The following is a 57,671-nucleotide window of genomic DNA, read 5'->3' on the forward strand; positions in this document are numbered from 1 at the left end:
TTTAACATCCGCACATCCTCTAACCCATATAACATTTCTTCAGCCATACCCAGCGCCTCACCAGAAGGCTGTGAGACCGTTCTTAACGAATATACAGAGCCCCCTTTTACTTCGTCTCCTTTCTCTTTTAACGTAATCACTACCTGTGCTGGCTCTTTATATTCCTTTACCTCATAAGCAACCGAGTCCGTAAGCGTGACATTGAACCGAATAGCCGAATCATCTAGCGTAATTAGTGGATAAGCATCCTGGACATATCGGCTTTGTTTTAATGTCTCCAGATCTTTGACTGCTGAGAATTTTCTCGCCCCACTTACTGTAATCGTCATTGTTGCCGGATTTTCCGTAAACTTTACGTTATATGAGCTTGCTAACTGTTGTGTTTCATCTGGATTTGCAAAATTCAAAATCAATTGATCGCTATTCTTCAATTGTTTCACCGAAATAAAGTTCACATCTACTCCATCCTGAATGGTTCCACCACCTGCACTTCCTTCCGTAAATTGCAGAACACTGACCAGCTTACCTAGAACCGGTATTTGATCCATACTACTCGCAAAAGCAGGAACCGTATTTACACCCACCGTAAAAGAAATCAATACAGCCGCAGCTACTGATCCTGTCCATTTCAAGGCACGTTTTGAAGAACTATTTTTCTGTTTATAGATTTTCCCTCTTTCAATTCCTTTACGAGAAGCGAATGATAGTTCTTTAGGAATTTCAATCTCATTATAGGCTTGCTGTAGACGTTCTAGTTGCTTATCCAAAGTACTCACTCTCCTCCATACTTATTTTTAATTTTTCCAAACCTCTATAAATAACGGTTTTGACACTGCTCAGGGGCATATCGAGAACTTCTGCAATTTCCTTTATGGGCAAGTCCTCCAAATATCTCATCACAATCACCATTCTTGATTTTTCATCAAGGCCGCTGAGCGCTTCATGCAAGTCCATAACTTCTTCCCTAGATTTCGGAGCATAGCTGCCTCCCAGCTCTTGATCTATATACACGATTTTTTTAGATTTACGGATATAGTCCAGCGCACAGTTGACAGCGATCTTGGTGAGCCAAGTTTTAAAATATTGCGGTTGCTTCAATTTATGAATGGAGATATAGGCTTTGAAGACGGTCTCCTGCACAATCTCCAGTGCATCCTCTTGATTCCGCACATAGGAGTAGGCCATTCGGTATAAACGCTCCTGCATGCCGTCAATAAGCGCAGTAAAGCTGTCTTCATCACCTGCTATCGCCTTTTCCTCAAGCGTGGTTTTATTCACGTTCCTCACTTCCTTTCATGATGTTTATAAGCTTTAGACGCACATGATCTCCGAAAAGACTCAGATTCCGTTTAGAATTTTTGCCATAGTATAAGTTACTGTGTGCCGCCACCCTGATTGGAATTCAAAAAAAGTGGCCTTCTCTTTCGAGAGGACCACTAAGATGTTCAAGTATTTTTCCAAAAAAATATTAAGCGTCTAAATGCTGTACGTTAAATAATCGCGCATAACTACCCTCTATCGCCATCAGCTGTTCATGCGTACCCCGTTCAGTAATTTCACCATTCTCAAGTACGACAATCTGATCCGCATGTGTAATCGTTGACAGTCTATGCGCTACAATTAGTGTAGTACGTTCCGAAGAAAGAGACTGCAGCGCTTGTTGAATTAAATGCTCCGATTCCAGATCCAGCGCCGAAGTAGCTTCGTCTAATATAAGAACCTTCGGATCCTTGAGAAATACCCTTGCGATAGCAACCCGCTGCTTCTGTCCTCCGGATAGCTTAACACCACGTTCTCCCACTTCTGTCTCATAACCCAGTGGCAGCTGCTCAATAAAATCATGCGCATTGGCAGCTTTTGCTGCTGAAATGACCTCTTCTTCCGTGGCATTAGGATTACCGAACAAAATATTCTCACGCACAGATCCGCTGAATAAGAAATTATCTTGCAGGACCATGCCGACAGACCTACGCAAGCTTTCCTGTGTTAATTCCTGTATATCATAACCATCCATTTGGAGGCTGCCTTTACTGATGTCATAGAATCTCGGGATCAAGCTTATAAGGGAGGACTTTCCTCCACCGCTCATTCCGACGAACGCAATGGTCTGTCCGGGCTGAATACTCAGATTAATATCTTTTAAGACCCAATCATTCTCTTCGTTATATTTAAACCACACATTCTCAAAAGCAATCTCACCACGTGAATCCTTTAGCACTTTTGCTCCCGGCTTGTCTACAATATCATAAGGCTCATTCAGCAGCTCAAGCACCCGTTCAAGAGAAGCAGAGGCTTGCGTAAGCACCGTCGAGGAATTAATCAATCTCCGCAGCGGAGAATACATCCGGTCCAGATAGCCAAAGAAAGCTACAAAGGTACCTACTGTCAAATTGCCATGAATGACCTGATAACCACCATATCCGATGACCAAAAGAGGTGCTATATCCGTTAATGTATTAATAATTGCGAAGGTCATAGCATTCCAGCGGGTTTGCGCCATCGCTTTTTTAAGAAAGTTACCGTTGATGTCCTCAAACTGCTTCTGATCCACTTTTTCCATCGTAAAGCTGCGGATGATTGATATCCCTTGAATCCGTTCATGGAGATAACCTTGAATGCCAGCCAGAGCTTGGGAACGATCTTTCGTTAACAGCTTAAGCCGCTTATACAATTTGTTAACTGCAATTGCGTAAAAAGGTAATACCGAGATAGACACGAGCGCCAGCACCGGATTTAAATAAAACATAAATCCCAAAGCAAAAACTAGTGTAAACGTGTCGAGCCATACATTCATCATGCCGACTTCGACCAAATTTTTGGTCTGCTCAACATCGTTAATAAATCTGGAGATGGCTTCTCCCACCTTGGTATTCTGATAATACCGCAGTGACAGCCGCTGTAAATGACTGTAAAGCTTATTTCGCATATCGAACAACACTTTACTTGTGATAAGCTGAGCAAAGTATTGGCGATAATACTCTACGGGCCCTCTTACGATAACAAATAAAATTAAGGCACCACCCAAAATAAGCATCAAATGTGATACCCGTTCCTCAATCCCCATGCTCGGGTTCATTAGGAGGTCATCGACCACGTATTTCAGAATCATTGGCAGTGTTAGCGGAATACTGAATTTGATCATGCCGATAAACAGCGTAAACACAATCAATTTCATATAAGGTCGTACAAAAGTAAAATATGATTTCCATTGCTTCACAGGAATATTCTGTCCCTTCTCTTTAGTGAGTTGCTAAGTACAGTTGACTTTTGCTCTCTACAGTGTTTTTATAATTTTAGATCATAAGTACAATTGCAGTACCGAACTTCAGGAGGATAACGATGTCTAGACAATTTGTGACGGAAGCCGTCATGATGGCGATTTACGGCCAGCTTCTCGTATCGAGCAGCCCTGTAGAATATATAGTGCCTTATACTACCGTGATGGAACTATACGAACTGCGAGACAGCGATGATCCGTTGATGAACCGTCCGGACGACGACAAGCATGTTAAGTTGAAGATAAGTGAGCTCATTGCTTATTTTGAAGAACCGCTCAACGCGAAGAAGATCAACCGCTGTTTAGCTGTGCCTTGGGCGAAAAGCTCAGGTATTCTCCTTGGCGGGCAATCCAAAATCACCATCATTAACAGTATGGATACCGCTGCCTACGGTGAGATCTTCGATCCCATCGAAACAGAGCTTCTGCTGTCCTCACAACGTGAGAAAGTACCTATCCTAACGGATCAATTTGAATTGATTCAACGGATCATCGAGGGTGGAGTTCCAGTTCAGGTGTACGATATTGACGACTTCGACTTCGCTCTGGAGGAAGAAACCTCTCGCAATTTGCACTGATAACACCTATGTATCTCCAACTGGAATACCCTCATTTTAAAGACAGCATTTGAAAAGCCCCTGCCTTTTGGCAAGGGCTTTTCCTGATTAAAATAAACAATCATTAAGACAACTATACCTGCACTTCGCCGGATACCGGCTTTGGTTCGTACTTATATTCAATGTCATCCTCTGACTCAGAGTATACGATAGATAGGTCATAACCTTCCATATACCACAAGTCCTGCTCCTCCATGTAGAACACAATATCATCCTGTTTGACCTGAATAGCTGGACGCCCAGGTGCTTCTGTAGCAATGCCCAGCGAAAAACCGGGGTGAAGTCCACCTCCCGAGCTATAACGGGGAAATAAACGAATATAGTCTCCATTCTTAAGGTCCAATTCTCTCTTAAACCAAGCTGCCGCTGCTTGACTAATTTCCATGTTCATTTCTCTCAGCTCCTTTGTATATTCTAATCATAACGAAAATAAGTCGATATTCAAACAACTTTATGCAATTAATGATTTCCCATTCCATTTAAAATTAAGTTTGACAAATTCGCGAACCGGATGATAAACTCTGAACATAACTAAACGTCTTCTAGTTATTACCAAATTAATGAAAGGGGTGAGCGCGGTGTTTACGAAGTTACAGCCATATTATTTTACTATTGTTGGAATTTTTACTCAACCGAATACCGAAGCAGCCCAAGTGATTAAGCCATCCTGAAGTTTTTGCGAGTCTTATGGACCGTATAACTTTAGTTCTTGAAGGTCTCTCACATGCTTGGTGCTGTAACGCACCGTGCGCATGATAGCTGTAAATTACAGGCATATCGTCCGTTTTCGGATGATATGCCTTTTTTGTTTGCTGAAGAGATAATCACTTGCGCTTTTATCAGCATCACAAGCAATCATTACAACCTGAAAGGAAGGGATTTACTTGTTCTCTGTTCTTCGCGATCTCGGCTGGTTTTTTCGCCGAGAAAAAAGGCGTTACCTGATTGGACTCATATTACTCATAGGTGTGGGCGTTCTTGAATTACTCCCTCCACGTCTGCTAGGCAATGCCATTGACGACATAGTACGCGGTTCGATTACTACAGCTTCGCTTGCCAAATATATCGGCATGATCTTCATTTTGCTGCTAGTTATTTATTGGATTACCTACATATGGATGCACAAACTTTTCGGAGGTTCCAACCTTGTTGAGCGCCTGCTGCGCTCCCGATTTATGAATCATCTTATGACTATGACACCTTCGTTCTTCGAAAAAAATAGAACTGGTGACCTCATGGCCCGGGCAACCAATGATATCAGAGCCGTCTCAGCTACCGTAGGATTCGGGATGCTTACACTGGTGGATTCTACAATCTACCTTACGGTTGTGCTGTTTGCGATGGGCTTTCTCGTAAGTTGGAAATTGACCCTTGCAGCAGTATTACCATTACCCCTAATTGCAATAGCTATGATTTTTTATGGTAAAGCTATTCATGATCGGTACAGCTTAGCGCAGGATGCATTCGGAGATATGAATGACCAAGTGCTCGAATCTGTCTCTGGTGTGCGCGTAATCCGTGCTTATGTCCAAGAGCGTCTTGATGAAAAACGTTTCTCGGATATTACTGAAGATGTTTACAACAAAAATATGGCCGTAGCTCGTGTCGATGCTTTCTTCGAACCAACCATCCGCTTCTGTGTCGGACTCAGCTACATTATTGGTCTTACTTATGGGATTTACCTTGTATTCCGCAATCAGATCACACTGGGTGATCTAGTCTCCTTTAATATGTACCTCGGTATGATTGTATGGCCGATGTTCGCTATTGGAGAATTGATCAACATTATGCAGCGTGGTGGAGCTTCCCTCGAACGTATCGACGAGACGTTAAACTCCAAACCCGATGTTCAAAATGCTGCCCATCCCGTTCAAGTTCCCCACCCTACTCGAATCGAGCTTAACGATGTGACTTTCCGTTATCCTTCTTCGACGATAGACAATCTAACCCATGTAAACTTAACCCTGAACCAAGGGCAGACATTAGGTGTAGTCGGGCGTACAGGAAGCGGGAAATCAACACTGCTCAAACAATTGCTCCGCGAATATCCGACAGGTAATGGAGAAATCCTTATCTCTGGTGTGCCTATTCAACAGATTTCCCTGGATCAGCTGCATAGCTGGATGGGTTATGTTCCACAAGAGCAAATCCTTTTCTCCAAATCCGTTCGGCAAAACATTCAGTTTGGTCTAGACAACGCCGATGACGATACGATTATGCAAGCCATTACAGCTGCCGCTTTCCAGAACGACCTGGGCACATTGTCCGATGGTCTGGATACTCTGGTGGGTGAACGTGGTGTTTCCCTCTCCGGTGGACAAAAGCAACGTGTCTCTCTGTCCAGAGCTTTTATCGCTAATCCAGATATTCTTATTCTGGACGATGCCTTATCAGCCGTTGACGCTCGTACGGAAGCTCAGATTATCGACAACATCCGGAATGAACGTGCCGGAAAAACCACATTAATCTCTACTCACCGTCTCTCCGCCGTCCAACATGCCGATATGATTGTTGTACTGGATAACGGACAAATCGTTGAGCGAGGTACACATCAGGAACTATTGGATTTGAATGGCTGGTACCGTGAACAATATGATCGGCAGCAAGTCGAAAATAACTTATCGAATGATTAAACTACAACCATAAATAAACGAGCTACGACTACGCAAAACATTTTAGGAGGTGTCACGGTTGACACAAAGTACAGGCAAACGCCTGCTGGAATATGCATTGACCGCAAAGAAAACCTTTATCGCAGCCCTTCTGCTGCTTTCAATCGGGGTAGCGGCAGAGCTGGCAGGTCCATTTATAGCCAAAAGCATGATCGACAATCACATGCTGGCCATCGAGAAGCCCTATTTCAGCACTACGTCTCCCGATAAGGCGGCTGAATATAACAATAATTTATACAAACGCGGCGATCGCTTTGAGCCTGGTGAAACTAAAGGCCAAGAAATTCGTGTTCTTCAAGCAGGGAGAAGTTTCTATTTTATTAACGAAGCTGTAACACAGCCTGACGGTGAACGAAAGTTCATCGATGGAGAGATGCATATCACCCGTGGTGATAACGAAGTTATCTATCCCGCGGTTAAGCTGTCGGCCGATGAGCTGTTCGCTTTTTACAAACCCGAGCTTCCTGGAATCTATCAGTTGGTCGGAATGTATGCTATTTTTCTTGTAATCTCCATCTTTGCTGAATTCGGAAAAACCTACTGGCTGCAATCTTCGGCGAATCAGGTAATCCGGAAGCTGCGGACAGATGTATACGCACATATCCAGCGACTACCCGTTCATTTTTTTGACAATTTACCTGCTGGTAAGGTAGTGTCGCGGGTTACAAATGATACCGAGGCGATTAAGGATCTATTCATTGCGGTCCTCTCCAATTTCAGCACCGGTATTATCAATATAACTGGCGTGTATATCGCTCTGTTCTTACTTGATGTCCGTCTGGGTCTGATCAGCTTGTTCATTGTACCTATTCTTGTGCTGTGGATCGTGCTCTATCGCAAAATTGCGACCAAATACAATACGATCATTCGCTCACGTCTAAGTGAAATTAACGCCATTATTAATGAATCGATTCAGGGGATGTCAATCGTCCGGATATTCCGCCGTCAGAAGCAGCTTAGTGCAGAATTTGAGAACCTGAACGATGATTACTTGAAATATCAGAATAAAATGTTAAATCTGAATGCTTTCACGTCCCACAATCTGGTGAACTCACTTCGCAGTCTCTCTTTTGTGATGGTGCTTTGGTATTTCGGACATGGCAGTATTACTGGTTCAACCTTTGTATCCTTAGGCGTTCTGTATGCCTTTGTCGATGTGCTCGGACGTTTGTTCCAGCCTATCACAGGTATGGTGAACCAGTTGGCGAACCTGGATACTTCTATGGTATCTGCGGGACGTGTGTTTACGCTTATGGATGAACCTGGAGAGAATGTTACGGACGGCTCCATGCCACGCTACAAAGGGAAAGTGGAATTTAAGAATGTATCTTTTGCTTATAAAAAAGACTACGTCCTGCGCGATATCTCCTTTGAAGCACGCCCGGGTGAAACTGTCGCTCTTGTAGGTCATACGGGTTCCGGCAAAAGCTCAATCATCAATCTGCTGTTCCGGTTCTATGATCCACAAAAAGGCGATATTACGATTGACGGTCAAAAGGTTACGGATATTCCGAAGCAGTGGCTGCGGAATCACATGGGCATCGTGCTGCAGGATCCGTACCTCTTCACGGGCACCATTGCTTCGAACGTCAGCCTAGGGGATGAACGAATTTCCCGTGAACGGGTAGAACGTGCTTTGCGTGAGGTTGGTGCGGATAAGTTACTCGCTCATCTTCCACAAGGATTTGATGAACCTGTCATCGAAAAAGGAAGTACTTTATCTGCGGGTCAGCGGCAATTGATTTCTTTTGCGAGAGCTCTCTCCTTTGACCCAGCTATTCTCATTCTAGATGAAGCTACCTCCAACATCGATACAGAAACGGAAAGCGTCATTCAGGATGCGCTGGAAGTTCTCAAAAAAGGACGCACCACTTTCATCATCGCTCACCGCTTATCCACGATTCGCAGTGCAGATCAGATTCTAGTCCTGCATCACGGAGAGATCGTAGAACGCGGCAGCCACGATGAACTGATGGCGCTTGGCGGAAGATACTTCCGTATGTACCAGCTGCAAGTAGGTGCTGCTGCTAACAGCTCTGGCGATAACGCTGGCGCAAGCAACCGTCCAGCACTCGGAAACTTGCAACCCTCTCTTGAGAAAATATAATTTACAACCCTGAGTCACTTCATTGTGATTCAGGTTTTTTTCCTGCTTGATCTTAGAACAGATGTTCTGTATTATGGAAATTAATACATAACCTTGGAGGAGCAAACGATGCTTACTTATAATTTGACTAAGAAACAAGCCAGGCTTTTTCTGCTATCTCATCAAAAGTTAACTGCTGGAGCTATCCCTTCTGGAAAACTTAGTATTTATGACTATGTTCGTCACGTAGGCTGCATCCAATATGACCCCCTTAATATCGCTGGCCATAATCATGAGCTGGTCCTCCAGGCAAGGATACCGGGATTCACACCAGAACTAGTCCAAGAGCTTCTGTATAAAGACAGGCTGCTCGTTGATGGCTGGGACAAGAACATGTCAATTTATTGTACAGAGGATTGGCCTTATTTTAAGCGGAGAAGAACTGCTGCTGCCTCCCATCATCAGGCTAATGAGCCTGTAATGGTCGCTGTAGCACAGGTTCGTGAAGAGCTTCAGAAGCGTGGCCCCCTCTCCTCTCTGGATTTAGACGGAAAGGAAAAAGTAGATTGGGCTTGGGCTCCGACAAGATTATCACGAGCTGCAATGGAAAGCATGTACTTTTGGGGAGAGATTGTTGTCCACCATCGTGTACATACCCGGCGATATTATGATTTCGCTGAACGTTTGTTACCCTCAGAGCTGCTGAGTTCAGCCGATCCAAATGTCACGGAAGAACAATTTCATGATTGGTATGTGTTACGTAGAATAGGAAGTATCGGCTTGTTATGGAATAAATCTGGAGACGGATGGCTGGGCATATCCGAACTGAAGAGCAAAGAGCGTGCGGCGGCGATTCAGAGATTGCTGGAGAAGGATAGTCTCAGAAAAGTTTGGGTCGAGGGGATTAAGGTTCCGCTTTATATCCGCAGTATAGATGCTCCAACCTTGGAGTCTGTGATACTGCAAGAATCTGAAGAGATTGGGCTTCAACCACGTGATTCATTTGCGGCCGTTTTGGCTCCGCTGGATAATTTGTTGTGGGAACGTGAGCTGGTTCGGCAATTATTCGGATTTCATTACCGCTGGGAGGTCTATAAGCCGGCAATAGAACGAGAATATGGGTACTATGTACTGCCTATATTATATAATGATCGTTTTGTTGGCAGATTTGAACCGGTGATGGATAAGAAGAGCCAAACATTGAATATTAACAATTGGTGGTGGGAACCTGGAGAAAGCCTAACACCGGAGATGATTCCGGCATTAGGCGAAGCTTTAACTGCACTCTCTCGCTGTGTTAGAGCTTCTTCGGTTCATTTTAGACCAGAGGTTGTAACAGCTTGCGGATTAGAAGGATTATTACAATAAGTTTTCCTCCTCTAATCCAAGTTTCGTGAACATTTCTGTGCAGTAGCCTTGCAGTTTAACTTCAAGTCTACTTGCTTTATTTTTAAAACGTTTCAGCTCCCGAATCATTTTAGCCCTTCCGGCAGGCGTAAAGGTTTCCTGTATACGCTCTTTAAAGTAATCATGAACGATGTAATTACGTTGTTTCCACACTTCCTCCAACTGAGCGGTTTCTTGCTCCGAGAAAGGAAAATGATGTTGGATTTCTTTGATGAGTTGGCCGAGTGAATTGCTGAGTTTTCGCTGATAAAGGTCTGTCAGATCTGCTTCTGTTGGCGTTTTTCCTTGTGATAGCTTAGTAAGCAATAGCAAGTTGGTAAGCTGCTGCTCGAGGGCCTGTCCATAATAAACTGCCAGTCCAAAATAGGCGAATAACTCTTTTGATTGTTCACTCTCAGGTACATATGTATCCTTCATCTTTTCCCCCACTTCTGTATCCTTGTTCCTTTTATCTATACAAGTTATGTTTTGTTGTAATCCCTCTGTCTTGATCTGTACAAATAAAAACCGATAAGCAGTGTTATATATACTAATGCTTGTGCAAAGGAACCTAACAACTCCGCTAATGACAATGTATCAGCTTTCATCATGGCCTCCATTACAGGAGTTACTGGCGGCAACAACCAGATCAAAAAATGAAATATACCAGGCAAACTTTCGCTGATTTGTGCTCCGCCCAGTGATAGTATAACGATAGCTAACAACATACCTGTCGCATGACTGCCTTTTTGAACCCAAGAAGATTGAAAGAATAGGGCAATAGCCACACCAAGCATACCCAATAATCCATGTCCTATGAGCGCGAGAATTAACCGATATCCCCCGGGTGATTCTGCAAAATGACCCGTTACCCAAGGATAAAGGACAATCAATAGATCTAGCAGCAGCGTTAGAAATGCAAGCGTTAAGATACCACCTGCACTATGTTTAGCCGCACTTCGCATGTGAACAACTGCAATCTGCCGATGAACAGCGTGCTCATGATTCAAAAAACTAAGACTCATCCAAGCGCAGCTTATAAAGAGCATTACTGCTGTAGCGGCATAGCTATTCATAACTGGATTGGGCTTATAAGAATACAATATCAAGACTGCAATCACAATCCCTGCTAACGGGCCGAAATAACGCTGAGATCGAGTATAACTTCGCAGCATGTAAACGATAAACGGATACACGTAAGACCCCCTGTTCAACTCCTAGGATTCATCCATTTTTCTAAGTCATGCGATCCTCCGCGAGGTTCTACCGATTGTATTGAACCACCCGACTCCAAGATAACCCGCAAAAAAGTATCTGATTCTGAACTTGTTACTGTCAACGCCGTACGTTCTATGTTACAACTATCCTTAAACGTATTTATTGCAATGAAACCTGCCATTTCCTTCAATTGCTGCAGTTTCTGAATCGACAGATTAGACAATAGTATGTATGTAGAGGGTTTTATGTTTAGCTTCTCTGACCCCTGAATTGACTTTACAATTTTCCCTTCATGTATCACATGAACCTGATCCGCAAGCAATTCAATCCATTGGGGTTCATGTACAGAGAAGACTATAGCAGTCCCCTTATTTCTCAAAACGATGAGAAGATCAGCTAACTTATTCATTGATGGGAGATCAAGGCCCGACATAGGTTCATCAAGAAGCAGCAACGAGGGACTTCCCAACAAGCTTTGAATCAAATTAATTTTTTGCAGCATTCCTTTGGAGAAATTTAGCATCGACTGCTTGCGAAAGTGCTCCAGTTTAAAAAGTTGAAATAACGTTGTTAGCTCCTGTTCGATCAGGACTGGCGCAAGGCCGCTAATCTGACCCATACTTCGCAAGTACTGTTCTGGGGTCAGCTTCAACCCTGGAAACATCTCAGGTGCATAACCAATTCTCAGATTTGGATCCTTACAACTCAGCTTTCCTGAGGAAATTTGGACAAGTCCAGCTAAGATTGACAACAGGGTACTTTTGCCGGATCCGTTTCGTCCGATCAGAGCTGTTACAGTTCCCTTTTCTATAGTGAACGATACATCCTCCAATACGGGTCGGCGTCCATACTGTTTACTGATCTGCTCTAATTCAATTAGGGAAGTAGCAACACCTATACTACCGCCGGCAAAGTTACGATCTACTAAGTTCGCCACTTAACATTCTCCCTTCATATCTACTGTTAATTCTCCGGTTCCCTACGAATTTCCTCTTCTAGGAATCAAAAAAAAGAAAGAACTGCCATAGCAGCCCTTTCTAAAATTTACTTTCAATCCAGTATTTCTCCCCTTTTTTTGTTTATTTTATATTCTGAGATAAAATCTCATCGGCTTGAAGGCGGAACTGTTCGGCAGCTTTTTCAGGAGTGATTTTGCTGAACATAAGCAGATCATATAATTGACGTAATACGCTAGTTACTTCTGAAGCACCCACCGGATCCGGTGGATCTATCGGACTGCTATTCTGCTCCACCCAGTCAATATATTCAAAAACCTGTGCAAGCTCTGGCTCTAGAAATGGCTTCATCTGCTCTTTAATAGCTGAGGACACCGGGACGCCACGTTCTCCCTTAAGCACTTTATTAGCTTCCAGATTATTGACAAAGAAATTAATGAATTTTGCTGCTTCCTCCTTTTGCTTAGAGCTTTTTGAAATCGAAAAAAACATCCCTGGTTTCAAGAATAAGCCGCGATCATTGTGCGGGCCTGGCATGGTGGCTAAAGCCAGCGGTTTTCCGTAACGCTGAACAGTGCTAATAAACTGATTAGAATATCCCCAACCCAGCAATGCTTCCCCTTTGTAAAAAGGGTCTTGATCCGGTTTGTTAACATCTAACGTCCAGATATCAGGTTCGAAAATCAGTTTTTCCTGCATCAGACGCTGCATACGTCCGAAATACTCTACAAACAAGCGATCATCGCTATAGCCAAGGGTTATTCCATCTTCCGAGAACAATGACGCTCCATTCTGCCGTAAATAATAAGCAAAAAACTGTTCTGGCGTCAGATAAGTTCCCAGATAAATTCCTTTCCCCTGTTCCTTTAAAGTAACGCCGATCTGCTCAAAATCCTCCCAGCTCCAATCCGTCCCTGGAGGCTCAATTCCCTGCTCCTTAAAAACTTCTGGATCATACACACTGTACAAAGCATTAATCCCTAGATTAAAACCATATAGCTGCTCGCCTAGTTTACCTCCGGCAAGATTGTTGTCGCTGATGCTGCTCGTATCTATAAGTCCGCTCTTAATATAAGGTGACAAGTCTTGCAATAAATTCAAAGTTCCATATTGCGAAAGGTAAGAGATATCCATTTGGATAATGTCTGGAAGAACATTGCCTGCTGCACTAGGTGCAAGCTTTTTCCAATACTCATTAAAGGCGCTGTAATCATATTCAATTTTCACCAGAGGATTCTGTTGTTCATACATTTGGATAACCTGAATTGTAGCGTTATTCCGGAAGTCACTTCCCCACCAGGCAATCCGGAGGTTAATTTTTTCTACTGCATTCTCTGGTGGAAGGTCCGTTTGTTGCCCGCAGCTACCGAGAGTTGTAATCATGCATAGCAGTGCCAAGCTAAGTATGAATCTGCGCATCACCTACACCTCCTGCGGGAACGGCAAAAGAACACTGACTTTTGTTCCAAACCCAACCGTACTCTCAACATAAATGCCATATTCCTCACCGAAGGCAAGTCTGACCCGGTCACGGATGTTAAGCAAGCCAATACCTGTGCCTCTAGTCTCTACTTCCCCATTTAGTAATCGTTTGAGGAAATCTGCTTCCATTCCGGGGCCACGATCCTCAACTACAATCGCTAGCTTGCCATCAAATGGTTCAGCATATAATAGAATTTGACAAGGTTCAATCATCGTCTCAACACCATATTGAATAGCATTCTCCAACAGCGGTTGCAGGGTTAGCTTTGGAATAGAGACAGTATTAAAGACCTCTGGAATCTCCATATGAAAATCCAAACGTTTCTGAAACCGATAATTCTGAATAGTGATATAATGCTTCACAATTTCTAGCTCTTGCGCGACTGTGATTACATTTTGTTTCAAACTGATCGATGACCGAAGAAGAAAAGCAAGCGAGACAACCATGCTCGAAATCTGTGCATGTTCACTTTTTTTAGCTAACCAGTGGATCGAATCCAGTGAGTTATAGAGGAAATGAGGATTAATCTGCGCTTGCAAAGCCTTAAATTCTGTCTCTTTTATAATCAGCTGGTTGGCATAGTTCTCTTTGATCAATGTGTTAATCTGTGTTATCATCTGACGAAATGTCCGTTGTAATAACCCCACCTCATCCATTTGCTGAAGTGGAGGAGCCATCAGCTTAGTATCCATACTGTCCAGATCTCCATATTGAACCTCTTTCATTTGACTGATCAGCGAGCGAATCGGTTGTGTCAGATTACGGGCAAAGCTCATCCCTAGCGCAATTATAATCACAATCGCAATTCCAAATACAATGATCATTGTATTCTTCAGCCAAATGGTTTTTTCAAAAATATCATTATAAGAAACATAGTTGTAGTAAGTCCATCCAGAGTAGGAAGATTGCTTCTGTGATACAAAGGCAACTTCTCCATTCATCTCTTTGATTTCGTATCCAGCCCCTGATTTTAAAGGCTGTAAAACCGCCGTTACACCGTCCGCCACTTTCCGATAAGGATAAACCAGTTCCTGACCTGCTTTCAAAATAATATCGCTGTCTTCTGCGGCCACACCAGCGTAATCTTGGGCTAACCTCCCTATATTAATGCGTAAATAGAGCGTGCCCAGCTTATCTAGCGTCATTGGATCATAAGCTCTCACTTCTCGGACCATGACCAGCATCGGATCTGAATCGTCAGGATACAACCAACGTACAGCACCATTCCCCGCTTCTGCCTCTCGGGTCATTCGTGCCGATTTCTCCTCTGTGAACAGAATCGTCTCTCCGTATCTGCTGACCTTCCCTTGGGAATCGATCAAATGTACAGACTGAATGTAACGTTCGTCCATACTGATATGCGTCCATAACCGATCAGCAATCATCTGCCGTGTAACATATCCAGTAAAATCGGAATCATCTTTGCGCAATTCCTTAAGGCCTTCTTGAATTTGCCGATCAGCAATCATCGTCAAAGTCATGGATTCCAGCTTTTTAAGCTCCATATCAATCGTAGTCGAAGACAAATTAAGCAGCCGATACGACTTGTCATAAAGCTGCTTGTCATAAATAGAGTAGGCATAATATAAAGAACCGAACGCCATGGATATAATCAGAATCAGTATCAGAACAATCATCAGGAACACCTTCATTTTAATACTCAAATTCCGATAAACTTTCATCCGGGCTCTCCTTTGTCACTGTAATATAACTTGTATACCACATTATGGATAACCCGGATAGTCTTCTTAATCCGCTTATTTAGCCATGTAACGGTCATATGCAGCCTGATGGATTTTTATAGCTTCTTCAATGCCCATTCCTTTGATCGTATCCACCATTTTTTCAAATTCTGAGATTGGTTTCTGGCCATTAATGATTGCTGTCATCGTTTCATTCAGATACGTGTTGACCTGACTCATAATGGAAGTGCTTTTGCTGGCTTCGTCAACGCTCAAACGAAACGGAGGAAGCGTCAAATCAGAGCTAGCCTTCATCCAAGAAGCATTAGCCTCTCGTTGCCCCTCATCGAACAATAAAGCATCCAAATAACGGCTATCCTGATTGATGGGTCCATCCATAATCGAAAGCGCATATGAGGCTAACGCCTGATCGTAAGTCAAACCTTTAGGATTGTTGGTAATGACATCTGTGAATTTTATTCCTTCTCCTTCCTTCACATAGCTCTCACCTTCAATTCCGAAGTTGAACAATTCATGTCCTTGCGGGCTGTAATTGAAATCCATCCATTGGACAATATCCTTCAGTTTCTCCTTATCCGCTCCGGTAGTGATTGCTTCACCATACGTCAATACTTTATTGTTCATATTAAAAGTAGCATAAGCTGTTCCGTTAGGAGAAACCGGCCAAGGTACACCTGTAAGATTAAAGTTCGGATCGGTGTCGCGCATCAGGTTGAAGAATTTGCCCATGCCGCTAAAGACACCACCGCCATAAGAACCGGCTAAATTATTCGTCACTTTATAATCAAAGGCTTTGCCATCGTTGGTCATAATTTCCGGATCAATAAGCCCTTCCTTATACCATGTGGCCATCGTTTCCAAGAAGCTTGAATAACCTGGCTGAATCGGCCCGTATTCGACCTTATCCCCATTCATCTGAAAACCGCCGATTACCCCAAACCCTGGTGAGAAATCGTGCAGCTTCGTCAGGTCACCAGGACCCCAGTTTCCAGTGAACGCCAGCTCATCGGCCTTCCCGTTGCCATTAGGATCTTTTTCTTTAAACGCTTTCAAAACAGTATGCCATTCCTCAATGGTGGTCGGCGGCTTCAGTCCCAGCTTATCGAGCCAATCCTTGCGCATAATCAATCCTGAAGTGGCATTCAGCTTCAGCGCATCCAGCTTCAGAAGAGGGAACATATAGATCGTTCCATCATCCAGTGTGATTTGTTTTTTTACATCCGGGTCGGATTCAATGATTTTGCGAAGATTCGGTGCATATTGTTCTATCAGCTCATTTAAACGGATAATTCGGCCATCCTCAATTAATTTCTCCGGCCCACCAACCGCATCCGCCCAATTATAATAAATGACATCTGGAAGCTCTTTCGTAGAAATCAACAGGTTGAACTGATCCTTCTGCTGTCCAAGTGGTGGGTGCGTAAACTTCACTTTGATGCCAGTCAACTCTTCTTTCTTTTTATAGCTGGCCATATCACCAAAACTCTCCAAAGAAGCGGTAAGCTTACCATCATTGGCACGCCAGTAATTAATCGTCATTCCGTCTTTTGTAATTGGCAGTGGAATTTCTGTCAGCTTCTCCACCGGCGTATTAGTTGCGGTAGTATTCCCCTTATGATCTCCCGCCTTATTACCCGCACTAGTTCCATCATTATTGCCTGAACAGCCAGCCAGCATTGTAGAAAGAAGGACGGAACTTAACATCATGGCCCCTATTTTTCTTTTCACCCAAAATCGCCTCCATAAATAAGTGTTATTTATTGTTTCACGGCACCGATTAAAGCGCCTTGAACAAAATATTTCTGGATAAACGGATACACCAGCATGATTGGTAACGTTGAGATTATGATAGTGGCGTATTTGATGTTCTCACCGATAGCGAAGCCTGTATCTACCCCAGCTCCCATTGACTCTGTACTGCTGCTAATCAGAATATCCCGCATTACAATTTGAATCGGATAGAGATCCTGACTGCGCAAATACAGCATCGGGGCTACATAATCATTCCAATGGTCAACCGCATAATAAAGAGTCATAACCGCGAGAATAGATTTGGACAGTGGCAGTACAATTCGGAATAAAATCAAGATATCATTAGCTCCGTCAAGCTTCGCCGACTCGATCAAGCTGATCGGTATTCCCTCAAAGCTAGTTTTCATTATCAAAAAATAAAAAGTACTAATCGCTCCAGGTATAATCATCGCCCAGCGGGTATCGACCATTCCGAGGTTCTGAATGAGCAGAAAAGTCGGGATCATCCCTCCGCCAAAAAACATCGTGAAGGTGATTAACTTCATCAGTGTTTTTCTACCGAAAAGATCTGATCTGGACAAGGAATACGCTGCGATTGATGTCATCAATAAATTAACGATTGTCCCAACAGTTACATAAAAAAGTGTATTTAAATATCCACTATAGATTTTCGAATTTTGAAATACCGCTTTGTAAGCTTCGAGCTGAAAGCCTTCAGGCAGCAGCATTAATGACCTGGAACGCAGCAGTTCGTTCGGATCACTCACAGAGGAATTCAGCACATACAGGAGCGGATAAATCGATATAGCCATGATGCCTAACAACAGCAACACATTAATACAGTCAAAGATACGTTCACCTGCCGAACGTCGCATAGGTTCACCTCCTGTTCCTCACCAAAGACTGGTGGAGTTCACTTTTTTACTAATAGAGTTGGCAAGCAAAAGCAGTGAGAAATTTATAACCCCGTTAATTAATCCAATGGCTGTGGAATACGTATAATTGCCTTCCAGCACCCCAGAACGGTATACAAAGGTTGAGATAACATCCGAGGTTTCATAGGTTGGAGCGGTCTGCATCAGTAATATTTTTTGAAAATCGGAATTCATAACCGCGCCCAGACGCAGAATCAGCATAACGACGACAGTAGGCATAATTCCCGGCAGGGTAATGTTCAGAAGCTGTTTCCAGCGACCTGCGCCATCTATTTTGGCAGCCTCATATAATTGGGGATCAATTCCGCTAAGCGCCGCCAAAAAGATGATGGAAGCCCAGCCCGCACCTTGCCAGATGTTGGAGAGAATATAAAGTGGCCGGAACATATCCTTCTCTGCCAGAAACATCACAGGCTGTAGATCAAAAAAGCTACGAACTACGTTAAACAACCCGCCATCAAGTGCTGAGAATGTTTTTAACATGCCGACAACAACCACGACTGAAATGAAATGCGGCATATAGCTAACGGTTTGAATCGTGCTTTTGAACCACTTATTCCGGACCTCATTTAACAGCAAAGCCAATATTATGGGTGCCGGAAATCCGAAAATAATACTGTAAAAGCTAAGAATCAGTGTGTTCTTAATAATCCGCCAAAAGTAGTAGCTTTCAAAAAACATTTTAAAATTATCAAACCCGATCCACTGCCCCGCCATAATCCCTTTTATAGGACTATAGGATTTCTGAAAAGCCATTAGCAGACCGTACATCGGCCCATAGCTGAAAATCAGATAAAAGAGCACCACGGGAATTAACATGATATACACATATTTATTCCGCTGCAGTTCTTTTTTCACATAAGACCATTTGCCGAGTTTCATACCGGACTTCTTGGTCAGCAGCTGATGCTTAAGCTCCATTGGTTGGCCTCCCCGTATGTAATATGACTAGCTTCCTTATGCACATAACTTTACAGGTAAAGCTGTCCTTTCCCCATGTTCATATCCGGTAATTATTTGTTCAAAACCGTGGAACCCTCTTTGTCCTCGCACACAAAAATACCCCACAGTACTTATCGATCAAGTACGTAGGGTATATGGGCTATCTTTAAATGAAACAATTATGGAGCCGTTTTTTTATATTCGGAAGGAGAAAAACCCGTGAATTTCTTGAAGGCTTTGCTAAAGTAGGATACATTATCTCCAAAACCGACTTCTTCAGCTAGAGGTCCAATCGTAAAATGTGCACATCCTTCGATGATTTCGAGCGCTTTTTGCATCCGGTATTTCATAACATAATTCGTAAACTTTTCCCCCGTTTCTTTCTTGAACATCTTACTAACATAATCAGGATTCATATAAATCTCCTGTGCAACAGTCTGCAAAGTTAATGTCTCTTCACAATAACGCCTATCCACGATACGCTTTACCTCTGCCACCATTTGCGATTGCTTACTGCGATTGCGGCTATAACGATCAAGGGTAATCTCTTCTGCAATACTCATTACAAACTGCTGAAAAGACTGGAGCGTGCTAGTCTCCATCATTCGAGGCAGCTTATCAATATATGTTTGCATCTTGTTTTGATCACTCAAACGTATAATCTCCATGAAGATCTGGATCAGATAGGATTTGGTCTTGGCAATGTCATATCTAAGATTCAGAAGTTGATGTAAAAGTGACAGCAGCTCGCATTCAGCATCTGCCCAGTGCCCCGCTTTAATGAGCATAACGAGGTGTTCGAGATCCAGTTGCAGCTCTAGACCTTCCTCATCCTCTGGAATGCTGATATCTTTTTCTGTAATTAAGCTCCCTTCCCCCAGATAAAATCTATGGCTAAGACATTCAATCGTCTGCGTGAATAAAAGCCTTACTTGCGTCAGCTCTCCAGGTTCACTTAATGCGGCCGTCAGATCAATATGATAATATTTCATAAAGGTAGCGCGGATGCTGTCTATTTTCTCAAATAAAGCAGCTTCAGACAGGTCATCTTCCATTAATAACAGAACACGCCGCCCTACGGTGGAGCTTAAAATATGATGTTGAAAAATATCTCCCGCAATATTACTGACCGCGAACAAATGCTCATATTCATGTTCTCCTTCAATCTCTACCAGCAGTAGCCTAACACGTTGACTCTGAAAATTCAGTCCAAACAGCTCACCAAAATATTTCCATTCCTCCACACCATAGGTCTTGTTCGTCACAAGCTCCTTCAGGAATTGTTCTTTGGCATGTGGAAGTACACGTTCCAGTCCATATTTTATCGATAGGATAAAGTTCTCCTCGTACTGCCGTTCCTCTCGCTTCTGAACTACCTCGCTTAGCGCTTCATTCAGGCTCTCTTCGCTGCACGGCTTCAGTAAATAATGTTTAACCCCATACTGCATCGCCATCTTAGCATAATCGAATTCTGAGAAGCCTGTCAGCATAATAAAAGAGGTCTCAGGATGAAGCGCTGTAACCGTCGCCACCAGCTCCAGCCCGTCCATTCCCGGCATACGAATATCGGTAATAATAATATCAGGTATAGCTTGCTTGATTAATTCTAATGCCTCCAAGCCATTTTGCGCGGTTCCAATAAGTTCTGTGCCCAATGCTTCCCAGTTCATTACCGATGAGATGCCATCCAGGATAATAAATTCATCATCAACTAAAAGGACCTTTTGCATGATACTGCTCCTCCAATCTTTTTTGTAAGCGCTATCAATAATATGTAAAAGGTTAAATCTGTATGTATTTAGCATTCTACATGCTTGTTTCCTTTTTTTCTACCAATAGCATGAATCAAACAGACCTGGATATAAAAAACCAGACTATTGCTATATCTCTACAGCAACAGTCTGGCTATTAGTTCATATATGAGAGTTAAGTTATACGATTTACGCATATACCTCAACAGCATCGCTAATCAAACGGCATGCCTCTGCAGCTTTACGGCAGGCATTAATACATTCTTGGCAGTGATTATGTATATGCTTGCTGCTCTCATCCGCGCATGCTTCACATATTTCTGCACATAGTTTTAGAATTCCAGATACAAACGGACTTTGACGGGTCATTGCTTGAATGGCATAAGAACAAATATCCGCACATTCACGATCGAGTCGCATGCTCTCACGAAGAGATGCAAGATCATATTCTTTTAGGCTTGAGACATAGCTGTAGTTACAGGCATTCATACTTTCGAGACAAGCGTCAATGCACTCCTGATATTGAATTCGGGTCATAGCCTTCAACCTCCTGCATTTTTAATGGTATGCCTTACTATTAACCTACAAGATTAGGAATGAACCACAGCTTCTTCTGAAGCAGAACGGATTACAGGCTTCTTTTGATCGTTCCAGGCCGAACTAAAATACGTCCTTCCATCTCCAGCAGCTTCGTGCGTAACTCACTGGATGAGAAATGTTCCCCGATAAATACAGCTACGTCTGGCACTTCGCCTTGAGGTGTGATTTTCATAAAATCAGCTTCACGGTAAGCATATTGAAAAAGAAAACGACTGGAGGTGTCATTAAAGGTCACAATGCCTTTAGCCCTATAAACATCCCGCGGAAGCTCCTTGACGAACTGCTCAAAGGTCTCGCTGTTGACAGGTCGTTTGAAGTAATGTGTGTATGCCATCACGTGATCGTGGGAAGCATGGGTGCCTCCAGAAGGTTGCAGAGCTTCCTCATGCACATGGCTTTCACTGTCGCCCTCTTCAAGCTGTGAATCCGTAAGAACTCCACCTGCGCTACGCAGAAGCTCCTCTGTGTCGATCTCACAACGCTCCGCTGGCATAATCGGTGCATAAGAATTCCATTTTCGCAGAACGGTTGTGATCTCTTCTGCTTCATCTGCTGAGACACGGTCAGTTTTATTCAGAATCAAAACAGAGGCGCAGCGAATTTGCTCCTGCATCAGTCGATAGGTTGCGCCTTGCTGCGCACGGTACAATTCGAGCAAATGCGCGGCGTCAACGACAGTGATCAAGCTTTTCAGCTCTACTTTTTGATACAGTGAAGTTTCGGTTACGCCATCTACAATTTCCAGCGGGTTCGCCGCACCTGTGGCCTCAATAACAACAACATCCGGTGATTCCTTCTTGATAAGAGTAGTTAGCTCTGTACTGAGATCTCCTCGGATAGAACAGCAGATACAGCCGCCGAGCAGCTCAGCCATAGGAACGGTTTGCTCAACCAGCAGCCCATCCAGATTCACTTCACCCAGCTCATTCATCACTACTGCCGGGCGTAAGCCCTGATCTTTCCAATGTTCCAGCAGGCGCTGCAGCAGGGTAGTTTTGCCGCTTCCCAGAAATCCTGACAATATATACACAGGTACAACCTGTTCCATGATTCATCGCTCCTTGCAAATTACGGGTATGGTAGCGAGTTTACTACATGATGCCAAAGCACGCAAGCGGCATCCCTATAACCTCAAAAGATTAGCGCTGGATAACGAAACTTGTCTTTGCTTCCTCCATACCCTATCATGAGAACATCTCTAATTTAGGAGCTGATCTCATTGTCATCCGTTGAAGAACATCGGAAGGAAGCACCACAATCCGTATCCTGCTATATCATTACCGTCTCCGACACCAGAACTACCGAAACCGATACCGGTGGAGCTTTAATCCAATCCATGCTTGAGGCTGCCGGATATGAAGTTATAGGGCGCACCATTATCAAAGACAACTATCAAGACATTCGTGAACTACTCTATAAAAACGCTGATCACACTGGAGTTGAAGCCGTGCTGCTCACGGGTGGAACAGGAATTTCTCCCCGTGATACCACCTACGAAGCAGTTTCATCCTTGCTGGATAAAACGCTGCCGGGCTTCGGTGAGATTTTTCGAATGTTAAGCTACACAGAAGACATCGGTTCTGCAGCAATCCTTAGTCGAGCAATTGCAGGTACGATTGGCAACACAGCTATTTTTTCTATGCCCGGCTCCACTGGAGCCGTTAAATTGGCTATGGAACGGCTTATTATCCCGGAGCTTCGTCATATAATGCGAGAGATATACAAACAATAATCCCACCCATTTTTTTATAAACTAGACAAATAACCAAGCATACCTTTGTTCTGTGCGTATAATACGGTAAGTTCACACACAAAGGAGCTGAAGGAAATGTCAGAAGAATGTCCAAAATGTCCGGCCCAAACTGTCACTGACCCACCTAAGGTGGTTTATCAAGATTATTACCACCCTCAAGTTGTGAATGTTATTCACCCGGTAGAAATCGTTAGACGCCATCACTGTGTCCCAGTTCCTCGCCATTGCTACACCTATTCTGTTAAAGATATCATGTGCGATAACTCCATGATGCCTAGAGGCAGAAGATAAAACTCTACTTCATAACTCTATTAAAAGAATCCTATAAGTGAGAGAAACATCCATGTCCAACGCATGGGGATGTGCTCTCGCTTTTTTCTGCATAAAAGATTTGACAATCCTGATCATTCCCCCTATAATTTTGAACACTTTACGCGAAAGTGGTTTTTGATTAACCAAACAGTTAATCGGAAAGGAAAGAGATGAGCTCACTCCAAACTTTAAATCGAAAGATCAAAACGGTCGTCAGTCCTTTTCATGAGTTATTATGCAGTCTGCATGTCTTCCATCAACCAGAACACCATCCAACAAGATTACAATGGGCTTTGGAGCTCAAGAAAAGAATGCCTCTTGCTCTACAGGAGAACATCCACACACTTGGGCAGTTGTCAGAACGTTGGATCGCTCTGCTAGATTTACCGGACCGTATGGGTGTCCCTATTTCTTGCAATCAAGGAATCACCCTACTCAAAAAACTTCCGGATGCAGAGCTAGTGTATCTATTTATGAATCAAGAAATTGCACTAAGTACCATAGTCGAATGGCTGAATGAATCTGAAAGCAAACGTTCGCTGATGAAGTTGAGTGGAAACGTGAAGTACCTGATAAACAATCTGGCTAGTGTTCGCAAGCTGTTAATCTCAACATTAATTACATACGAACATGATTATTTCGGGCAGGAATGGGACTATATCGAACCATTTATGAACATCTCAGCCGCTCAGTTTCAAGACTTAGCCAGTCGTTCCCCGGAAAAGGCATTAAATACGCTCCACCCACGCCTCCTCTCAGAGAACGGGACTCTGACAGTACAAAAGGCTGTAACGTATTACTTTCCTTATGACCAGCTTGGACAAGTGTACGTTTTTCCTTCTACATTCATATTTCCGCATCTGCTTGTTGGCTGGTTCGAAGACACTTTATTTTTGCCTCTCACGGTGGATGTTCCCGGTCTTGCCTTTAGTGAGGGACCGCCGAGTGACCTGTTGCGCCAACTCAAAGCTTTAAGTGATGATACGCGGATGCGAATTCTGAAACTGCTGTGGAAAGGGCCGCATTGTACCAAGCAGCTTGCGCCAATATTGGGTATTTCTGAAGCTGCGGTCTCTAAACAGCTAAAACAACTAAGTGAAGCAGGATTTACCCAATCACAGCGAAAAGGGAATTATTTATTTTATTCAGTGAACAAAGAAGTCTTTGATAATCTGCTCATCCTGCAAAGGCAGTACCTTGAACAATGAGGTTAATGAAAGGTGTGAGTACATATGTGGCATATCGCTATCGCAACCCTAAAAAGAAACCAAAAATCTAATCTTAGAGCCTTTCCCTGGACCTTTACATTCGGGCACATTATTGATGGAGTTTATCTAGTCATCATCTCTTATTTTTCTTATGTGTATCTAATCAAAGGGGATATAGATTCAAAATTTGCTATCTATAGTGGCAGTGAGGACTATCTGACCTATGTAATTATTGGAGGTATGCTCAGTATATTTTCCGTCAGTATGATGATGAACGTATCCAGGGCACTTATTACCGAATGGAGGGAAGGTACACTTGAGGCACTGTTGCTCTCTCCTTCAAGCCGGAGCGGTTATTTTCTAGGAAACGCAGTCCAGCAGTTGTATCGAAGTGGGGCGGAATTGCTGGTAGTTCTCTTCTTTGGCCTTTTAGCAGGACTTCGACTCCCCTCAGTTGACTTCCTATCTGTCTTCGTGGGAATTTTGCTATTTTTACTATCGTGTTATGCGATGGCGCTGGTGCTAGGAAGCATTATGCTTTATACAAGGGACACCTTCATTGTGCAAAATACTCTATTTACGCTAACTGCTCTACTGTGTGGATTTCAGTTTCCAAGGCAATACTTGCCTGACTACTTGCAGGTTATAGGTGAGATTTTCCCATTGACCTATGCGCTACAACTCCTTCGAGGCTCGCTGCTAACTGGAGAAGCAATACGATTACCTGACATATGGCCAATCATACTGCTTAGTGTTGTATACATAACGGTTGGTCAATGGACAAACCGGCGCATAGAGCGCGGGTTGTTCGAACGATTCTAAAACCTTGGAGGAGTGAAACCATTGATTAATATGCATGAAGTTACTAAGATTTACGAGAGCAAACATAAACTGAGCTGGTTCCGTTCGGAAAAAAGATCAGTGACAGCAGTGAAATCACTATCTTTAGATATCGCTGCGGGGGAAATCGTAGGTCTTCTCGGTCTAAATGGCGCTGGAAAAACCACTACAATACGTATGCTTTCTACTCTCCTAGAGCCAACCTCCGGCAGTATTGAAGTCGATGGAATGTTACTACACAAGAATCGACAGGCCATTCAGCAAAAAGTAAATATGATCGCCGGAGGAGAACGAATGTTGTACTGGCGGCTCACAGGTAGAGAGAATCTTGAATACTTCGGTAAACTCTATGGAATGAACAGCCCTCACATCGCTAGAGAAGCAGAACGTCTTCTGGAGGAAGTAGGTTTGACCCAAGCTGCTGACCAACCCGTTGAACAATATTCTAAAGGGATGAAGCAACGGCTGCAAATCGCCCGCGGACTTATCAACGATCCACAATACTTATTTCTAGATGAGCCCACACTTGGCCTAGATGCCCCCATTGCGAGACAGCTTCGCATTACGATAAGAAAGCTTGCACTGAACAGTGGAAAGGGTATCCTTCTGACCAGCCATTATTTACAGGAGGTCGAAGAACTTTGTGACCGAGTTTATGTACTGAATCGAGGCGAGCTTCTGCTCTGTGACAAACCTGAACGGATTATCCATCAGGTTGCAGGCTCGCAAACTGCTCATTTAGAGGTTACAGGCTGGCATGAATCACTTCGTCCCAAGCTACTAGAGCATCTACGAACAGTTACTCAGCCTGCGGAATTAATGGGTGTCTGCGCAACAGAAAAACTAGAACTTCAAAATGATGGACTGCAGCGCATTTCTGTAAAGACACCTTCGGCTGATAGAATCATTACAGAGCTCCTGCCATGGACTACTGAGCAGGGGCTTAGCATTAAAAGCTTCGCATCCGAAAAACCTACTTTGGAGGATGCGATTATCCTCCTTTCGGAAGGAAGGGTATCATGAACTTACATAGCTTATGGTTTACCCTTAGCGCGGAGATCACTAAGCAGCATCGAAATAGAGTTAAGGGACGCGCAGTGTTTTTTTCACTTCTACTCTGGCCGGCGCTCACCTTTTTAACCACCTACTTTACTATGCAGCCCTTTAGAACCGGAGCAGGATCAGCACTCTCAACAGTAATACCAGATGGACGGATTCCCCTTTTTCTGCTGAGCGGATATCTCGTCTTTCAGTTATACTGGACGGTTGTGCAAGCCGCATGGTTATTCGAACAAGAACGCAAAGGGGGCACACTTGAGGTAGTGTTCCTAACGCCAGCGTCAAAAATGGCCTTCCTGTATGGACGTTCCGTATATTCACTATTTCACGGAATATGGATGTTCGCTTGCTTCTCCATTCTGACTTTCATTTTTCTTGCGGACGTAACGACTGTTAACTGGGGCGCCTTATTACCTGTATTAATACTTATCATGATATCAGCGGTTATATGGGGAGCTTTGCTGTGTGCGATATCTCTCTTCTCAAGGGATTCAGGGCTACTTTATTACATCTTTCAAGCACCAATGGAGCTGTTTGGCGGGGTTCGTATTCCACCAGCAGTATTCCCAGCATGGGCAACGGGTTTATCCCTTCTGTTTCCACTCACATATAGTCTGGTTCTTGTGCGCGGGGCGTTATACGATAATATCGGTACTAGCTGGTGGTGGGCTCTCGGCGCTTTAATCGTAGGTAGTGCTTGTCTTGTCATTTGTACCCGCTATCTTCTGGTTAGAGCAGAACAACATGCAAGAGTAAAAGGAAACTGGACTTTATTCTAACTGTAAATGACCAAGTCTTTAACACATAGGACCTAAGAGACGTTATTTGCTGGTTTTTAGCTTTTTCAGAAGTTTCGCGGACTCCAGTGACACTATTCCTTCAAAAAGGGTTCATTTTGGGAGTTTTAGGACCGATAACTGCTATGGAGTCCGTTAGAATTACGCGCAAATGCTCCCTAACCACAAAATAACCCGGCAGACAAATCTGCCGGGTTATTTCATATTTTATATACTGGAGATAGACACAGCTTATAAGTCAGGATGTTCGTGTTTTGCCTTGAGACGATTCCAACGGCGCTCAACTTCTTCTTCGAAGCTGTGTAAAGCTGGCTCATTCTCAGGTTTCAACAAATGACGAGTTTTACCCATTGTCTTCAGCCATGCTGAGAGCTCAACACGTTTGCCCTTATCTTCAGGATTATATGTGATATTCGTAGAACCATGCTCTACTTCATATAACGGGAAGAAGCAAGACTCAACAGCTAATGATACGATGTTCGTGCCTTCCTTATCATCAGACATCCAGTTTAGCGGACATGCGATCAGGATTTTACCATACACCAAACCTTCGTTTTGTGCGTACCACTGTGCTTTTGCCGCTTTTTTCACCAGATCCTGCGGATAAGCCTCCGAACCCGTGAAGACATAAGGAATGTTAGTAGCCGCCATAATTTGTGCTGTATCTTTATGCTGAGTAACTTTACCTTGCTGCTGCTTGCCGATACTGGAGGTTGAAGTACGGTGACCCAGTGGTGTCGAATAGGACTGCTGTGCTCCAGTATTCATGTAACCCTCGTTATCGTACTCTACAATAATCATTTTGTGACCACGCAGTGCAGCTCCAATTGCCGGTCCCATCCCGATGTCCATACCGCCATCTCCGGTTACCATAACAAACGTAAAGTCCTCTTTAAGCCCTAGTCCATCCAGCTCACCGCGACGTTTGCGTTCCCAGAACATCTCTACGACACCGGACAAGGTAGCCGCTCCATTTTGGAAAAGATTATGGATAAACGTTGATTTATGGGAGGAATACGGATACCCCGTAGTCGTTACCATGGCACAGCCTGTATGATAAAGTGCGACGATATCCCCTTCAATCCCTTTAAAGAAAGTCTCCAGTCCTGAGAAAATCCCGCAACCTGGACACGCACCATGCCCTGGGGAGAGCCGTTTAGGTTTCTTCGTCAAGCTGCGCAGTGGCGGAATCCGTACGCTTAATTTGCCTGTTGCTTCATCCTGTTTCACAGTGATTAACCCTGTCTTCAGTGAGTCAAAGTCCATTGGCTTCAGAAGACGTTGCGGAGCTTTATCTGGTGTACCCGGATTGTGGCCATAATAATCAAATGGTATGTCTACTCGATCTGCAGCAACAGCATCTATTGCTAATTGGAAAAAGGCATGACCATCTTCTGCGTAGAAGTCCTTACCACCCAAACCGTAGATACGGCTAATTACTTTAGTCGTAGTGTTGCCATATGTGAACAGGGCTGCCTTGATTTCATTGACCATGTTACCACCATGTCCGCCAACAGAATCTGCACGGTCACCAACGGTGATTGCTTTAACATTTTTCAGCGCTTCAGCAATTTGCTTCTGCGGGAAAGGACGGATCATATTCGGCGAGATTGCACCGGCTTTGATCCCTTGCAACCGAAGCTGATCCACAACATCCTTAATAATCTCAGAGGCAGAATTCATCAAGAATACGGCTACTTCAGCATCTTCCATCCGATATTCCTCGATCATTGGATAATGACGTCCGGTTAACTCAGCAAATTCCTTCGCAATTTCTTCAAAAACTTCACCCGCATTGTACATAGCTACGGACTGCTGATAGCGGTTGTTAATATAGTCAGGTTCGTTCATATAAGGACCAACCGTTACCGGATTATTGCGGTCTAAAGTATCGGTAAAGCCTGTTGGAGGTTGTGGTCCAACAAATTTATGAACATCCTCCCGATGAGTAAAAGCTTGAACGCGGCGTTTCTGGTGGGAGGTGAAATATCCATCTGAAGCCACCATTACCGGAAGACGAACTTTAGCATGTTCCGCAAGCTTCAATGCCATTAGGTTCATATCATAAACAGATTGTGGATCCCGGCACATTAAAATAGGCCAACCTGTATTCAAAGCAAAATACAAATCTGAATGGTCCCCATGAATATTCAGCGGTCCAGAGATCGAACGGCAGATTAGATTCATAACCATAGGCATACGCGTACCAGCTTGTACAGGCAATTGCTCAAGCATGAACATATAACCTTGGGCACTGGTAGCATTAAATACACGTCCGCCAGCCGTTGAAGCGCCATAACAGATCCCAGCAGAGCTATGCTCGCCATCTGACGGAATCAGCATAATATCATGCTGGCCATTCGCTTTCATCGTATCAAGAAATTGTGCTACTTCTGTCGATGGAGAAATCGGAAAATACCCCATTACATGATAATTTATCTGATGAGCAGCATAAGCCGCCATTTCATTGCCGGATTCATATAGGAATTTCTGCTCTACTTTAGCAGAGCCTACTTCTTTTTCATAATCTATAGCCACGTGTATTCCACCTTTCCTCCGTTAATTAGGCCTCAGTAACGAGATCAAAAATATGCCGGACCGTATGACTCTCTGCGTAGCCCTCTTCCTCACGTTCGCCAGACAAGGCAGTTGTAGGACAAGCTTCTACACATTTTAAACAGCCTTTGCAGTATTGATAATCAATACCTTGCAGGAACATTTGTGGACGCCCCTTCTTATCAGGCTGCTCATCCCAAACAAAACACAGATCAGGACACACCGTATCGCACTGCGCACAATGAATACAATCCTCCTGCTTAAAATGAGGCAGCAAACCGGAGCGAGAAATGCTCAAGTTCTTTAAAAAGCTGCTGCCAGGATTCGTAATGGTACCGCCGATAGGCTGTGTTTCATAACCCAATGCGGAAATATCAGACCGCACGAACTCAGGCATTGTCACGCCCGCAGGCAGTGGAAAATGCATAAACTTAACTTCATTAAATCCACGGTCGAAAGTAGTCAGTGCTGACTGTACTGCCTGTGGATATTTTTTGCCTAGTGATTTCTCTATAACGCCTTTCATAATTTCAGGGTCCAAGAAATCACACATCCGGAACAACGCGCCTAGCATCGCCATATTAACGCGGTTTTTCTCATCTAAGGCGATCGTTGTAGCATCAACGACTGCAATAGTTCCTGCCATCATATTCAGGGAGGATTTCAATTCCTCCGGCGATTTTGCTGAGTTCACCAATACTGTGCTATGTTCATAAATTCCGCTAATTACGTTAACTGTCTTTGCTAATGCTTCGTGAAATACCCCAACAACATGCGGACGCTCAACCGGAGACGTGTCACGAATAGGCGTATTCAAATCACAAAACCGGATATGCGCTTTTACCGCTGATCCCTTCTTCTCCGAACCATATGACGAAAAGCTGACCCCATTCATTCCAGCACCGACAACACCTGCTTCTGCAAGCATTTTACCAGCCAGGTTCGCACCCAACCCTCCAATTGACTCCAGACGAATCTCAAAAAATCCGAGCTCGTTCACTTTTGGTAACTGTACCACCGACATAGCCCCTTTCAGAATGTCATCTAGTATAATATCCTTTTGACTTTTTCAACGATTGTAACTTGATTTTGCAAGACGCGAAGTGACAAATCTTGCATTTTCCAAGTGTTGCCTAAGCTTATTTATCTACTTTCATTTAGCAATAAAATTAAAAATTAAGATGTTAAATTCATCACATTCTTCATGATAAATATCACACACCGATGAAAAATCACCTCTATTTCTACAAATGTGTATCATTTATACTTTTCAACTAGTCCATTTCAGGATAAACTGATTCTTGGTGTAATTTTTTGAACCTACTTAGGAGGCATTAAATGTGAAGTCAAACGAAGCATCATTACAGAAAAAATTGCTTCCACGGCATATCAGCTTTATGGCGATGGGCGGCGTAATCGGTACGGGGATTTTTAAAGGAAGCTCTGAAACGATAAGCATTGCTGGACCAGGGGTTGTTCTCTCCTATGTATTGGCAGGCTTGCTGCTACTAGTCGTTATGGGTGCAATTGCCGAAATGGCCACGGTATACCCGAACAAAAATATGAAGGAATTCATCCGCGAGGCTTTTGGAGAACGGCTCTCCTTTATCGTGGGTTGGCTATATTGCTTCATGTGGTTGACTGTCTGCGTAATCGAAGTGCTGGCGGCAGGAAGCTTCTTGCAGTACTGGTTACCGGATGTTCCATTATGGCTACTGAGTCTAGCAAGTGGTGCTTTAATTATTGGCATCAATATGATGAGTGTAAGCGGTTATGGAGAGACGGAGTTTTGGTTAGCAGGAATCAAAATAGCTATGATTATCATCTTTATTATTCTGGGAGCTGCATTATTGTTTGGGCTATTGCCTATGTCTGAAGGGACTCCCTATTTAAGTAATTTTACGGATTATGGCGGATTATTCCCACAAGGCTGGACACCTATCTTCTCTGCCCTTCTGGTCGTCATGTTCTCCTACGGCGGATCTGAGCTGATTGGACTAACTTTAACAGAAACTCAAGATGCAGAAAAAGTGTTGCCTAGAGTTGTCAAAAGCTTCATTTTACGTGTTATTCTGTTCTACACCATTCCAATTCTGATCATCTGTGGGTTAATTCCTTGGAATCAGCTTAACGAGCATACCAGCCCCTTTGTGCAGGTATTAGCAGCTACAGGACTTAAGGGTGCTGACCATGTTATGAACTTCATACTGATTACGGCTGTGCTCTCTGCTGCTAACTCCGGTATCTACGGCGCCACACGGATGTTGCACTCTTTGGCTTCACAGGGTGAAGCTCCACGTAGCTTAGCAAAGACCTCAGCAAAAGGTGTGCCGATCAACAGTCTTAAACTTTGCGCTATAGTTCTTTTTGTTGGTTCTATGTTAGCGTACTTCGCACAGGATGGACTTTTCCGGCTGCTGATGGCTGTTCCCGGCTTCGTAGTAAGCTTGGTATGGATCAGCATCTGTCTATCACAGCTGAAGCTGCGGAAAACCTATCCTAAAGAGCCAAGCTTTAAAGTGTGGGGGTTCCCTTATATTACGATTTTGACGCTTATCTGTTTGTCGGTTATCACGATTTCCTTCCTTTTCGACACTCAGAACCGGATCAGCATAGGCACATGTCTGGGCTTCCTGCTGATGCTTACCATCTGGTCATTCGCTAAATTCCGGAAGAAGAACTAAACTATATATCTCGCACTTACATGAAAAAAGGTGTATCCATTGTTCTTGGCGATTGCGTAGAACGGGGATACACCTTTTCTTATGGGACCGTTGATTCGCTCACTCACACCGGATTCACCTCATTCTGCGGGTTTTATACCGCTGATTTGCCTACTCGCACCGGATGCGCCTCATTCTGCGGGATTTATACCGTTGATTTACCTACTCACACCGGATTCGCCTCATTCTACGGGATTTATACCGTTGATTTACCTAATCGCACCGGATGTGCCTCATTCTACGGGAATTATACCGTTGATTTGCCCACTAGCACCGGATTCCCCTCATTCTGCGGGAATTATACCGTTGATTTGCTCACTCGCACCGGATGTGCCTCATTCTACGGGATTTATACCGTTGATTTACCTACTCACACCGGATTCGCCTCATTCTGCGGGATTTATACCGTTGATTTGCCCACTCACACCGGATGCGCCTCATTCTACGGGAATTATACCGTTGATTTGCCTCCTCGTACCGGATTCACCTCATTCTGCGGGTTTTATACCGCTGATTTGCCTACTCGCACCGGATGCGCCTCATTCTGCGGGATTTATACCGTTGATTTACCTACTCACACCGGATTCGCCTCATTCTATGGGATTTATACCGTTGATTTGCCTCCTCGTACTGGATTCGCCTCATTCTGCGGGATTTATACCGTTGATTTACCTACTCGCATCGAATTCGCCCTATTCTACCGGATGTACTTATTCTTTTAGGTGTATGGTAATTTGTCGATATACTTTAACTAGTGTTCTGTTGCACAAAATGCAACGAAATCCAAATCAGATATACGCGGACAAACTAGCTAAATATACTTTCAGAAAATAAACTCACGGCTTTCGAAGTTAACAAACGCAAGCTTCACCCAAACGTCGGCTTCACCCAAACGCAAAAAAGCACGGGAATCTAATCTTCCCGTGCTTCTTTCCATCGAAACTACAAAACCTACTCAATCTCCGGCTGAATATGCTCCGCGATCAATTGCTGCTTGCTGGTCCAGACCTTCTCACTCAGATTCACCCGGTACACCTCTGGATTGAGCTTACGCAGATATTCCGGCCAGAACAGATCCTTCTGCTCCCGATGGTAACGGCGAACTTCATTCAGATCCGGCAAAGTATAGACCTGGAAGCCGTTCACGTAAATCGGCTCAAGCATAGGCAGCGCTTCATAACGCTCCACATACTTGTGCATGTATGGATGCAGCGGATTAAACAGCTTCACCCGACCGCCGTTACGTGGAGATTCCTCTTCCGGGAAGCAGATATAATCTGCTAGCGCTTTGCCATTTTTCCCGATAATCCGGAATACGTCCTTGCTGCCTGGTGTGGATACTTTTTCAGGGTTAGAAGAAATCTTGATTGTCGGTACCATTTCTCCAGTTGCGGACTCAATTTCTACCAGCTTATAGACCCCACCCAAAGAGGGTTGATCCGAAGCCGTAATCAATTGTGTGCCTACACCCCATGTGTCGATGGCTGCACCTTGCAGCTTCAGATCCATGATTGTATTCTCATCCAGATCGTTGGACGCCACAATCTTCACATAATCGAGCCCCGCTTCATCCAGCATATTCCGTGCCTGCCGGGATAGATAGGCCAAGTCACCGCTGTCTAAACGGATACCGATCATCTTTTTACCTTGAGCTTCAAGCTTTTTGGCGGTTCTAATCGCATTCGGCACACCACTGCGCAACGTATCGAAGGTATCAACTAATAGTGTAACTTCATCCGGCATCACCTTGGCATAAGCATCAAAAGCTTCCTGCTCGCTGCTGAAGCTCTGAACCCAAGAATGAGCATGTGTACCTTTGGTAGGGATGCCAAACATTTTACCTGCCAGCATGTTGGAGGTTGCATCAAAGCCGCCGATATAGGCCGCTCTAGCGCCCCAGACCGCCGCATCCGCTTCTTGTGCCCGACGGGTACCAAACTCCAGGAGTATATCATTCGGAGCTACCTGCTTGATTCGGGAAGCCTTCGTAGCGATCAGCGTCTGGTAGTTCATGAAGTTCAGAATAGCGGTCTCCACCAGTTGCGCTTCCATGATCGTCCCTTCCACACGGATTAGTGGTTCATCCGGGAAAATCAACGCCCCTTCTTTCATCGAATAAACGTTGCCCTGAAAATGAAATTGCAGCAATTCTTCCAAAAAAGCAGGAGCGTAATTTTCTTCTTGCTCCGACAAGTAACGGATATCATCTTCGGTGAAACGCAAGCCGCCGATGTACCCCACGATACGCTCTAATCCTGCGAACACGGCATAGCCGTTTCCGAAAGGCAATTTGCGGAAATAAGCTTCAAATACAGCTTTTCGCTTATGGCTTCCATTCACCCAGTGAGCATACATCATATTGATCTGATATTTATCTGTATGTAGCGCAAGTTCTCTCTTCAAGTCCTCATCTCCTAATATCCACGTTGCTGTATGTGTATGTTTTTTATAGTATTATGCCTTAACAACGTCTGCTCCTAAACTTCCCCGGAAATGATTTAGTGCCCATTTATGTCCATCCGCGTTGAAGCTGGCGACCGCATCTTCGTGCACAGTAATAGTAAAACCTTTGTTATATGCATCCACCGCAGTGTGCAAAACACATATATCTGTACATACGCCAATCAAATGAAGGTCAGTAATGCCACGTTCCCGCAGCTTAATCTCCAGATCAGTTCCACTAAAAGCGCTATATCGAGTTTTGTCCATCCAATAGATGGAATCCTGGTCAGCTTCATAAACAGTTTTCAAACTTCCATAAAGCTCCCGCCCTCTAGTCCCTCGTACATTGTGAGGTGGAAACAGTTTACTCTCGGGATGATAAGGATCATTGTCTTCATGTAAATCCACAGCCATTACAACATAATCGCCATTTTGGACAAACTCAGACGTTAATTGGCTGATTCTTGGCTCGATATCGATTGCAGGCTGCCCAACCGGTAAATTCCCATCGACAAAATCATTGGTAAAGTCAATTACTATTAGTGCTCTCATGAGAATCGTCCCTCCCCTGATTTAAGACACTACGTATAAATGGACAACAATGGCTCGTGATCTGTAAACATATACAACTGAGCCGGGCGTTGTGAGTATTGATTGGAGCTGAGTGCATTGCCCTCTTCATCTCTCACTTCTTTTAATATACCCTGACGGCTGCGTGTTGACGTGATTTTACGAATAAAATTTGGTTCTTTAAATTCTGGCACTACTGTCTGAATTACCTGATAAAGCTCACTTAGCGTAAAATGCCTAGGCAAAAACTGTCTTGCTATCGTTGTCTGCAGCATTTGCTGTTGGATACGTACGTATGCATCCTTGATGATTTCATGGTGGTCAAAAGCGAGCTCCAGTTCTTCTAACGCTTCCTGCAACGTAAATAAACCCACTTCACCCGCATCGTCGGAAGCTTGTCTTTGCTCCAGCATCCACTCTTCTACTAAAGCGAAAAAGGCATGACTGATAATCCATCCCCGAGGGTCGCGGCCAGGTGTACTATAAACCCCAAGATATTCTAAGTGACCTCCATCAACACCGGTCTCTTCTTTCAGCTCACGAGTTGCAGCATCATATATAGACTCATCTTCCTGACAGAATCCGCCTGGTAGAGCCCACATGCCTGCACATGGCCATTTTTTCCGTCTAATTAACATTACCTTCAACTCACGTAAAGGCAGCGTCTTAGTGACCGTCTTCCGCTCGCGTTTGGTAAGTGTAAACATTACAATGTCGGCCGGAACACCATCCGGTGTACGATATTTTTTGGCGTTATAGGTTAATTCCCCATTGTCGCTCATAATTGCCCCATCCTTTTCCGAAGCTGTAGTTTTACTTATTCGTATCTTTAAATGTACCAAACATGTTCTTCATAAATCAACAGATGAATTCCATTATTTTACATTATCCTACAAAAAAGACTATATGAGAAACGACGTTGTCGTTGAATTATAAGGATTATGTATTTTCATGTACTTTACTTCTACCTCTTATATTGAAATAAAGGGACGGATCTGCATCCGCCCCCTGAACTGAGTGTGGGTTATCCGCATGTGGTCGGAGGCGCTTCAGTGCCGGCTTCCACATTTATTTTTTCCGAAACGGTATCTCTAATCACGGAAATTACCAGCTGAAGCAAATAATTAATGTCGCTCTGGCTTTGCTGAAATTCGTTCACGACTGGAATACCGTCGATCTCATCTTGCAGCACTTCAATTTCACGTTCAATTTTGGCGACCATATCTTTATTATTGAAGCTTTCGAAGGCCACGATTTCTTTTTGTTTTTTCTTAATGGTCGCAATCAGTCCTTGCACACGCTCGTGATTAAGAATTTTTTGCTCAGCCTGCTGAAAATGGCGTACCTCTTCACTGGTTGAGATTAATGATGCTAGTTCTTTAGCTTTGCCCATAATATCCTCGCGAACGATCAGATCACGGGTATTATAAGTTTTCATTCCATATTTATTCAACTGTTGTTCTTCTGTACTCATTAGTCATCTCCCCATTCGTATGTGATTAATGAACAGCTGCGGCCTCGACCACAATATCCCCTTTAATGTACCATGTTTTGGTATCTGTAATTCTCACGTTTACAAATGTGCCGATAAGCTCCTTAGGACCTTCAAAATGGACCAGCTTGTTAGCGCGGGAACGGCCGGAAAGGACTTCGGAGTTATTCTTACTCTCCCCTTCAACCAGCACCTCTACAACTTCACCCAGCATCCGGTCATTAATGATCCGGCTGTTCTCTTTGATGAGATCATTTAATCTTTGCAGACGTTCACTCTTCACCGACATCGGTACATTATCTTCCATCGCCGCTGCTGGTGTGCCCTCACGTGGAGAATAAATGAACGTATATGCCATATCATACCCAACCTCACGCACAAGCGATAGGGTATCTTCAAATTGCTCATCAGTCTCCCCAGGGAAACCAACGATAATATCGGTACTTAATACAGCATTCGGCACACTTATCTTAATCTTGCGTACTAATTCCAGATAAGCTTCCCGGGTATATTTACGGCTCATTTTCTTAAGAACGGCAGTACTTCCCGATTGAACCGGCAGATGGATATGCTCCACCAAGTTGCCGCCTTTGCCCAAAACCTCAATCAATTTATCGTCAAAATCTCGTGGATGCGATGTCATAAAGCGAATGCGCGGAATATCAATCAGACGCATATCATCCATCAGGTTCCCGAAGGTGTAATCAATATCCGTAAAATCTTTACCGTAAGCATTTACGTTCTGCCCCAATAGCGTTACTTCCTTGAAGCCTTGGCGCGCAAGCTCTCTCACCTCAGCGATAACGTCCTCTGGACGACGACTGCGTTCTTTACCGCGTGTAAACGGTACGATGCAATACGTGCAGAACTTATCACAGCCATACATAATGTTCACCCAAGCGCGCATGCCTTCCCGCTTCTTCGGCAAGTTCTCAATAATGTCGCCTTCTTTGGACCATACCTCAACCACAAGCTCTTTACTAAATACCGCTTCTTTAATGAGGTGTGGCAACCTGTGAATATTATGCGTACCGAAGATCATATCCACGAAGCCATGCTTTGACATAATCCGGTTGACTACGCCTTCCTCTTGGGACATGCAACCGCATACCCCTAACAACAGACCCGGCTTCTCGATCTTCAGGTTCTTAAGATGTCCTAGCTCTCCAAATACCTTATCCTCGGCGTTCTCCCGAATCGCACAAGTATTCAGCAAAATGAGATCCGCGTCATTCCGGTCAGCGACACTGCGGTAGCCCATCTGTTCCAATAGGCCCTTCATCGTTTCCGTGTCATGCTCATTCATTTGGCAGCCATAAGTCGTTATATGATAATATTTGCCCACTCCGAAATTCTGCATCTCTTCAGGAATCTCGAAATCATAATGCACTTCTATTTCTTCCTTGCCGCGCCGTTTTCCTTCTTTATAGTCAGGCTGGCTATTAATTTGCACATTTCTTCCTTTAATCCGGTAAGTAACCTTACCTTCCTCTTCACTAATTACCTTTGCATCACTAAAATCAAAATATTTCGAATAATCCTTAGAACCCTTGCCGGATTTTAAGTCCGGTGAGTTATGGTTCCCCTTTGTCATGCTGTTTTCACGTCCTCTATTGTTCAACAATTATTTTTATACTTTGCTAATTTAAAATTATAACATAATGCTGGCCTAACATAGAAGTGCCCGGTCTATTAATGATGTAATGAAGCGTTGCATATCGACAAAAAAATACCCCGCCAACGTTTGGCAGGGTCAAGTTCTATCATATTAAGGGGGGTATGCTACTATTATAAGCAGATACACTACTCTTGAAACAGTTACACAACCTCTTACCTAAAAAAATAGTCATTGTATATTCTGCTAGTTTTAGTAAAGCGTATTCGTCGCTTCAGGAGTAAATGGGATGATTTCGTCTATCGCTCCACTTTGTACTTTGGCAGGCCAAGCCGGATCGCTAATAAGCGCTCTGCCCACTGCAACCAAATCAAACTCCTCCCGATCGAACCTTTCAGTTAACTCATCAATATTATCCTCAGGCTTCTGAGCTTTATCTTCCTCGAAGAAATCGCTTTGCAGGCCAATAGAGCCTACTGTAATACACGGCTTCCCGGTAAGCTTCTTAGTCCACCCAGCTAAATTAAGATCAGAGCCAGCAAATTCAGGTTGACTGAAGCGTCGGGTCGAGCAATGAAAGATATCTACACCCGCTTCGCTAAGCGGTGCTAGGAAACTCGCAAGTTCTTCTGAAGTCTTCGCCAGCTTCTCATCATACGCCCCCAGCTTCCACTGGGAAAAGCGCAGCACAATTGGGAAGTCTGGTCCAACCGCTTGACGGCATGCTTTAATGATCTCGACAGCGAATGTTGTTCTTCCTACCAAATCGCCACCGTAACGATCGGTACGTTTATTCGTTCTATCCCAGAAGAACTGGTCTATCAGATACCCGTGAGCGCCATGCAGCTCGATGCCATCAAAGCCAACGCTTTTGGCATTTTCCGCCGCTTGAGCGAAGGCTGTTACTAAGCTTTCAACCTCTTCTGTGGTCAGCGGCTCTGTCACCGGCTCACCTGCTAAATTCAGACCCGAAGGGCCTACAGGAAGGGCTTCAACGTTAGGATACTCGCCGATTGTACGCGCCATCCCCACATGCCAAAGCTGCGGGATGATCTTGCCGCCAGCTGCGTGAACCTCTTCCACAACCTTCTTCCAGCCTTCTAAAGATGCTTCTTCATGTATATTAGGAATATCTTGGTGACTGACAGCCGCTGGATGATTTATCGCAGTACCCTCAGTAACAATTAATCCCACTCCACCCTCTGCACGTCTACGATAATAAGCGGCAACATTGCTTCCCGGCACACCCTTCGGAGACTGCGCGCGTGTCATCGGCGCCATTACAAATCGGTTCGACAGCGAAAGATTCCCCACTTGAAAAGGTAAAAATAGTTGCTCTGTATTCATATGTTACCTCCAATTTATTAATTGATTACTTTAAGTAAGCTTATTATCCACCCAAAAGATGGGAAATGCAAATTTTAAGAAAAAGACAACAAAAACCGGACCTCGCAGAATCTACGATTGCCCGGTTTCACCAAATTATAATGACTCTCTAGACTTCAAGAATCCCCGCTTTAGGTGTAACTCCAAATGCTTTAGCTAAATCCCATAGCTGTTGGTCTGTGATCTTTTGTTTGATTTCTCTACCGCCAATCAGGTTGTAGATCGTCGCAGCCTTTTCAACCGTTTCTACTAGACCAAAGGTAGCATCCATGGTGGAGCCAGTGCCAAAAATCCCATGCTGCGGCCAGATGACTAAACGGTGATCCTTCATTTTTTTGGCAGTCTCACGGCCGATTTCACTGCTGCCCGGAACAATCCACGGAATAACACTGACGCCATCAGGGAAAACAACAAGGCACTCTGTGCACATTTCCCATAACGTTTTGGTAAACTTCAGTTCGTCCAGATTATGCGTGAAGGTCATCGCGATAACATTTGTAGCATGTGTATGCAGCACGATACGGTGTGTGGGATCTACTTTCAGACGTTCAATATGACTCATAAAATGCGAAGCGAGCTCACTCGTAGGAACTGCACCATTCCGCAATCCCCACAATACTTCCACACTTTCGCCATTGCCGCTAACCCTTAACACACCCAGATTCGCTTCAGGATCTTTAATCACATTTCTGAAATATTTGCCCGAACCTGTTACGATAAAATACTTGCCTGCTAATTCTTTTACGGGAAAGGTGAGTTTGATCGTGCGCAACGGCTCCAGTACATTAATATACTTAGCCACCTCATTCTCATCCAGTAAATAGCTGACATTCCCACCATTCAGTTCATCCCAGCCAAGCTCCCACATATGACGGGTGATCTCTGACATTTCCTGAATAAATGGAGCTTCACTGCTGGCAATATAACCTTTTGATTCTAACAAGGATGTACTCATAGTCTATTCTCTCCTTTGTATTTGCTGCTCTCCGTATCCACTTCTATCTTAAAGACAAAACGTCTTGTTCGTAATTTTTCACTTCAGTAAGCCATTGCTCACGCACCGGTGTACCTTGTGATGCACAGTAGTAATCCCAGACCGCACCAAACGGATACGATTTGAACTCTTCTACCAGAGCAAGACGTGAAGTATAATCCCCGGACCGCTCGATTTGCTTAAGTTCTTCCACTGGTTCCAGCATCGCACGCAGCAACGCCTTAATAGTGTTGCGGGTGCCAATGACCCATGCCGCGAGATGATTGATACTGCCATCAAAGAAATCCAATCCAATATTCGTACGAGGAAGTAAATCCCCGCGAACCAATTCACGGGCGATTTCCAGCAGCTCATCATCCATTGTTACCACATGGTCACTGTCCCAGCGGACAGGTCTGCTGACATGCAGCAGCAGCTGCTCACTGAACATCAGAATCGAAGATAATTTATTCGAAATCACTTCTGTAGGATGAAAATGTCCCGCATCCAAACAGATCGCTTTTCCATTTGTTAAACCATAACCCATATAGAATTCATGAGAGCCAACCACATAACTTTCAGAACCAATTCCAAACAGTTTACTTTCCAAGGCATCCATATTATAAAGCGGATCTATTTCCTGACTAAAAATCTCATCCAGCGACTCTTTTAAACGTACTCTCGGAGCTAGCCGATCTACTGGCGTATCCTTATATCCGTCTGGAATCCAAAAGTTCGTCACACAAGGCTGACCCAGCTCCCGCCCAAAATGCTCAGCGATCGTACGTGAAGCTTTACAGTGTCTGATCCAGAAATTCCGAATCTCCGCGTCCGAATGACTGAGAGTGAATCCATCGGCTGCTTTCGGATGTGAGAAACAAGTAGGGTTAAAATCAAGCCCTAAGCCCTGCTCCTTCGCCCAATCCACCCAGGATTGAAAATGTCGTGGCTCTAGTTCATCCAAATCTACAGGTTCATCTGTATCTGCGTAAATAGCATGCAGGTTAACCTTATGTTTACCAGGAATAAGAGACAACGCCTTTTCTAAATCTTGACGTAGTTCATCTGGTGTACCCGCTCGGCCCGGATAACTTCCCGTTACCGCAATGCCCCCGCTTAGTTCTTTTTCCTTAAAAAGAAAACCTTTTACATCATCACCCTGCCAGCAATGTATGGAAATTTTAATTTGCGCGAGTCGCTCCAGCACTTTATCCACATCAATACCGTGGGCTGCGTATAGTTTTTTGGCTTCGTTATAACTAGTGATAATGCTCTGATCCATGCTGTTTATCCTCCTAAATTAGTGCAACGTCTGTTTCGCTTAGATAAGCTCATTCACCTTGGACAGATGAAGGCTTCTCCAGCGATTTAGAATGTTATTAAAATGCTTGATCGGCTGCGGAATGTATGATGTTATTTCAAAAGATTGTTCGATAATAGCTCTTGCCTCAGTTATGTCTGCAATGGAATCTGTGCTAATCATCTGTACTACTATATTTCCTAGAGCAGTCGCTTCCGTTGGTCCAGCCTTTACTTCCCTGCCGATAACGTCAGCGGTTAGTTGGCATAAAAGCCGATTGTTCGCCCCCCCGCCGACAATTTGCAATCCCTCGATCCGACGTTCTGTCAGCTCCTCCAACTCTTCCAAATAAGTTAGATAGGATAACGCCAAGCTGTCAAAAACACAACGTGCTAACTGTCCAGGTGTCTCCGGAACGGGCTGCTCACTCTCCATACAGGCACTGCGGATTTCTTCTATCATGTTCGATGGATTAAGAAACCTTGGTGCATTACAAGGGATCAGGCTGCGAAACCCCTCTTCTCCCTGTGCAAGCTCTGCAAGCTCCGCAAAACTATAACAATTGTTCAGTAATCTGCGAACCTCTTGAATAAGCCATAAGCCCATTACATTTTTGAGGAATCTATAAGTTCCGTAGGCTCCCCACTCATTGGTGTAGTTAGCCTGCATGGCTTTTAGAGAATTTAGAGGCTCCGTTCTTTCTACACCGAGTAAAGACCAAGTTCCACTGCTGATATAAGCTGAGCCTTCTTGAAGTGGAGCACCTAGCACTGCAGAAGCCGTATCATGGGATGCCACACAGATCAGCTGGCATTCAGGCAGGTCATATTGTTGGATTAAAGCTTCGTCAAGAGGACCAACCACTACACCAGGCTCAGTTAATTTTGCAAATTGATCTTTCCTGATATTCAAAAATTCTAATAGGTCATCGTCAAAATCCCGGCTTTCCAGATTTAACAGCTGTGTTGTAGATGCAATCGTAACCTCGTTGATTTTGCGGCCAGTCAGTCGGTAATATAGATAATCTGGTACAAGTAAAATCTGATCCGCTTGCGCTAGCTCTTCTTCTTTATGAACATATAACTGATTCAAGGTATTGATGGATAACTGCTGGATTCCTGTCTTTTCATAGACGGTTTGTGGTGAAAGCTGCTGTGCCACCTGATCCACAGCCAGATCCGTTCTGCGGTCCCGGTAGGCGTATACTTCCTGAACACGATTCCCGTCCGCATCTACCAGCACATAATCTACACCCCATGTATCAATACCGAGCGTACAGGTAGTAATTCCATCGGTTTTAGCCTTCCGAAGCCCGATCATAATCTGCTCTACTAAATAATCAATGTCCCAGAAACAGGAACCCTCTTGTTCCGTAAAGCTATTGCTAAAGCGATGAAGCTCTTCTAAGGAAAGAATACCTTCTTGCAATATTCCGCGCACCAGCCGCCCACTTGAGGCACCGATGTCAACGGCGATGTGATTATTCATAAACAATCTCCTATGATAAGGGGTGATTTATAATATTTTTTTGAACAGTGTAATAACTTCTTCTTTAGTAGGAATAAAAGGGTTCCCTGGTGCACAAGCATCCTTCATCGAATTTTCAGCCAGAAGATCAAGATCTACTTCTTCTACGCCAAGCTCGGATAATTTGGCTGGAATCCCTACTTCTTTAGATAACGCCTTGATCGACTCAATTACGAAATCTGCGCATTGTTTATCTGTTTGGTTCTCTACATTTAATCCAATCGCTTTAGCAATGGATCTGAATTTCTCAGGCACATATTTGGCATTTTCTTCTTCCACAAAAGGCAGTAGCATCGCGTTACATACGCCGTGCGGCAGATCGTATACGCCGCCCAGCTGATGCGCCATCGCATGCACATAACCAAGCCCCGCATTATTGAAAGCCAATCCGCCAAGGAATATCGCGTATACCATCTGTTCACGCGCTTCGATATCATGGCCATTCTTCACAGTACGAGCCAGATTAGCAAAAATAAGCTCCACTGCGGCTAGTGCCGTAGCATCGGTTACCGGATATGCTCCCGGCGTCACCAGCGCTTCAATCGCATGAGTCAATGCATCCATACCCGTGGCCGCGGTAAGTGCAGCGGGTTTATCAACCATAAGCTCAGGATCGTTGACTGAAATCGTCGCAAGGCTGTTCTTATCTACCATAACCATCTTCACTTTGCGTTCTTCGTCTGTGATTACATAGTTAATGGTCACTTCAGCCGAAGTACCAGCAGTGGTATTCACGGCGACAATCGGCAGTGATTTATGCTTAGACTTGTGTACACCTTCATATTCTTTGATATGACCGCCATTTGTGGCAATGATACCAATGGCTTTGGCAGTATCCTGTGGTGATCCACCGCCAATGGAAATCAGATAATCACAATTCTGCGCTTTGAGATAATCAACGCCATCGTGGACATTTTTACAGGTCGGATTGGGTTTCACTTCATCATAGATGGCATATTCAATCCCCGCTTCGTCCAATACCGCCAGCAATTTACCAGCAATGCCACTTTTCATAAGGAATTTGTCCGTAACAACAAGCGCCTTTTTTAATTTAAGCTCTTGGATGTATGGACCAATCTCCTGCAAGCATCCCTTGCCCATAATATTGATCGATGGAACATAATACACATGCGTGCTCATGCTTGACCAGCCTCCTAAAGTTAATTTATCAACACCAAAGTTTTACACACAACTCTGCAAGCTAGAGCGTAGTATTCCGGCTGCAGCGCCTCAGGCTGGCCTCTGAATCGCAACTGGGCCGGCTCTGGTATCTTTCAAATCTAATTACCACTACAGGACTTATTTTCTCCTTCATCGTATGCCTCCAAATCTTTGTTGTCAACATTTTAAATATTATTTATGTTGTTTTTATTTGTTTTATATCCGTTTTGTGAATATTATTGGAAAACAAACATGATTTTACGTTGATTTTATTGCAAAACACAGATATTTGGAGCTATGATTAAGGAATATAAAGATTTCGGAAAGGTGATCCCTATGCTTGCAGCTGAAAGACGCAAAAAAATAATTGATCTTGTTCATCAGGATAAACGAGTATTAGTCTCTGATCTAAGCCGGATGTTTGAAGTTACAGAAGAGACGATACGCAGAGACTTGGAGAAGCTGGAGAAGGATGGCATTCTAAGCCGAACCTATGGCGGGGCCATGCTGAATCGTCACACGAACGAGGATTTGCCTTTTGTTACACGCAATGCGCTGAATACAGATATCAAACGGGGAATCGCTCTTAAGGCGCTAGATTTAATCAATGATGGAGATACGTTAATGGTGGATCCTAGCTCCACAGCCTTTGAGTTTCTAAAACTGCTTGGCAATAAAAACAATCTGACCATTATTACGAACTCGATTAATATTTTGCATGAGTTCTCGAATTCTGGAATGGATATCATCTCCACCGGAGGTTCTTTACGTTACCGATCCATGTCACTCGTGGGTCCTGTAGCACATGACACCATTCAAAGATACAATGTGGACACTGCGGTTATCAGTTGTAAAGGAATAGATATGGAGCGAGGCATCACAGATTCTAATGAACCGGAGTGTGAGCTCAAGAAATATATGCTACGTCAAGCTAACAAGGTCATACTCCTGGCCGATCACACCAAATTCGATAAGACCGCCTTTACGAAGCTGATCGAGCTTGGCCAAATCGACTTTTTGATCACAGACCGCCAGCCTTCTGAGGTTTGGTTGAAGCGCCTGAACAAAGAGAATATTGAGCTTCTCTATTAATCGTACTCAAACGCCTTCGGTGCCCAATTAAAAATGCCGTTCCCCAATGAGTAATGGGTGACGGCATTTGTTGTATGGAGATGATTATCTTTTTGTATAAACCTGAGAGATTGGGACTACGTTGACTGTTGATTTGGGATTTTCGCGTTGCACTTGCGTTGTGGTTTTTTTCCTGCAAATATATACATGCGCTGGTGGAAAATTCAGCAGCACCCACTTCGTGTGTAGGATCTCAAAATGCTGGCTCAACTCTGTTTTCATCCGCGGAAAATATTCATAGGTTATAAACCACCCTCCTTCTTTTAAAGAAGAAATGATCTGTTCCATAAACCTAGTGCGGTCTGGCTTCGAGAAATTCATCAAAGACAAACTACTCACGATACAATCCAGCTTCTCCAGACTGCTGTTATGAAGCGCAAGACGCAGCCGGAGACAATCATTGTTGCAGAAACATCCAGGGAATTCCTCTCTTAATTGACTGCGAAAATCAGGATCTATTTCAAATAAAAGAACATTCATACCGGTCTTTTCTCCACGCGGAATAAACCTTGTGATTGCACCAGTCCCCGCACCCAACTCAGCCATAGAATGCACTTGGTTCCAAGGCACTGGATCAAGCAACGTCTGGGCCAGCCAATGTGAACTGGGAGTCACACTACCATATTGTCGGGGCGCATGCAGAAATTTATTTAGAAAATGAAGTCGCTCACGAATTCCACTTTGCATGAAATCTCCCCCTTGCTTCCTAACTTACCCTTCTCCCCCTAAAATATGTAAACTGCATTAAATTCGTACTCCATCTATACTTCCCATTATCTATTCCCCTTAAAATAAAAAGCCCAAATTTCTCCGCAACATAAATTGCGGGAAATTCGAGCTTGTAAACACTCAATTCAGAGTCGGCCAATCTTATTTAGTTTCCACAGCGTGTCCGCCGAACTCGTTCCGCAGTGCAGCAACTACTTTTCCAGTGAATGTGTCGGTCTCAAGGGAACGGTAACGCATCAATAACGCCATTGCGATAACCGGAGTCGCCGCTTGTAAATCAAAGGCGGTTTCAAGCGTCCATCTGCCTTCACCAGAAGAATGCATAATGCCCTTAATCTCATCTAGTTTAGCGTCCTTCGAGAAGGCGCGTTCCACAAGTTCCATCAGCCACGAACGGATTACAGAGCCATGATTCCACACCCGAGCTACTTCCTCAAAGTTGTAGTCAAATTCACTCTTTTCCAGAACCTCAAAACCTTCACCGATAGCAGCCATCATGCCGTATTCGATACCGTTATGCACCATTTTTAGAAAATGGCCGCTACCTGCTTTACCAGCATATAAAAAGCCGCTTTCTACAGCTGTATCACGGAAAATAGGCTCCACAACTTCCCAAGCTTCGGGATCTCCGCCAACCATGTAACAAGCGCCATTACGCGCCCCTTCCATACCGCCAGAGGTACCTGCATCCATAAAGTGAATTCCGTGCTCCTTCAATTCCTCATACCGACGAATCGATTCCTTATAATGCGAGTTTCCTGCTTCAATAACGATATCACCTTTAGACAACTGTGGAGTAAGTTCAGCGATTACAGAATCAACGACCTGATGCGGAACCATGATCCAAATGATTCTTGGTGTTTCCAATTGCTGTACCAATTCTGGAAGCGTTACTGCTCCACTAGCGCCTTTAGCTTTCATTTCTTCTACAGCAGGTGCATTCAGATCAAAAGCAACAACCTCATGTCCATGATCCAGCAAATTTTGACCCAAATTAAAACCCATTTTTCCTAACCCAACTAATCCTACTTTCATGTAAATTCCCTCCGATTTATAGATTCTTGTGATGTATTTTAGCTAAATTGGCAAAAAAAACAGGCAGGGGCTTAAGCCCCTGGCCGTATAGATTCCTGCGCTGCTGCAACTTCTGCTTGAGCGTCGAGAAGATCTGACTCCTGATCTGTATCATCAAACCACCAGCGGTCTTCACCCAAAAGCTCCATAGCCGCATCTGGACCATAAGAACCTGAAGCATAGGTATGAAGTGGCATTAGCCCCTCTTCCATAGCTTCCTGGATTGGTGTAACCCATTGCCATGACAGCTCGACTTCTTTCCAATGAGCGAAGAAAGTGGCGTCACCACGAAGTGCATCAAAGATCAGATTTTCGTAAGCTTCTGGTACGTCTGAAGTTCCGGCTTCATAAGTAGCGAGGACAGGTTCAAGTTTCCCTTTTTGCAGCTGATCCTTCGTATTCAACTGAAGCGTAATGGCTTCATTTGGACCGATCTCGATGATGAGCAGATTTGGAACGTCATTCCCTTTATTTTTGTTATTGTTATCATTAAACGGTTCTTTAAATTCTATAACGATTCTTGTTGATTTCTCTTTCATTCTCTTGCCGGTACGGATATAGAACGGAACTTCATTCCACAATGGATCATCTATAAACAAACGCGCTGCAATAAACGTCTCATTTTGTGAGGATTGGCTAATTCCGGGTTCATCCAAGTAGCCTGCAACAGATTTACCTTTAATTTCACCTTCAGCATATTGTCCGCGGACAACATATTGATTAACTTCGTCTTTACTTAGCGGAATGAGGCGCTCCATGACATATCTTTTCTTCCCACGGATCTCTTCAGGTGTACTGCCTTTTGGAAGCTGCATCGCCATCATCATGAGCAATTGAAGCATATGGTTCTGGAACATATCACGAAGTGCCCCAGCTTTATCATAATAGCCTGCCCGTTCTTCAACGCCAACAATCTCACTCGCCGTAATTTGCACATTTGCGATATACCGATTTTTCCACAGTGCTCTAAGCACAGGATTTGAATATTTTAGAACTTCCAGATTCTGAACCATCGGTTTACCCAAGAAGTGGTCAATTCGGAAAATCTCCTCTTCAGTAAATACGGCATTCAAGCTGTCATTTAACTCTCTTGCTGTTTGCAAGTCTGTACCAAAAGGCTTTTCAATAATCAGACGCTTCCAGCCCTTCGTAGATCCCAGACCACTGGAGTGAATATTGGCGGCAATTTCCTTGAAAAACTCAGGACCCACCGATAAATAGAACATCCGATTCTCCGGAATGTTAAAAAATTGCTCACGACGTTTAACATGCTCCAGGAGCTTCAAATAATCCTCTGTATTACCTACATCTAGAACGCTATATTCAAAAGCTTCCAAGAAAACCTGCAACTGTGGAGATTCTACTGCCGGCTGTCTAGAAAATGTCTGCAAAGATTGCAGGACTTGCTTACGGAAAGCTTCAGTTGAAACTTCTCTTCTTCCTAATCCAATCACTGAGAGAGGACCTGAAATTTGACCATCTAAAAAGAGGTTATATAGTGCAGGATAGATTTTACGTTTTGCTAAATCTCCTGTAGCGCCAAAAAGCACAAATGTTGATGATTCCACTTTCATTCCTCCCGCTATTATATATTATTTATTAACTTACTTTTAATTACTAGCATACTCAGTAGAATCAATCATACGACTGATATTTTTATTCGTCAACCTCATTTCGACATTTACGAAAAGTTATTATTTTCACAAAGCTTCGAATTGGTAATTATGATTAATGTCACACCAATTATCTTATTGGATTATTCGTATTAATTTACTAGGAAATAATCCGCAAATAAGATAACAACCCGCTCCCAGCATGGCTTTTGGCGTTCTGACTTTACACTCTCTGATTTAAAATTCTTCATCCAAAGCTGTTTACAACATAAACAAAATTCCCAGTCGCTTAAATAAGCTCATCCTTCCACTGTGTTTCAAACTAACTTTAAGTAATGGAGTGGTTTGGTCTCGCGCGCCTCGAAGAAGACTATGCGATTTGATTCCAAGTTTGGGAATTAAGCATAAAAAGTGACTGCTTCGAGGAATATTACTTGAGAAAACTTCGAAGGAATTTTCGCTGAGCACATGGGAGTGATTTGGAGTCTGTGAAGAGAACGATTGGGGATGAGATGACGTTTGCAAAGAGTACCATTGGGGATAGGTTAAGCGAACCTTGTGAAATGAAGTGAACCATTAGGATTGTCCTGAAGTTTGCTAGGTGAACCGTGTGGATGTCTTGAAGTTTGCTAAGTGAACCCTGTGGATGTCTTGAGTTTGCTAGGTGAACCATTGGGAATGTCCTGAAGTTTGCTAAGAGTACCCTGTGAGTGTAGTTTGCTAAGTGTGCGCTTTGGGGGATCACTTAAAAGTTCGCATAGAGCGTCTTTAGATCCAGTTTGGAGTAACATTTATGTTTACCCGCATCTCCGGCTGCGGCGAGATCAGACCTTGGAGACCTTAGACGTCGATTCTTACTCATCTGCGGTGGTTTTATGTCCACACCATGGAGGAAACGGACTCAGGTGCCCTCAAACGTCGATTCGTTCTCGTCTGCCGATGCTTTATGTCCACACTAACTATGGGTTCGGACTCAGGAGACGTTATTTCGCAGATTTAGCCCATTTCGCCATGCTATCGGACCCAGATGCAGCTATTAAACCTAATTCGCTCCTCTCTGGAGCAAAAACTTGGCTATAAGAGCTATGCAGTCCGATAATTCTGAAAAATGCTCCAAAAACACCAAATAGCTGCAATACAGTCCGAACGGTAATGTAGTATCTTCAATCTTGCTAGTCCGGACTCAGATGACCTCAGACGTCAATTCGTTCTCGTCAGTTGAGGCTACATGTTTTCACTAACTATGGGTTTGGACTCAGGTGACATTCTACTTCGATACTTACTCGTCTGCGGAGGCTTCGAGTCCTCGCCATCGATAGTCCGGACTCAGGAGACGCTATTTCGCAGATTTTGGTCATTTCGCCATGCTATCGGACTCAGATGTAGCTATTGCACCAAATTCACTCTTCTTTGGAGCAAAAACTTGGTAATAAGAGCTATGCGGTCCGATACTTCTGAATAATGCTCCAAAAACACCAAATAGCTGCAATACAGTCCGAACGGTAATGTAGTATCTTCAATCTTGCTAGTCCGGACTCAGATGACCTCAGACGTCAATTCGTTCTCGTCAGTTGAGGCTACATGTTTTCACTAACTATGGGTTTGGACTCAGGTGACGCTATACGTCGATACTTACTCGTCTGCGGAGGCTACATGTTCTTGCCATCGATGGTCCGGACTCAGGAGACGCTATTTCGCAGATTCAGGTTATTTCGCCATGCTATCGGACTCAGATGCAACTATTCGACCCAATGTACTCCTCTTTGGAGCAAAAACTTGGCTATAAGAGCTATGCAGTCCGATAATTCTGAAAAATACTCCAAAAACACCAAATAGCTGCAATACAGTCCGAACGATGATGTAGTATCTTCAATCTTGGCTAGTCCGGACTCAGATGACCATAAACATCGATTCATACTCGTCAACCTAGACTGGATGTCCACACTAACTATGAGTTCGGACTCAGGAGACGTTATTTCGCAGATTTAGCCCATTTCGCCATGCTATCGGACTCAGATGCAGCTATTGAACCAAATCCACCCCTCTTTGGAGCAAATACTTGGAAATAAGAGCTATGCAGTCCGATACTTCTGAATAATACTCCAAAAAATCTAAATAGCTGCAATACAGTCCGAACGATGCTGTAGTATCATCAATCTTGGCTAGTCCGGACTCAGCTGACCTTAAACGTCGATTCGTTCTCGTATACGGACGCTGCAAGTCCTCGCCATCAATAGTCCGGACTCAGGAGACGCTATTTCGCAGATTTAGCCCAGTTCGCCATGCTATCGGACTCAGATACAGCTACTCGACCAAAAAGTGACCTCAAACGTCGATTCGTTCTCGTATGCTAAGATTGCAAGTCTTCACCATCTAGGGATCGGACTCAGGAGACCTTACACGTAGATACCTCGTCATCCCCATGGATCAATTAGATCCGGAAGTCCTTATAACGCAGATTCAAACCACCTCACAATAGACTAGTTACCAGCCAAGTTTACAATGCCATTTGTTTAGAGCCGGTACATTAAGTGTTATAGTTAATGAACATAAGATTTTTCATTCAGTTCACGAAAGGAAGGAGTATTTTCATGAATATGGAGCAATGGGAACGAATTCGGACGGGACAGGGATTTATAGCTGCCTTGGATCAAAGTGGTGGCAGTACACCAAAAGCGCTGCTGCAATATGGTGTTGCAGAGGACAGTTACTCTAATGAAGATCAAATGTATGGGTTGGTTCACGAGATGAGAACGCGCATTATCAAGAGCCCTGCATTTGATTCAAAGCATATACTGGGTGCAATCTTATTTGAGAACACAATGGATCGTTCCATAGACGGGCAATATACTGCCGATTTTCTATGGGAGAAAAAAGGGATTGTGCCTTTCCTGAAAATCGATAAAGGTCTTGCCGACCCTGAAGACGGAGTACAACTAATGAAGCCTATTCCCGGCTTGAGTGATCTTCTGAAGCGGGCCAACGAACGTAACATCTTTGGTACAAAAATGCGCTCGGTGATTAAAGAGGCTAATCCTTCCGGTATCAAAAAGGTGGTTGAACAGCAGTTTGAAATCGGTAAGCAGATTTTAGCAGCGGGACTCGTACCTATTATCGAACCGGAAGTTGATATCCACAGTGCTGATAAAACGGCTTCAGAGAAGCTGCTAAAAGAAGAACTATCGGCCCAATTGTCTGCGCTGGGCAAAGACGTGAAGGTCATGCTTAAGCTCTCCATCCCAACGGAGAATAATTTCTACCGTGAATTAATGGAGAATCCTCATGTTTTGCGAATTGTCGCTTTGTCCGGCGGTTACACACAAGCGGAGGCCAACGATAAGCTCGCCCATAATCAAGGACTGATCGCCAGCTTCTCACGTGCGTTATCGCAGGGACTAAGTGCTGGGCAGTCAGAAGAAGAGTTTAACGCGCTCCTCTCCAAATCTGTAGAAGCGATTTATGCAGCCTCTATTAAATAAGATCCTCATTTAAACCATCACATAAAAAGAGCTGTTTCCCTGACAGGTGTTCCCTGCTGGGTAGCAGCTCTTTTTTTATGATGAGAATTTACTTTAAAAGTCTAGAACTTTCAGATTAAACGCCATTCTGTCTACTCATTCAGCCCACACAAGCATGCAATGGGTTTGTTAAAGTCCCTTACATCTTATCTAAGGACCACACCTGTAGCTAAAACACATTAATCAACCACTTCTCTGTTGTTTCTTGGTACACCATCCATAATTCCTGTTTTTAATCCAGTGCATTTCTTTACCCAATAATTTCTTGATCTTACGCAAAACAGGCTTCCACCACGCATGTAGGCGAGATAGAAACCTAATCGATTACTTCTATGTTATCTTAAATCGAAACCACGAGGATTAATGCAATTAAAGCTGGCAGTCCTTGCATAAATAAAATAGACTTTTTCACCGTCAGTCCTCCATATAACGCTGCCACTATAACAGTTGATAAGAAGAAGATTTCAATTTGATGGCCGAAATTTACATTCGGATGAACCAATCCCCAAATTAAACCTGCCGCCAAGAATCCATTGTATAACCCTTGGTTCGCTGCCAGTGTTTTAGAAGCATCCGCAACTTCCTGTGTCATTCCAAAGACTCGAAGCCCTTTTGGCTTTGACCAAGCAAACATTTCTAAATAAACAATATAGATATGTATTAACGCAACAACACCGACCATAATATTAGCTACCCATACCATCAAAATAACCACCTTATTTTAATTTGTGTACAATTTAATTGTATCACATTAAAACTCAAAAGTGTATACAACATCTCATAAACAATTCGACGCTAAAAAAGAATAGCCATAATCTTCAAAAAAAAGACTACCGCTATTCCATACGTAATGTTTTATGAAATTCTAAAATACTTTTGCAGCAATATAAACGGTTACGCTATTGTAAAAACCATAAAGAGAGCCATTGCTCCAGACGAAATTGCTAGGATCTGAAATTCCCGTATTTTGAGACGCTTGATGTCCATGTTTCTCTGACCATAGACCTGAGCTATTTTGAAGCATGAAGTGGTAATCAACGTTATCCTCAGGAATATCGACTTTACCATTACCATTTGAGTCGATCCATCCCACTCTTAGTGCAATTCGATGTTCATCGGAATTAATCGCTGCAGTTCGGCCCGGAAGTATCCGCCAACCCGGTTTAAAGTATAAAGGATTCGTATTGCCATCTTGAACCACAAGACCAGCAGTATAATACACGTTAGTAAAATAGGCAGGATCTCTGACATTTGAGACCCCGTCTCCATCACCAGGGTTGATTGCCCCTGGAAATCTTAAGGCATAACCATAACAGTTAATCCCATAACTATTTTCGGCTGTATACGGCCACGCATGACCATAAGCGGAAGCTAGAGTTGCTTGCGGAGAATCAGGTTCAAAAGTAGGTGTTATTAGCTCCGGTGCTAACAATTCATTATTAATAAGATTGTCATCTGCCGGGGGTACAAAGCTTGATGACTCTTTGAGTTCTCCAACTGTAGTAACATTTCCTTGTGTGTCCACAATAATCGTATCGTCGCCCTTCCATTCTCCAACCCAAACCTTTTCCGGTCCAGAAGTTTGGACTTCTTTCAAATTACTGACGTCGACGTCGATAGGTGCGGCCATTGCAGCAGAGGACAGGGCCAGATTCAGTAAGAGCGTGCAGGTTATTGCGGCTTTATAAGTCTTTTTCAAAATCATAAACATCCCTTTCTATGTAAGATAAGTAAAAATTAACATTTTATCCTAAAATAGACTATGAAGAATGTTATGGTTTTTCCGAACACCTATAAAGCTTTATATTCAAAGTAGTCAAAATAAGCCGGCTTCGCTTGCTGATCCAAATCCTGAGCACATACCCCGACATAGGAACCGGTAAAGCCAAGCTTGCCGCCATATTCATCCGAAAGCGTACCAAAATCTAAGGGAGTACAGACAGCTGTCCAATTCACCCCGTCTGATGAAGCATAAAACAACAGATCACGTCCATGAATTTCCGCCTTTAGATAATAACGATCCCAATCTTTCACAGATAGCTGCATAGAGGAAATCTCATCGTATTTGCCACCTCTACACAGCACAACACCCAAACTAGTTCCACGAATCTCATCTGCGGTAACACGCAAATAATAGTAATCACTGTCATCATAATAGAGGACTAACCCAGCCATTTGCAGGAAGCTATCCGGCTCGAATTCCAGACAGGTTGTAGCTAAGCATTCAAAATGTTGAATCGGCCGGGCAATTAAACTCTGATCATGCAGTGAAGCTAATGACTCTCTGCCGCGCAGACGAAGAAAACCCGGACGTTCCTTCAAGCTAACCCAAGATTCATCAAAAGGCACACGCAAGCTTTGGTATGGAAATCCAAGAACCTCTCCATCAAATTCATCTCTGTTTGGCAGCTCCTCAAAAGTGAATATCGGCAGGTCAGGAGCCACGGTCTCCAATGCAGGCAGCTTCCCTCCGTGGGCCAATCGCAACCAGCCATCCTCTGTCCATTCACAACGTTGAATCGCAGTTTCCCGGCCTAACGGATTCATCGTTGACGTTCCCGGAATCGGGCGTGTGCATAAATGCGCCATGTACCAGTCCCCATTCTGAGTCTCTACGAGCGATCCGTGCCCTGCTTGCTGAAACGGGTAGGTCAGATCATGTGCCGTGGTCATAATCGGGAAATCCGGATCCGTCTCATAAGGACCTGTGAGGCTTCGGCTTCTAGCTAAGGTGACCATATGGTTGATGCCGGTGCCCCCTTCTGCTGTCAGCAAATAATAGTACCCATCCTTCTGGTACAATTGCGGACCTTCGGTCACTCCGATAGGTGTCCCTTTATAAATTTCATGGATAGGTCCCGTTAATTTGCCAGTCTCCGGGTCATATTGCTGCATAACGATGCCAGAGAAGTTATTGTGATTTTTACGGAAATCCCAACGCATATTAAGCAGCCATTTGGTCCCTTCCAGATCATGGAACAAAAATGGATCAAATCCGCTGCCATTAAGTCTAACCGGCTCACTCCACGGGCCCATGATATCCGTCGCTGTAATTAAATAATTATGCAGATCTTTATATACACTTTTGCGAGATTTCACATCTGTAAATAGCAGATAAAATACGCCTTGATCATAAGAAAGTGCGGGTGCCCAAATGGAACCAGAGCTTACGTTACCACGCAGATCTACTTGTGAGGCTTCAGTCAGCACACGTGAAATGGAATGCCAATGAACTAGATCCTTGGAATGATGAATTTCTACACCTGGAAACCATTCAAAAGTAGAGGTTGCGATATAATAATCATCCCCTACTCTAATAAAAGACGGATCTGGATGAAAACCTGCCAACACCGGATTAACAATTTTTTGCGTCATAATGTTACCCTCCACTACCGGATTTTTCATAGTTTAACGTATTTATTGTATCGCTTTCATAACGATTAAAGTTATAATGAGATATAAGAAAATGTTTGTATTTTGTCATCTTGGAGGGCCTATGAAGCAGCTGTTCGAACCTGTTGTTTTTGAAGAACATAAGACCTTGATTTGGGATTATAAAATATATACCGACGACTATTACAAAGGTTATTATCACTGGCATCAATGCTGTGAAGTCATGTTCGTGTATGGCGGACAGGGAAACGTTGTTGTGAATCAGCAGATGTACGATATTCGCAGGGGAATGTTATTCTTTTTCCAGCCCTATCAGCTGCACCGGATCTATTCTGAGGTTTCTCCCGAATGTCCTTTTGAACGAACCATCTTCTACATTGATCCACATGTTGCTGAACACCTGCTGGAGGGTTTTGCGAAAAGGAAGGCTTTATTCACAGCGCTTTGGCAAGGGAAAAATACACATTGTGCCTTTGATCTTAAGGATCACGTTGAGTCGGTGGAGTGGATTCTGGAGCAATATAATCACAATAAAAAAGTCAGTCTGACTGAGGATACCGAAGACATTTCACTGTTAATTCTTCAATTATTGAGCAATATAGGAACTGAAGATCAGCATGTATTCCAATCAGGAGAACGGCGAACCTTGCGCTATTCTGAGAAAATCATGAGTTTTATCGAAGAGCATTATCATGAGGAGGTTAATCTGGATCAGTTAGCTGAGGAGATTCACTTGTCCAAATCCTATATCTCCAGAATCTTTCATCAGGAAACCGGAGGAAGGCTTGTTGATTATCTGACTGCCCGCCGGATCAAACAGGCCTGCCGCTTGTTAGGAACGACAGACCTGCCTGTGGAGCAAATCGGAATCACTGTTGGTTTTCCAAATGCCTCATATTTCAATCAACTGTTCAAAAGAGTCCTAGGGATGACGCCATTAAAATATAGAAAAAGTAATTAGATCCAATCTACACAACCGTATTTTTTTCAGTAACGAAGAGTATATTTTTAGCAAAATGATTAATATCTATCAGCTCTGGGCGGGGGGCGTCCACCAATTCACCATTGATCCTTAAATTGACAAAGGTCACATTTTCAACAGCTCTCTCTTCGTCATATCC

General features: G+C 43.8%; 48 protein-coding genes (2 of these 48 running past the window's edge). 14 read left to right on the forward strand and 34 right to left on the reverse strand.

Annotated elements, in window-relative coordinates; translation table 11 throughout:
- The 3 genes from MHH50_RS17395 to MHH50_RS17405 all read right to left on the reverse strand — a co-directional run.
- Positions 1-767, reverse strand: the 5' portion of a protein-coding gene (locus MHH50_RS17395; RefSeq protein WP_076128342.1) for a DUF4179 domain-containing protein. It extends 169 nt beyond the left edge of the window; 767 of the gene's 936 nt are visible here — the first part of the coding sequence; the start codon lies at positions 765-767; its stop codon lies beyond the left edge, outside the window.
- Entirely contained in the window at positions 760-1,278 is a 519-nt protein-coding gene (locus MHH50_RS17400) for a sigma-70 family RNA polymerase sigma factor (protein WP_340033185.1), read from the reverse strand. Before MHH50_RS17400 ends, MHH50_RS17395 begins: the two co-directional genes overlap by 8 nt.
- Before the next feature lie 190 nt (positions 1,279-1,468).
- On the reverse strand, positions 1,469-3,217 hold the full coding sequence (locus MHH50_RS17405; protein ID WP_076128337.1) for an ABC transporter ATP-binding protein: 1,749 nt from the start codon (positions 3,215-3,217) through the stop codon (positions 1,469-1,471).
- Positions 3,218-3,339: 122 nt separating this feature from the next.
- On the opposite strand from MHH50_RS17405, the gene MHH50_RS17410 reads away from it, so the two are divergent.
- Positions 3,340-3,855 (forward strand): ADP-heptose synthase, encoded by a 516-nt coding sequence (locus tag MHH50_RS17410; RefSeq protein ID WP_076194718.1) that lies wholly within the window; start codon positions 3,340-3,342, stop codon positions 3,853-3,855.
- 112 nt (positions 3,856-3,967) lie between these two features.
- On the opposite strand, the gene MHH50_RS17415 is transcribed toward MHH50_RS17410, so the two are convergent.
- Positions 3,968-4,285, reverse strand: coding sequence for a HesB/YadR/YfhF family protein (locus MHH50_RS17415; protein WP_036688019.1), 318 nt, complete (start codon positions 4,283-4,285; stop codon positions 3,968-3,970).
- A 493-nt stretch (positions 4,286-4,778) separates the two neighbouring features.
- Here MHH50_RS17415 and MHH50_RS17420 point away from each other — a divergent pair, with 493 nt between their 5' ends.
- From MHH50_RS17420 to MHH50_RS17430, 3 genes are all read left to right on the forward strand, one after another.
- Positions 4,779-6,527 (forward strand): ABC transporter transmembrane domain-containing protein, encoded by a 1,749-nt coding sequence (locus MHH50_RS17420; protein ID WP_076184456.1) that lies wholly within the window; start codon positions 4,779-4,781, stop codon positions 6,525-6,527.
- Between the two features lie 58 nt (positions 6,528-6,585).
- Positions 6,586-8,673 (forward strand): ABC transporter ATP-binding protein, encoded by a 2,088-nt coding sequence (locus MHH50_RS17425; protein WP_076280032.1) that lies wholly within the window; start codon positions 6,586-6,588, stop codon positions 8,671-8,673.
- Between the two features lie 108 nt (positions 8,674-8,781).
- Positions 8,782-10,020 carry a winged helix DNA-binding domain-containing protein gene (locus MHH50_RS17430; RefSeq protein WP_340033186.1) on the forward strand — a complete coding sequence of 413 codons (1,239 nt, stop codon included), beginning with the start codon at positions 8,782-8,784 and terminating at the stop codon, positions 10,018-10,020.
- Here MHH50_RS17430 and MHH50_RS17435 read toward each other — a convergent pair.
- The 11 genes from MHH50_RS17435 to MHH50_RS17485 form a co-directional block, all read right to left on the reverse strand.
- Positions 10,012-10,476, reverse strand: coding sequence for a hypothetical protein (locus MHH50_RS17435; RefSeq protein WP_038571625.1), 465 nt, complete (start codon positions 10,474-10,476; stop codon positions 10,012-10,014). The genes MHH50_RS17430 and MHH50_RS17435 overlap by 9 nt on opposite strands.
- A gap of 44 nt (positions 10,477-10,520) precedes the next feature.
- Entirely contained in the window at positions 10,521-11,234 is a 714-nt protein-coding gene (locus tag MHH50_RS17440) for a hypothetical protein (protein WP_076128327.1), read from the reverse strand.
- A 14-nt stretch (positions 11,235-11,248) separates the two neighbouring features.
- Positions 11,249-12,193 carry an ABC transporter ATP-binding protein gene (locus MHH50_RS17445; protein WP_340033187.1) on the reverse strand — a complete coding sequence of 315 codons (945 nt, stop codon included), beginning with the start codon at positions 12,191-12,193 and terminating at the stop codon, positions 11,249-11,251.
- A gap of 142 nt (positions 12,194-12,335) precedes the next feature.
- Positions 12,336-13,631, reverse strand: a complete 1,296-nt coding sequence (locus MHH50_RS17450; protein WP_340033188.1) for an ABC transporter substrate-binding protein — start codon at positions 13,629-13,631, stop codon at positions 12,336-12,338.
- A gap of 3 nt (positions 13,632-13,634) precedes the next feature.
- A complete protein-coding gene (locus MHH50_RS17455) occupies positions 13,635-15,377 on the reverse strand; it encodes a sensor histidine kinase (protein ID WP_076128319.1) in 1,743 nt (580 codons plus the stop codon).
- A gap of 75 nt (positions 15,378-15,452) precedes the next feature.
- A complete protein-coding gene (locus MHH50_RS17460; protein ID WP_340033189.1) occupies positions 15,453-17,126 on the reverse strand; it encodes an extracellular solute-binding protein in 1,674 nt (557 codons plus the stop codon).
- A gap of 29 nt (positions 17,127-17,155) precedes the next feature.
- Positions 17,156-18,025, reverse strand: coding sequence for a carbohydrate ABC transporter permease (locus MHH50_RS17465; protein ID WP_340033190.1), 870 nt, complete (start codon positions 18,023-18,025; stop codon positions 17,156-17,158).
- Between the two features lie 18 nt (positions 18,026-18,043).
- Positions 18,044-19,006 (reverse strand): ABC transporter permease subunit, encoded by a 963-nt coding sequence (locus MHH50_RS17470; RefSeq protein ID WP_076128313.1) that lies wholly within the window; start codon positions 19,004-19,006, stop codon positions 18,044-18,046.
- 200 nt (positions 19,007-19,206) lie between these two features.
- Positions 19,207-20,757, reverse strand: coding sequence for a response regulator (locus MHH50_RS17475; RefSeq protein ID WP_340010385.1), 1,551 nt, complete (start codon positions 20,755-20,757; stop codon positions 19,207-19,209).
- Between the two features lie 210 nt (positions 20,758-20,967).
- Entirely contained in the window at positions 20,968-21,315 is a 348-nt protein-coding gene (locus MHH50_RS17480) for a four-helix bundle copper-binding protein (RefSeq protein WP_036688030.1), read from the reverse strand.
- A gap of 91 nt (positions 21,316-21,406) precedes the next feature.
- Positions 21,407-22,426: a GTP-binding protein gene (locus tag MHH50_RS17485; RefSeq protein ID WP_076184465.1), complete on the reverse strand. Its 1,020-nt coding sequence runs from the start codon at positions 22,424-22,426 to the stop codon at positions 21,407-21,409.
- A 165-nt stretch (positions 22,427-22,591) separates the two neighbouring features.
- Here MHH50_RS17485 and MHH50_RS17490 point away from each other — a divergent pair, with 165 nt between their 5' ends.
- From MHH50_RS17490 to MHH50_RS17510, 5 genes are all read left to right on the forward strand, one after another.
- Positions 22,592-23,110: a molybdenum cofactor biosynthesis protein B gene (locus tag MHH50_RS17490; protein ID WP_340034624.1), complete on the forward strand. Its 519-nt coding sequence runs from the start codon at positions 22,592-22,594 to the stop codon at positions 23,108-23,110.
- A gap of 503 nt (positions 23,111-23,613) precedes the next feature.
- Positions 23,614-24,651 (forward strand): metalloregulator ArsR/SmtB family transcription factor, encoded by a 1,038-nt coding sequence (locus MHH50_RS17495; protein ID WP_081390503.1) that lies wholly within the window; start codon positions 23,614-23,616, stop codon positions 24,649-24,651.
- 153 nt (positions 24,652-24,804) lie between these two features.
- Positions 24,805-25,473 (forward strand): ABC transporter permease, encoded by a 669-nt coding sequence (locus MHH50_RS17500; RefSeq protein WP_340033191.1) that lies wholly within the window; start codon positions 24,805-24,807, stop codon positions 25,471-25,473.
- A gap of 30 nt (positions 25,474-25,503) precedes the next feature.
- A complete protein-coding gene (locus tag MHH50_RS17505; protein WP_340034625.1) occupies positions 25,504-26,514 on the forward strand; it encodes an ABC transporter ATP-binding protein in 1,011 nt (336 codons plus the stop codon).
- On the forward strand, positions 26,511-27,329 hold the full coding sequence (locus tag MHH50_RS17510) for an ABC transporter permease (protein ID WP_076304069.1): 819 nt from the start codon (positions 26,511-26,513) through the stop codon (positions 27,327-27,329). Before MHH50_RS17505 ends, MHH50_RS17510 begins: the two co-directional genes overlap by 4 nt.
- 249 nt (positions 27,330-27,578) lie before the next feature.
- On the opposite strand, the gene MHH50_RS17515 is transcribed toward MHH50_RS17510, so the two are convergent.
- The gene (locus MHH50_RS17515; protein WP_076128294.1) at positions 27,579-29,885 is read right to left on the reverse strand and encodes a thiamine pyrophosphate-dependent enzyme; all 2,307 of its coding nucleotides are present in this window, start codon (positions 29,883-29,885) and stop codon (positions 27,579-27,581) included.
- A gap of 25 nt (positions 29,886-29,910) precedes the next feature.
- A complete protein-coding gene (locus MHH50_RS17520) occupies positions 29,911-30,921 on the reverse strand; it encodes a 2-oxoacid:acceptor oxidoreductase family protein (protein WP_038571642.1) in 1,011 nt (336 codons plus the stop codon).
- 322 nt (positions 30,922-31,243) lie between these two features.
- Here MHH50_RS17520 and MHH50_RS17525 point away from each other — a divergent pair, with 322 nt between their 5' ends.
- Together MHH50_RS17525 and MHH50_RS17530 are read left to right on the forward strand one after the other, a co-directional pair.
- Positions 31,244-32,587 (forward strand): amino acid permease, encoded by a 1,344-nt coding sequence (locus tag MHH50_RS17525; protein WP_036688050.1) that lies wholly within the window; start codon positions 31,244-31,246, stop codon positions 32,585-32,587.
- Positions 32,588-32,607: 20 nt separating this feature from the next.
- Positions 32,608-33,348, forward strand: a complete 741-nt coding sequence (locus MHH50_RS17530) for a hypothetical protein (RefSeq protein WP_340033192.1) — start codon at positions 32,608-32,610, stop codon at positions 33,346-33,348.
- Between the two features lie 229 nt (positions 33,349-33,577).
- Here MHH50_RS17530 and MHH50_RS17535 read toward each other — a convergent pair whose 3' ends face one another.
- The 10 genes from MHH50_RS17535 to MHH50_RS17580 all read right to left on the reverse strand — a co-directional run bounded on the left by MHH50_RS17535 (position 33,578) and on the right by MHH50_RS17580 (position 45,071).
- Positions 33,578-35,029 (reverse strand): nicotinate phosphoribosyltransferase, encoded by a 1,452-nt coding sequence (locus tag MHH50_RS17535; RefSeq protein ID WP_076194691.1) that lies wholly within the window; start codon positions 35,027-35,029, stop codon positions 33,578-33,580.
- Between the two features lie 51 nt (positions 35,030-35,080).
- Positions 35,081-35,620 carry an isochorismatase family cysteine hydrolase gene (locus tag MHH50_RS17540; RefSeq protein ID WP_076194688.1) on the reverse strand — a complete coding sequence of 180 codons (540 nt, stop codon included), beginning with the start codon at positions 35,618-35,620 and terminating at the stop codon, positions 35,081-35,083.
- Between the two features lie 29 nt (positions 35,621-35,649).
- Entirely contained in the window at positions 35,650-36,420 is a 771-nt protein-coding gene (locus tag MHH50_RS17545; RefSeq protein ID WP_036688055.1) for an NUDIX domain-containing protein, read from the reverse strand.
- A gap of 242 nt (positions 36,421-36,662) precedes the next feature.
- Positions 36,663-37,112 (reverse strand): YlbF family regulator, encoded by a 450-nt coding sequence (locus MHH50_RS17550; RefSeq protein WP_076128288.1) that lies wholly within the window; start codon positions 37,110-37,112, stop codon positions 36,663-36,665.
- A 25-nt stretch (positions 37,113-37,137) separates the two neighbouring features.
- Complete coding sequence (miaB, locus tag MHH50_RS17555; protein WP_038571650.1) at positions 37,138-38,724, reverse strand: tRNA (N6-isopentenyl adenosine(37)-C2)-methylthiotransferase MiaB; 1,587 nt, start codon at positions 38,722-38,724, stop codon at positions 37,138-37,140.
- Between the two features lie 273 nt (positions 38,725-38,997).
- Positions 38,998-40,092: an NADH:flavin oxidoreductase gene (locus MHH50_RS17560; RefSeq protein ID WP_076308366.1), complete on the reverse strand. Its 1,095-nt coding sequence runs from the start codon at positions 40,090-40,092 to the stop codon at positions 38,998-39,000.
- 148 nt (positions 40,093-40,240) lie between these two features.
- Entirely contained in the window at positions 40,241-41,086 is an 846-nt protein-coding gene (rhaD, locus tag MHH50_RS17565; RefSeq protein WP_076128284.1) for a rhamnulose-1-phosphate aldolase, read from the reverse strand.
- Between the two features lie 43 nt (positions 41,087-41,129).
- Complete coding sequence (gene rhaA, locus MHH50_RS17570) at positions 41,130-42,386, reverse strand: L-rhamnose isomerase (RefSeq protein ID WP_076128282.1); 1,257 nt, start codon at positions 42,384-42,386, stop codon at positions 41,130-41,132.
- A 39-nt stretch (positions 42,387-42,425) separates the two neighbouring features.
- A complete protein-coding gene (gene rhaB, locus MHH50_RS17575) occupies positions 42,426-43,892 on the reverse strand; it encodes a rhamnulokinase (RefSeq protein ID WP_076184474.1) in 1,467 nt (488 codons plus the stop codon).
- A 27-nt stretch (positions 43,893-43,919) separates the two neighbouring features.
- Positions 43,920-45,071: an iron-containing alcohol dehydrogenase gene (locus MHH50_RS17580; protein WP_076184475.1), complete on the reverse strand. Its 1,152-nt coding sequence runs from the start codon at positions 45,069-45,071 to the stop codon at positions 43,920-43,922.
- Positions 45,072-45,428: 357 nt separating this feature from the next.
- Here MHH50_RS17580 and MHH50_RS17585 point away from each other — a divergent pair, with 357 nt between their 5' ends.
- Complete coding sequence (locus MHH50_RS17585; protein WP_076100077.1) at positions 45,429-46,184, forward strand: DeoR/GlpR family DNA-binding transcription regulator; 756 nt, start codon at positions 45,429-45,431, stop codon at positions 46,182-46,184.
- 84 nt (positions 46,185-46,268) lie between these two features.
- Here the strand turns inward: MHH50_RS17585 and MHH50_RS17590 are convergent, their stop codons facing one another.
- The 3 genes from MHH50_RS17590 to zwf all read right to left on the reverse strand — a co-directional run bounded on the left by MHH50_RS17590 (position 46,269) and on the right by zwf (position 49,594).
- Positions 46,269-46,910, reverse strand: coding sequence for a methyltransferase (locus MHH50_RS17590; protein ID WP_076308367.1), 642 nt, complete (start codon positions 46,908-46,910; stop codon positions 46,269-46,271).
- Positions 46,911-47,093: 183 nt separating this feature from the next.
- Positions 47,094-47,987 carry a phosphogluconate dehydrogenase (NAD(+)-dependent, decarboxylating) gene (gene gnd, locus MHH50_RS17595; RefSeq protein ID WP_036688068.1) on the reverse strand — a complete coding sequence of 298 codons (894 nt, stop codon included), beginning with the start codon at positions 47,985-47,987 and terminating at the stop codon, positions 47,094-47,096.
- 71 nt (positions 47,988-48,058) lie between these two features.
- Positions 48,059-49,594, reverse strand: coding sequence for a glucose-6-phosphate dehydrogenase (gene zwf, locus MHH50_RS17600; protein ID WP_076278115.1), 1,536 nt, complete (start codon positions 49,592-49,594; stop codon positions 48,059-48,061).
- A 2,636-nt stretch (positions 49,595-52,230) separates the two neighbouring features.
- Between zwf and MHH50_RS17605 the strand changes: the two genes are divergently transcribed.
- The gene (locus tag MHH50_RS17605) at positions 52,231-53,118 is read left to right on the forward strand and encodes a fructose bisphosphate aldolase (protein WP_076309256.1); all 888 of its coding nucleotides are present in this window, start codon (positions 52,231-52,233) and stop codon (positions 53,116-53,118) included.
- A gap of 379 nt (positions 53,119-53,497) precedes the next feature.
- Here the strand turns inward: MHH50_RS17605 and MHH50_RS17610 are convergent, their stop codons facing one another.
- The 3 genes from MHH50_RS17610 to MHH50_RS17620 form a co-directional block, all read right to left on the reverse strand.
- A complete protein-coding gene (locus MHH50_RS17610; RefSeq protein ID WP_076128270.1) occupies positions 53,498-53,860 on the reverse strand; it encodes a DUF1304 domain-containing protein in 363 nt (120 codons plus the stop codon).
- A gap of 162 nt (positions 53,861-54,022) precedes the next feature.
- Complete coding sequence (locus MHH50_RS17615; protein ID WP_139330181.1) at positions 54,023-54,856, reverse strand: hypothetical protein; 834 nt, start codon at positions 54,854-54,856, stop codon at positions 54,023-54,025.
- 92 nt (positions 54,857-54,948) lie between these two features.
- Positions 54,949-56,532 (reverse strand): glycoside hydrolase family 43 protein, encoded by a 1,584-nt coding sequence (locus MHH50_RS17620; RefSeq protein WP_340033193.1) that lies wholly within the window; start codon positions 56,530-56,532, stop codon positions 54,949-54,951.
- A 121-nt stretch (positions 56,533-56,653) separates the two neighbouring features.
- Between MHH50_RS17620 and MHH50_RS17625 the strand changes: the two genes are divergently transcribed.
- On the forward strand, positions 56,654-57,511 hold the full coding sequence (locus MHH50_RS17625; RefSeq protein ID WP_340033194.1) for an AraC family transcriptional regulator: 858 nt from the start codon (positions 56,654-56,656) through the stop codon (positions 57,509-57,511).
- Positions 57,512-57,518: 7 nt separating this feature from the next.
- Here the strand turns inward: MHH50_RS17625 and MHH50_RS17630 are convergent, their stop codons facing one another.
- On the reverse strand, positions 57,519-57,671 hold the end of the coding sequence (locus MHH50_RS17630; RefSeq protein WP_340033195.1) for a glycosyl hydrolase family 28 protein. It continues 1,302 nt past the right edge of the window; 153 of the gene's 1,455 nt are visible here — the last part of the coding sequence; its start codon lies off the right edge, out of view; its stop codon occupies positions 57,519-57,521.

Source organism: Paenibacillus sp. FSL H3-0302, from assembly GCF_037982245.1.
Lineage (GTDB): Bacteria > Bacillota > Bacilli > Paenibacillales > Paenibacillaceae > Paenibacillus_AQ > Paenibacillus_AQ odorifer.

What these genes read in the sequence shown, in the direction of transcription:
- MHH50_RS17530 (WP_340033192.1), top strand. Translation starts at nt 32,608, where the DNA reads ATGAAAAAAGGTGTATCCATTGTTCTTGGCGATTGCGTAGAACGGGGA.
- miaB (WP_038571650.1), bottom strand. Translation starts at nt 38,724, where the DNA reads ATGACAAAGGGGAACCATAACTCACCGGACTTAAAATCCGGCAAGGGT.
- MHH50_RS17410 (WP_076194718.1), top strand. Translation starts at nt 3,340, where the DNA reads ATGTCTAGACAATTTGTGACGGAAGCCGTCATGATGGCGATTTACGGC.
- MHH50_RS17480 (WP_036688030.1), bottom strand. Translation starts at nt 21,315, where the DNA reads ATGACCCGAATTCAATATCAGGAGTGCATTGACGCTTGTCTCGAAAGT.
- MHH50_RS17620 (WP_340033193.1), bottom strand. Translation starts at nt 56,532, where the DNA reads ATGACGCAAAAAATTGTTAATCCGGTGTTGGCAGGTTTTCATCCAGAT.
- rhaA (WP_076128282.1), bottom strand. Translation starts at nt 42,386, where the DNA reads ATGGATCAGAGCATTATCACTAGTTATAACGAAGCCAAAAAACTATAC.
- rhaD (WP_076128284.1), bottom strand. Translation starts at nt 41,086, where the DNA reads ATGAGTACATCCTTGTTAGAATCAAAAGGTTATATTGCCAGCAGTGAA.
- MHH50_RS17540 (WP_076194688.1), bottom strand. Translation starts at nt 35,620, where the DNA reads ATGAGAGCACTAATAGTAATTGACTTTACCAATGATTTTGTCGATGGG.
- MHH50_RS17625 (WP_340033194.1), top strand. Translation starts at nt 56,654, where the DNA reads ATGAAGCAGCTGTTCGAACCTGTTGTTTTTGAAGAACATAAGACCTTG.
- MHH50_RS17430 (WP_340033186.1), top strand. Translation starts at nt 8,782, where the DNA reads ATGCTTACTTATAATTTGACTAAGAAACAAGCCAGGCTTTTTCTGCTA.
- MHH50_RS17475 (WP_340010385.1), bottom strand. Translation starts at nt 20,757, where the DNA reads ATGCAAAAGGTCCTTTTAGTTGATGATGAATTTATTATCCTGGATGGC.
- MHH50_RS17465 (WP_340033190.1), bottom strand. Translation starts at nt 18,025, where the DNA reads ATGCGACGTTCGGCAGGTGAACGTATCTTTGACTGTATTAATGTGTTG.
- MHH50_RS17610 (WP_076128270.1), bottom strand. Translation starts at nt 53,860, where the DNA reads ATGGTATGGGTAGCTAATATTATGGTCGGTGTTGTTGCGTTAATACAT.
- MHH50_RS17560 (WP_076308366.1), bottom strand. Translation starts at nt 40,092, where the DNA reads ATGAATACAGAGCAACTATTTTTACCTTTTCAAGTGGGGAATCTTTCG.
- MHH50_RS17450 (WP_340033188.1), bottom strand. Translation starts at nt 13,631, where the DNA reads ATGCGCAGATTCATACTTAGCTTGGCACTGCTATGCATGATTACAACT.
- MHH50_RS17580 (WP_076184475.1), bottom strand. Translation starts at nt 45,071, where the DNA reads ATGAGCACGCATGTGTATTATGTTCCATCGATCAATATTATGGGCAAG.
- MHH50_RS17435 (WP_038571625.1), bottom strand. Translation starts at nt 10,476, where the DNA reads ATGAAGGATACATATGTACCTGAGAGTGAACAATCAAAAGAGTTATTC.
- rhaB (WP_076184474.1), bottom strand. Translation starts at nt 43,892, where the DNA reads ATGAATAATCACATCGCCGTTGACATCGGTGCCTCAAGTGGGCGGCTG.
- MHH50_RS17510 (WP_076304069.1), top strand. Translation starts at nt 26,511, where the DNA reads ATGAACTTACATAGCTTATGGTTTACCCTTAGCGCGGAGATCACTAAG.
- MHH50_RS17470 (WP_076128313.1), bottom strand. Translation starts at nt 19,006, where the DNA reads ATGGAGCTTAAGCATCAGCTGCTGACCAAGAAGTCCGGTATGAAACTC.
- MHH50_RS17455 (WP_076128319.1), bottom strand. Translation starts at nt 15,377, where the DNA reads ATGAAAGTTTATCGGAATTTGAGTATTAAAATGAAGGTGTTCCTGATG.
- MHH50_RS17590 (WP_076308367.1), bottom strand. Translation starts at nt 46,910, where the DNA reads ATGCAAAGTGGAATTCGTGAGCGACTTCATTTTCTAAATAAATTTCTG.
- MHH50_RS17415 (WP_036688019.1), bottom strand. Translation starts at nt 4,285, where the DNA reads ATGAACATGGAAATTAGTCAAGCAGCGGCAGCTTGGTTTAAGAGAGAA.
- MHH50_RS17585 (WP_076100077.1), top strand. Translation starts at nt 45,429, where the DNA reads ATGCTTGCAGCTGAAAGACGCAAAAAAATAATTGATCTTGTTCATCAG.
- gnd (WP_036688068.1), bottom strand. Translation starts at nt 47,987, where the DNA reads ATGAAAGTAGGATTAGTTGGGTTAGGAAAAATGGGTTTTAATTTGGGT.
- MHH50_RS17485 (WP_076184465.1), bottom strand. Translation starts at nt 22,426, where the DNA reads ATGGAACAGGTTGTACCTGTGTATATATTGTCAGGATTTCTGGGAAGC.
- MHH50_RS17550 (WP_076128288.1), bottom strand. Translation starts at nt 37,112, where the DNA reads ATGAGTACAGAAGAACAACAGTTGAATAAATATGGAATGAAAACTTAT.
- MHH50_RS17505 (WP_340034625.1), top strand. Translation starts at nt 25,504, where the DNA reads ATGCATGAAGTTACTAAGATTTACGAGAGCAAACATAAACTGAGCTGG.
- MHH50_RS17605 (WP_076309256.1), top strand. Translation starts at nt 52,231, where the DNA reads ATGAATATGGAGCAATGGGAACGAATTCGGACGGGACAGGGATTTATA.
- MHH50_RS17545 (WP_036688055.1), bottom strand. Translation starts at nt 36,420, where the DNA reads ATGAGCGACAATGGGGAATTAACCTATAACGCCAAAAAATATCGTACA.
- MHH50_RS17495 (WP_081390503.1), top strand. Translation starts at nt 23,614, where the DNA reads ATGAGCTCACTCCAAACTTTAAATCGAAAGATCAAAACGGTCGTCAGT.